General features: G+C 73.0%; 47 protein-coding genes (2 of these 47 only partly in view). 25 read left to right on the top strand and 22 right to left on the bottom strand.

The genetic code is table 11. From position 1 onward, the window contains the following. Positions 1–524 carry the 5' portion of a GDP-mannose 4,6-dehydratase gene (gene gmd / locus IE170_RS10860; protein WP_114054250.1) on the bottom strand. It extends 490 nt beyond the left edge of the window, so only the first 524 of its 1,014 coding nucleotides appear in the window; it begins with the start codon at positions 522–524; the stop codon falls past the left edge of the window. 275 nt (positions 525–799) lie between these two features. Here gmd and IE170_RS10865 point away from each other — a divergent pair, with 275 nt between their 5' ends. Further along, the gene (locus IE170_RS10865; protein WP_189809120.1) at positions 800–1,762 is read left to right on the top strand and encodes a GDP-L-fucose synthase family protein; all 963 of its coding nucleotides are present in this window, start codon (positions 800–802) and stop codon (positions 1,760–1,762) included. Between the two features lie 19 nt (positions 1,763–1,781). Here the strand turns inward: IE170_RS10865 and IE170_RS10870 are convergent, their stop codons facing one another. Then, positions 1,782–3,260, bottom strand: a complete 1,479-nt coding sequence (locus tag IE170_RS10870) for a sugar transferase (RefSeq protein WP_189809121.1) — start codon at positions 3,258–3,260, stop codon at positions 1,782–1,784. 446 nt (positions 3,261–3,706) lie between these two features. Between IE170_RS10870 and IE170_RS10875 the strand changes: the two genes are divergently transcribed. Continuing rightward, the gene (locus tag IE170_RS10875) at positions 3,707–5,914 is read left to right on the top strand and encodes a M4 family metallopeptidase (protein WP_189809259.1); all 2,208 of its coding nucleotides are present in this window, start codon (positions 3,707–3,709) and stop codon (positions 5,912–5,914) included. A gap of 114 nt (positions 5,915–6,028) precedes the next feature. On the opposite strand, the gene IE170_RS10880 is transcribed toward IE170_RS10875, so the two are convergent. Further along, positions 6,029–6,610 (bottom strand): hypothetical protein, encoded by a 582-nt coding sequence (locus IE170_RS10880; RefSeq protein WP_189809122.1) that lies wholly within the window; start codon positions 6,608–6,610, stop codon positions 6,029–6,031. Positions 6,611–6,829: 219 nt separating this feature from the next. Beyond that, positions 6,830–9,481, bottom strand: a complete 2,652-nt coding sequence (gene glgP, locus IE170_RS10885; protein WP_189809123.1) for an alpha-glucan family phosphorylase — start codon at positions 9,479–9,481, stop codon at positions 6,830–6,832. Positions 9,482–10,446: 965 nt separating this feature from the next. Here glgP and IE170_RS10890 point away from each other — a divergent pair. From IE170_RS10890 to glgB, 4 genes are all read left to right on the top strand, one after another. After that, entirely contained in the window at positions 10,447–12,441 is a 1,995-nt protein-coding gene (locus IE170_RS10890; protein WP_189809124.1) for an alpha-1,4-glucan--maltose-1-phosphate maltosyltransferase, read from the top strand. Then, positions 12,438–14,132: a maltose alpha-D-glucosyltransferase gene (treS, locus tag IE170_RS10895; RefSeq protein WP_189809125.1), complete on the top strand. Its 1,695-nt coding sequence runs from the start codon at positions 12,438–12,440 to the stop codon at positions 14,130–14,132. The genes IE170_RS10890 and treS overlap by 4 nt, the downstream gene beginning before the upstream one ends. A gap of 173 nt (positions 14,133–14,305) precedes the next feature. Then, complete coding sequence (locus tag IE170_RS33575) at positions 14,306–15,808, top strand: maltokinase N-terminal cap-like domain-containing protein (RefSeq protein ID WP_189809126.1); 1,503 nt, start codon at positions 14,306–14,308, stop codon at positions 15,806–15,808. Further along, a complete protein-coding gene (gene glgB, locus IE170_RS10905) occupies positions 15,805–18,126 on the top strand; it encodes a 1,4-alpha-glucan branching enzyme (protein WP_189809127.1) in 2,322 nt (773 codons plus the stop codon). The genes IE170_RS33575 and glgB overlap by 4 nt, the downstream gene beginning before the upstream one ends. Here glgB and IE170_RS10910 read toward each other — a convergent pair. Both IE170_RS10910 and IE170_RS10915 read right to left on the bottom strand, forming a co-directional pair. Beyond that, positions 18,123–18,479, bottom strand: a complete 357-nt coding sequence (locus tag IE170_RS10910; RefSeq protein ID WP_308428378.1) for a thioredoxin family protein — start codon at positions 18,477–18,479, stop codon at positions 18,123–18,125. The two genes, glgB and IE170_RS10910, sit on opposite strands and share 4 nt — an antisense overlap. A 43-nt stretch (positions 18,480–18,522) precedes the next feature. Next, a complete protein-coding gene (locus IE170_RS10915; RefSeq protein WP_189809128.1) occupies positions 18,523–18,915 on the bottom strand; it encodes a MerR family transcriptional regulator in 393 nt (130 codons plus the stop codon). A 337-nt stretch (positions 18,916–19,252) separates the two neighbouring features. Here IE170_RS10915 and IE170_RS10920 point away from each other — a divergent pair, with 337 nt between their 5' ends. Beyond that, a complete protein-coding gene (locus IE170_RS10920; RefSeq protein ID WP_373298974.1) occupies positions 19,253–19,936 on the top strand; it encodes a helix-turn-helix domain-containing protein in 684 nt (227 codons plus the stop codon). A 42-nt stretch (positions 19,937–19,978) separates the two neighbouring features. Here IE170_RS10920 and IE170_RS10925 read toward each other — a convergent pair whose 3' ends face one another. Further along, the gene (locus IE170_RS10925; RefSeq protein WP_189809129.1) at positions 19,979–21,004 is read right to left on the bottom strand and encodes an ATP-dependent 6-phosphofructokinase; all 1,026 of its coding nucleotides are present in this window, start codon (positions 21,002–21,004) and stop codon (positions 19,979–19,981) included. A gap of 323 nt (positions 21,005–21,327) precedes the next feature. Between IE170_RS10925 and pta the strand changes: the two genes are divergently transcribed. The 4 genes from pta (at position 21,328) to IE170_RS10945 (ending at position 26,715) form a co-directional block, all read left to right on the top strand. Next, on the top strand, positions 21,328–23,412 hold the full coding sequence (pta, locus tag IE170_RS10930) for a phosphate acetyltransferase (protein WP_189809130.1): 2,085 nt from the start codon (positions 21,328–21,330) through the stop codon (positions 23,410–23,412). 59 nt (positions 23,413–23,471) lie between these two features. Continuing rightward, positions 23,472–24,689, top strand: coding sequence for an acetate kinase (locus IE170_RS10935; protein ID WP_189809131.1), 1,218 nt, complete (start codon positions 23,472–23,474; stop codon positions 24,687–24,689). Between the two features lie 64 nt (positions 24,690–24,753). Then, entirely contained in the window at positions 24,754–26,184 is a 1,431-nt protein-coding gene (gene pyk, locus IE170_RS10940) for a pyruvate kinase (RefSeq protein WP_189809132.1), read from the top strand. A 192-nt stretch (positions 26,185–26,376) separates the two neighbouring features. Further along, positions 26,377–26,715 (top strand): hypothetical protein, encoded by a 339-nt coding sequence (locus IE170_RS10945; protein ID WP_189809133.1) that lies wholly within the window; start codon positions 26,377–26,379, stop codon positions 26,713–26,715. Between the two features lie 62 nt (positions 26,716–26,777). Here the strand turns inward: IE170_RS10945 and IE170_RS10950 are convergent, their stop codons facing one another. From IE170_RS10950 to IE170_RS10965, 4 genes are all read right to left on the bottom strand, one after another. Next, the gene (locus tag IE170_RS10950) at positions 26,778–28,046 is read right to left on the bottom strand and encodes a hypothetical protein (RefSeq protein WP_189809134.1); all 1,269 of its coding nucleotides are present in this window, start codon (positions 28,044–28,046) and stop codon (positions 26,778–26,780) included. Further along, positions 28,036–28,599 (bottom strand): DUF6114 domain-containing protein, encoded by a 564-nt coding sequence (locus IE170_RS10955; RefSeq protein WP_189809135.1) that lies wholly within the window; start codon positions 28,597–28,599, stop codon positions 28,036–28,038. Before IE170_RS10955 ends, IE170_RS10950 begins: the two co-directional genes overlap by 11 nt. A 113-nt stretch (positions 28,600–28,712) precedes the next feature. Then, complete coding sequence (locus IE170_RS10960; protein WP_189809136.1) at positions 28,713–29,351, bottom strand: DUF6230 family protein; 639 nt, start codon at positions 29,349–29,351, stop codon at positions 28,713–28,715. A 593-nt stretch (positions 29,352–29,944) separates the two neighbouring features. Further along, the gene (locus tag IE170_RS10965; protein ID WP_189809137.1) at positions 29,945–30,943 is read right to left on the bottom strand and encodes a tetratricopeptide repeat protein; all 999 of its coding nucleotides are present in this window, start codon (positions 30,941–30,943) and stop codon (positions 29,945–29,947) included. Positions 30,944–31,249: 306 nt separating this feature from the next. Here IE170_RS10965 and IE170_RS10970 point away from each other — a divergent pair, with 306 nt between their 5' ends. After that, positions 31,250–31,876: a TetR/AcrR family transcriptional regulator gene (locus tag IE170_RS10970; protein ID WP_189809138.1), complete on the top strand. Its 627-nt coding sequence runs from the start codon at positions 31,250–31,252 to the stop codon at positions 31,874–31,876. Positions 31,877–31,993: 117 nt separating this feature from the next. Here the strand turns inward: IE170_RS10970 and icmA are convergent, their stop codons facing one another. From icmA to IE170_RS10985, 3 genes are all read right to left on the bottom strand, one after another. After that, positions 31,994–33,694 carry a coenzyme B12-dependent isobutyryl-CoA mutase large subunit gene (gene icmA, locus IE170_RS10975; protein ID WP_189809139.1) on the bottom strand — a complete coding sequence of 567 codons (1,701 nt, stop codon included), beginning with the start codon at positions 33,692–33,694 and terminating at the stop codon, positions 31,994–31,996. Between the two features lie 95 nt (positions 33,695–33,789). After that, positions 33,790–34,122: a DUF3817 domain-containing protein gene (locus IE170_RS10980; protein WP_189809140.1), complete on the bottom strand. Its 333-nt coding sequence runs from the start codon at positions 34,120–34,122 to the stop codon at positions 33,790–33,792. 57 nt (positions 34,123–34,179) lie between these two features. Next, entirely contained in the window at positions 34,180–34,689 is a 510-nt protein-coding gene (locus tag IE170_RS10985) for a MarR family winged helix-turn-helix transcriptional regulator (protein WP_189809141.1), read from the bottom strand. A gap of 195 nt (positions 34,690–34,884) precedes the next feature. Between IE170_RS10985 and IE170_RS10990 the strand changes: the two genes are divergently transcribed. Next, complete coding sequence (locus IE170_RS10990) at positions 34,885–35,934, top strand: glycoside hydrolase family 6 protein (RefSeq protein ID WP_189809142.1); 1,050 nt, start codon at positions 34,885–34,887, stop codon at positions 35,932–35,934. Positions 35,935–35,955: 21 nt separating this feature from the next. On the opposite strand, the gene glxA is transcribed toward IE170_RS10990, so the two are convergent. The 4 genes from glxA to IE170_RS11010 all read right to left on the bottom strand — a co-directional run bounded on the left by glxA (position 35,956) and on the right by IE170_RS11010 (position 40,735). Next, positions 35,956–37,938 (bottom strand): radical copper oxidase GlxA, encoded by a 1,983-nt coding sequence (glxA, locus tag IE170_RS10995; protein ID WP_189809143.1) that lies wholly within the window; start codon positions 37,936–37,938, stop codon positions 35,956–35,958. A 3-nt stretch (positions 37,939–37,941) separates the two neighbouring features. Continuing rightward, positions 37,942–39,717: a glycosyltransferase family 2 protein gene (locus IE170_RS11000; RefSeq protein ID WP_229884676.1), complete on the bottom strand. Its 1,776-nt coding sequence runs from the start codon at positions 39,715–39,717 to the stop codon at positions 37,942–37,944. Between the two features lie 383 nt (positions 39,718–40,100). Next, complete coding sequence (locus IE170_RS11005) at positions 40,101–40,391, bottom strand: MTH1187 family thiamine-binding protein (RefSeq protein ID WP_189809145.1); 291 nt, start codon at positions 40,389–40,391, stop codon at positions 40,101–40,103. Next, positions 40,388–40,735: a DUF3817 domain-containing protein gene (locus IE170_RS11010; RefSeq protein WP_189809146.1), complete on the bottom strand. Its 348-nt coding sequence runs from the start codon at positions 40,733–40,735 to the stop codon at positions 40,388–40,390. Before IE170_RS11010 ends, IE170_RS11005 begins: the two co-directional genes overlap by 4 nt. A gap of 167 nt (positions 40,736–40,902) precedes the next feature. On the opposite strand from IE170_RS11010, the gene IE170_RS11015 reads away from it, so the two are divergent. The 4 genes from IE170_RS11015 (at position 40,903) to IE170_RS11030 (ending at position 43,550) form a co-directional block, all read left to right on the top strand. Next, the gene (locus IE170_RS11015) at positions 40,903–41,541 is read left to right on the top strand and encodes an AIM24 family protein (RefSeq protein ID WP_189809147.1); all 639 of its coding nucleotides are present in this window, start codon (positions 40,903–40,905) and stop codon (positions 41,539–41,541) included. Then, positions 41,541–42,191, top strand: a complete 651-nt coding sequence (locus IE170_RS11020) for an AIM24 family protein (protein WP_189809148.1) — start codon at positions 41,541–41,543, stop codon at positions 42,189–42,191. The genes IE170_RS11015 and IE170_RS11020 overlap by 1 nt, the downstream gene beginning before the upstream one ends. A gap of 11 nt (positions 42,192–42,202) precedes the next feature. Next, positions 42,203–43,009 carry an AIM24 family protein gene (locus tag IE170_RS11025; RefSeq protein WP_189809262.1) on the top strand — a complete coding sequence of 269 codons (807 nt, stop codon included), beginning with the start codon at positions 42,203–42,205 and terminating at the stop codon, positions 43,007–43,009. A 64-nt stretch (positions 43,010–43,073) separates the two neighbouring features. Then, entirely contained in the window at positions 43,074–43,550 is a 477-nt protein-coding gene (locus IE170_RS11030; RefSeq protein ID WP_125541866.1) for a MarR family winged helix-turn-helix transcriptional regulator, read from the top strand. Positions 43,551–43,709: 159 nt separating this feature from the next. Here the strand turns inward: IE170_RS11030 and IE170_RS33460 are convergent, their stop codons facing one another. The 3 genes from IE170_RS33460 to IE170_RS11040 all read right to left on the bottom strand — a co-directional run bounded on the left by IE170_RS33460 (position 43,710) and on the right by IE170_RS11040 (position 46,112). Beyond that, complete coding sequence (locus IE170_RS33460) at positions 43,710–43,784, bottom strand: 50S ribosomal protein bL37 (RefSeq protein ID WP_099895366.1); 75 nt, start codon at positions 43,782–43,784, stop codon at positions 43,710–43,712. A gap of 99 nt (positions 43,785–43,883) precedes the next feature. Further along, on the bottom strand, positions 43,884–44,843 hold the full coding sequence (gene meaB / locus IE170_RS11035; protein WP_189809149.1) for a methylmalonyl Co-A mutase-associated GTPase MeaB: 960 nt from the start codon (positions 44,841–44,843) through the stop codon (positions 43,884–43,886). 66 nt (positions 44,844–44,909) lie between these two features. Beyond that, entirely contained in the window at positions 44,910–46,112 is a 1,203-nt protein-coding gene (locus IE170_RS11040) for an acetyl-CoA C-acetyltransferase (protein WP_189809150.1), read from the bottom strand. Between the two features lie 137 nt (positions 46,113–46,249). On the opposite strand from IE170_RS11040, the gene mce reads away from it, so the two are divergent. The 7 genes from mce to IE170_RS11075 all read left to right on the top strand — a co-directional run bounded on the left by mce (position 46,250) and on the right by IE170_RS11075 (position 56,681). Next, the gene (mce, locus tag IE170_RS11045) at positions 46,250–46,678 is read left to right on the top strand and encodes a methylmalonyl-CoA epimerase (RefSeq protein ID WP_114054218.1); all 429 of its coding nucleotides are present in this window, start codon (positions 46,250–46,252) and stop codon (positions 46,676–46,678) included. Between the two features lie 182 nt (positions 46,679–46,860). Further along, a complete protein-coding gene (gene scy / locus IE170_RS11050; protein ID WP_189809151.1) occupies positions 46,861–51,393 on the top strand; it encodes a polarized growth protein Scy in 4,533 nt (1,510 codons plus the stop codon). A 193-nt stretch (positions 51,394–51,586) separates the two neighbouring features. Then, a complete protein-coding gene (locus IE170_RS11055; protein WP_114054217.1) occupies positions 51,587–52,525 on the top strand; it encodes a coiled-coil domain-containing protein in 939 nt (312 codons plus the stop codon). Between the two features lie 151 nt (positions 52,526–52,676). Beyond that, positions 52,677–53,681 carry an ABC transporter ATP-binding protein gene (locus IE170_RS11060; protein WP_189809152.1) on the top strand — a complete coding sequence of 335 codons (1,005 nt, stop codon included), beginning with the start codon at positions 52,677–52,679 and terminating at the stop codon, positions 53,679–53,681. Positions 53,682–53,683: 2 nt separating this feature from the next. Next, positions 53,684–54,460 (top strand): DUF2705 family protein, encoded by a 777-nt coding sequence (locus IE170_RS11065; protein WP_125541830.1) that lies wholly within the window; start codon positions 53,684–53,686, stop codon positions 54,458–54,460. A gap of 266 nt (positions 54,461–54,726) precedes the next feature. Further along, positions 54,727–55,851: an ABC transporter ATP-binding protein gene (locus tag IE170_RS11070; RefSeq protein WP_189809153.1), complete on the top strand. Its 1,125-nt coding sequence runs from the start codon at positions 54,727–54,729 to the stop codon at positions 55,849–55,851. Further along, positions 55,848–56,681 carry an ABC transporter permease subunit gene (locus IE170_RS11075; RefSeq protein WP_189809154.1) on the top strand — a complete coding sequence of 278 codons (834 nt, stop codon included), beginning with the start codon at positions 55,848–55,850 and terminating at the stop codon, positions 56,679–56,681. The genes IE170_RS11070 and IE170_RS11075 overlap by 4 nt, the downstream gene beginning before the upstream one ends. Positions 56,682–56,709: 28 nt before the next feature. On the opposite strand, the gene IE170_RS11080 is transcribed toward IE170_RS11075, so the two are convergent. Further along, a complete protein-coding gene (locus tag IE170_RS11080; protein ID WP_114054212.1) occupies positions 56,710–57,057 on the bottom strand; it encodes an Rv1322 family protein in 348 nt (115 codons plus the stop codon). A gap of 230 nt (positions 57,058–57,287) precedes the next feature. Here IE170_RS11080 and IE170_RS11085 point away from each other — a divergent pair, with 230 nt between their 5' ends. Continuing rightward, positions 57,288–57,671 carry the start of an LLM class flavin-dependent oxidoreductase gene (locus IE170_RS11085; protein WP_189809155.1) on the top strand. It continues 636 nt past the right edge of the window, so only the first 384 of its 1,020 coding nucleotides appear in the window; the start codon lies at positions 57,288–57,290; its stop codon lies beyond the right edge, outside the window.

Here is a 57,671-nt window from a genome sequence, read left to right on the forward strand (position 1 = left end):
AACATGTCGTACGCCTCGCGGTAGTTCACCGTCGTCCAGTACGCGAACACCTTGGCGGCGCCGTACGGGCTGCGCGGGTGGAAGGGCGTGTCCTCGTTCTGCGGCGGCGGCGTGGAGCCGAACATCTCCGAGGACGAGGCCTGGTAGATGCGGGTGTCGATGCCGCTCGCGCGGATCGCCTCCAGCAGCCGCAGCGCGCCGAGGCCGGTCACGTCGCCCGTGTAGAGCGGGGCGTCGAAGGAGACCCGCACATGGGACTGGGCACCCAGGTTGTAGACCTCGTCGGGCCGTATCTCGCGCAGCAGGTTCACGAGCGCGACGCCGTCGGACAGGTCGGCGTGGTGCAGGACGAAGGACCGGTTCGCGGTGTGCGGGTCCTGGTAGATGTGGTCGATCCGCTCGGTGTTGAAGCTGGAGGACCGCCGCACCAGTCCGTGCACCGTGTAGCCCTTGGAGAGCAGGAGCTCGGAGAGGTAGGAGCCGTCCTGCCCGGTGACTCCGGTGATCAGCGCGGTCTTGCCCATGTGGGGTCCCCCTGGGGATCGTTGCGGTGTGTGGTTCTGGAGGCGCTCGCGCCTCGGCGCCGGCCCGCCCCGGCCGTGCGGCCGCGGCGGTTCCTGCCGGATGGTCGTGCGGTGGGTGCGGCCCGGTTCCGGCGGCTCGGCGGCCTGCCGTGGTCGGGCCGCGGGGGACGCGTCCCCCGCCGGGTCCCCGCCCGGCACAAGGGCCCGGCCCCGGGGCCGGATGCGTACCGTACACCGGTGCGGGCGGCCGCCGGCGGGCTGGCATCATCGGCGGTATGACAAGTTCGCTGCCGCTCCTGCCGCCGAACGCCCGCGTCTTCGTCGCGGGCCACCGCGGCCTCGTGGGCTCCGCCGTCGCACGCCGCCTGACCGCCGACGGCCACGAGGTGCTCACCCGCAGCCGCGCCGACCTCGACCTGCGCGACGCCGCCGCGACCGCCGCGTACCTGCGCGACACCCGCCCGGACGCCGTGGTGCTGGCCGCCGCCAAGGTCGGCGGCATCATGGCCAACAGCACGTACCCGGTGCAGTTCCTGGAGGACAACCTCAGGATCCAGCTGAGCGTCATCGGCGGCGCGCACGCCGCCGGCGTGGCCCGGCTGCTGTTCCTCGGCTCGTCCTGCATCTACCCCAAGCTGGCGCCGCAGCCCATCACCGAGGACGCGCTGCTGACCGGCCCGCTGGAGCCGACCAACGAGGCGTACGCGCTGGCGAAGATCGCCGGCATCGTGCAGGTGCAGTCGTACCGCCGGCAGTACGGGGCCTCGTACGTCTCCGCGATGCCCACCAACCTCTACGGCCCGGGCGACAACTTCGACCTGGAGACCTCTCACGTGCTGCCCGCGCTCATCCGCCGCTTCCACGAGGCGGCGGCCGAGGGCCGCGAGGAGGTCGTGCTCTGGGGCAGCGGCACGCCGCGCCGCGAGTTCCTCCACGTCGACGACCTGGCCGCGGCCTGCTCGGTGCTGCTGGAGCGCTACGACGGGGACGAGCCGGTGAACATCGGCTGCGGCGAGGACCTCACCATCCGGGCCCTCGCCGAGACCGTCGCCGACGTCACCGGCTTCCGCGGCCGCCTCGCCTGGGACACCTCCAAGCCGGACGGCACCCCGCGCAAGCTGCTGGACGTCACGCGCCTGACCTCGCTCGGCTGGAAGCCGGAGGTCGGGCTGCGCGACGGCATCGCCGCCACCTACCGGTGGTGGCTGGAGCAGGGCGGAGCGGGAGCGCGGGGCTGAGCGCACGCGGCAGGACCCCTCAGTACGCTCCGCGGCCGTCGACGACGGCGCGGAGCGTCCGGCCCATGACGTCGACGTCGCTGGTGAAGGACCAGTTGTCGACGTAGCTCAGGTCGAGCTGGATCGTTTCGTCCCAGGACAGGTCGGACCGGCCGCTGATCTGCCAGAGCCCGGTCATGCCCGGTCGCACGGTGAGGCGGCGCAGCTCGACCTCGTCGTACCGGGCCACCTCCTCGGGCAGCGGCGGGCGCGGGCCGACGAGCGACATGTGCCCGGCCAGGACGTTGAGCAGCTGGGGCAGTTCGTCCAGGGAGGTGCGGCGCAGCAGCCGGCCGACCCGGGTGACCCGGGGGTCGCGGCGGATCTTGAACATGAGGCCGTCGTTCTCGTTGGCCCCCGCCAGCCCGCCCTTCAGCCGGTCGGCGTCGACGACCATCGTCCGGAACTTCCACATGGTGAACGGGGCGCCGTCGCGGCCGATGCGCTGCTGGCGGTAGAACGCCGGACCGCGGGACCCGAGCCGGATCGCGAGGACGATCGCGAGGAACAGCGGCGAGAGCAGGACCAGTCCGACGCCCGCGCCGATGCGGTCCAGGGCGGCCTTGAGGGCGGTCTGGAGGCCGCTGCTGACGGGCGGGGCGACGCGCAGCACGGCGAGGCCGCCGGCGGAGAGGGTCTCCAGCCGCTTGACGGAGACCTCCACCAGGCCGGGGAAGACGGCGAGTTCGAGGCCCGCGTCGTGCAGCGCCCACGCGATGCGGCGCAGCCGCTCCCCCGCGATCCGCGCGCCGGGCGCGACGAGGACGAGGTCGGCGTGGTGGCTGCGGACGGCGCCGAGGACGGCCGCGGAGTCGGCGGTCGGGGCGTCCGGGGCGAGCGCGTCGAGCCGGGCGGCGACGGGGACGCCGCCCTCCAGCGGGCCGGTGCCGACGGGGACGACGCCGACGACGACGTAGGGGTGGTCGGTGCGGGCGGCGAGGTGTGCGGTGAGGGAGTCCGCGGCGGCCGGCTCCCCTATCACCAGGACGCGGCTGACGGCCTGCGCCTCGCGGCGGGCCGCGGAGAGGTGTCGGTAGGTCAGTTTGTGGCAGGCGACCGTGATGAGGAGGGCGGGCAGCAGGGCGCCGAGGGCGGCGAGGCGGGGCGTGCTCTCCCCGGTGACCACGCGCGCCACGGCCAGGACGCCGATCAGAATCAGCCAGTCGTGGACGACCGGCAGCACTCCGCGGGACTCGCCGAGCGCGCGGGCGGCGTACCGGCGGCGCACCGCCTGCACGCCGGTCCAGGCGAGGGCCGCTCCGAGGGCGCAGTACACGGGCCGGACCTGCTGCGCGGCTTCGAAGACGAGCCCCACCGGTACGGCCGCTCCGAGGAAGTCGGCGGTCAGGGCGGCGGGCAGGTACCAGCGCGCCTTGTCGCCGATCCGCCGCACGGGCGCAGCAAGGAGCTCGGCCGCCGCTCCGGCCACTCTTTGCGCAGGAAAATGGACATGCCTCATGGGCCCCCCTGGCACACCGGTCTATGACTGTGGCGCGTACCCGCGGCTTCCCCTGGCGGCGGGCAACTGGCGCACCGGGAAACAGTACGACAAACACTCTTACTACATATGCCGATTGCCCGAACGTGAGCTCTTGTTGCTCAAGTGTTAGCAACCGGTACCCCAAGTTCCATATTTTTGGGCTCCGGCTCGCCGCGCGCGAAGGCGAAGGGTTCGGATAGCGGATACGCCGCGTCGGTCAACGAACCCTTTCCGGCCAAGTTTTTGACGCGACCCTGACATTCGTGCGCCCGGGTGGCACTCTTCGATCCGTTCATCGCACCAGCCCTGTTCTGCCCGGCGGCCCACCCAGCCGTCCGGATCCCCCTTTGCAGAAGGAGTCTGCGTTGAGTCCCACCCCCCACAGGCGCGCCACCGCGGCCGGCGCACTCGTCGCCGCGGCCGCGATGCTCGCCGTCGGCGTCCAGGCCGGCAGTGCCACCGCCGACAGCGCGGCGTCCAAGGCGCCCGCCGCCGCCCAGGCCAACCCCGGCGCGGCACCCCTCAAGCTCAGCCCCTCCGAGCGTGCGACGCTCATCTCCGAGGCGACCTCCACGACCGCGCAGGCGGCCAAGGCGCTGGGCCTCGGCGGCGAGGAGAAGCTCATCGTCCGCGACGTCGTCAAGGACGCGGACGGCACCACGCACACCACGTACGAGCGCACGTACGCGGGCCTGCCCGTGCTCGGCGGCGACCTGACGGTCCATGCCAAGAACGGCGCGACCAAGAGCGTCACCAAGGCCACGAACCACGAGATCAAGGTGCCGACCACCGACGCCGCGGTCACCCCGGCCGCCGCCGAGGGCCAGGCCCTCTCCGCGGCCAACTCGGCGGGATCGAAGGACGCCAAGCCCGCCAAGAACGCCCGCAAGGTGATCTGGGCGGCCGAGGGCGCGCCCGTCCTCGCCTGGGAGACCGTCGTCGGCGGCCTCCAGCACGACGGCACCCCGAACGAGCTGCACGTGGTCACCGACGCCAAGACCGGCGCGAAGATCACCGAGTGGCAGGCCGTCGAGACCGGCACCGGCAACACCATGTACAGCGGCCAGGTCACCCTCGGGACGAGCCAGTCGGGCGGCAGCTACACCCTGACGGACGCGAACCGCGGCAACCACAAGACGTACAACCTCAACCGCGGCAGCTCCGGCACCGGCACCCTCTTCTCCGGCCCGGACGACACCTGGGGCAACGGCCTGCCCTCCAACCTGGAGACGGCCGGCGCGGACGCCCACTACGGCGCCGCGGTCACGTGGGACTACTACAAGAACGTGCACGGCCGCAACGGCCTGCGCAACGACGGCGTCGCCCCGTACACCCGCGTCCACTACGGCAACAACTACGTGAACGCCTTCTGGCAGGACTCCTGCTTCTGCATGACCTACGGCGACGGCGAGGGCAACGCCAAGCCGCTGACCTCCACCGACGTGGCCGCGCACGAGATGACGCACGGCCTCACCTCGGTCACCGGCAACATGACCTACAGCGGTGAGCCCGGCGGTCTGAACGAGGCGACCTCCGACATCATGGCCGCCGCCGTCGAGTTCTACGCCAACAACCCGCAGGACGTCGGCGACTACCTGGTCGGCGAGAAGATCGACATCCGCGGCAACGGCACCCCGCTGCGCTACATGGACAAGCCGAGCAAGGACGGCTCCTCCAAGGACTACTGGTCCTCGAGCCTCGGCGGCATCGACGTCCACTACTCCTCGGGTCCGGCCAACCACTGGTACTACCTGGCCTCCGAGGGCTCCGGCGCCAAGGTCGTCAACGGCGTGAGCTACGACTCGCCGACCTACGACAACCTCCCGGTCACGCCCATCGGCCGGGACGCCGCCTCGAAGATCTGGTTCCGCGCGCTGACGGTCGGCTACTTCAAGTCGAACACCAACTACGCGGCCGCCCGCACGGCGACCCTCCAGGCCGCCGCCGACCTGTACGGCCAGGGCTCGGCCACCTACAACAACACGGCCAACGCCTGGGCCGCCATCAACGTCGGCGCCCGCATCAGCGACGGCGTCACGGTCACGGCGATCCCGAACCAGAACACCGCCGTGGGCACCGCGGTCAGCCTCCAGGTCCAGGCGACCAGCACCACCCCCGGTGCGCTGACGTACTCCGCCACCGGCCTGCCGGCCGGCCTGTCGATCAACTCCTCCACGGGTCTGATCTCGGGCACGGCGACCACCGCGGGCACGTCGAGCGTGACGGTGACGGTGACCGACTCCGCCAACAAGTCGGGGACGGCCTCCTTCTCCTGGACCGTCGGCACGGGCGAGCAGAACGTCTTCGAGAACACCGCCGACTACCAGATCCGGGACAACGCCACGGTCGACTCCCCGATCACGGTGACCCGCTCCGGCAACGCGTCGAGCGCCCTGAAGGTGGACGTCAACATCGTCCACACCTACGTCGGTGACCTGCGGGTCGACCTGGTCGCCCCGGACGGCACCGTCTACAACCTGCGCAACCGCAGCGGCGGCAGCGCGGACAACATCGTCCAGTCCTTCACCGTGAACGCCTCCTCCGAGGCCGCGAACGGTGTCTGGAAGCTCCGCGTCGCGGACCTCGCCAGCCTGGACACCGGCTACATCAACAGCTGGAAGCTGACCTTCTGACCCCTCGCGGGCGGATGGGGAGCACCGGCTGACACGGCACACGGGCCGTCCGGGGGGGAACCCTCCCGGACGGCCCTGTTCCGTGCCGCGCGCCCGGCGGCCCGGGCGGCGCCGCTACGGGATCGCCGCGAAGACCGCGTCCGACGTGCCGGACCGCTCGGCGCGCCGGTCCTCCTGCGCGGCCTCGTGCCCGGCCTCGTGCCCGGCCTCGTGCCCGGCCTCGTGCCCGGCCTCGTGCTCGGCCGGCGGCGCCTCCTGCGGGGCGGCCTCCCCGCTGCCGAAGTCGCCGCCGTCGCCGGAGAACCCGCCGTCGCCGAAGCCGTCGTCGTCGTGGCCGTGGCGGTCGACCGGGGCGAAGAACACCGAGCGGACGTGCACGTCGTACACCCGGTCGCCCGGCTCCAGGATCCGCTCGGGCCGGCCGCTGCAGCCGCGGTCCGGGAAGAGGTACGCCCGGCCCTCCGTGCCGTTGCTGACGGCGGTGGCGGGCTTGTCGTTCGAGGTGCCGTTCAGCTCGTAGCAGGTGTCGAGGCCCGCGGGGCGGATGGAACGGCGCTCGTTTCCGCCGTTCCCGCCCCCGATCAGGTAGTCCAGTCTGCCGAGGTCGGTGTCGTGCTCGTCGGCGGCCGCGGTGCCCGCCGGGACGGCGAGGGCGAGGGCGGTGAGGAGGGCTGCGGCGGTACTGCGAAGGCGCATGGGGGCGGTGTCCGTTCTGTCGGTGCTGGACGCGCAGTCGGCGGTGCGTCCGGCGGCAGCGTAGGAGCGGCTCCGCACGCGGCGGCGGCGCGGCATGCGCAGGCGTTCGGAGGTTCACCCTCCCGTGGCGCCCGCCGCCGCCGTACGGACCGCCCCGGCGTGCGAAAGGGGGCGGGAGGGGTCTCCACCCCGCCCGCCCCCACCGCTCGGTGCGCCGCGCTAGCGCAGGATCACGCCGCCCTGCGGTCCGGCCTCCCCGGGCGCGTCGCCGTCCGCCGGGGCCGCGACCAGCCCCAGTTCGGCCGGCGAGGCCAGCAGCGGGTGGGAGGGCAGGATCCGCACCGTGTACCCGAAGGCCCCCGTGCGGTCCAGGGCGAGCGGGCCCTCGTACACCCAGCGGCCCTCCAGGTCCGGCCCGCCGGCGGGCTTGAGGGGGAAGGCCCGGCCGTCGCGGATGACGTCCTGCGGGTCCACCCGGCCCGCGACGGCCTGCACCTCGACGTCCTCGGGGGCCAGTGCGTCGAGCGCCACCCGCACCCGCAGCGTGAGCGTCGCCCCCAGCTCGGCGGTACCGCCGACGGGCGCCGCCGCCAGCGCCTCCACGTGCTCGACGGCGACCTGCGGCCAGGCCGCCCGGACGCGCCCCTTCCACCAGGCCAGGTCCCGCGCGGCGTCCTGGTTCATCGCCCGGTGGGCGCGGGCCGCCGGCGCGTAGAGCCGCTCCACGTACTCGCGCACCATGCGACCCGCGAGCACCTTGGGGCCGAGGGAGACGAGGGTGCGCCGGACCATCTCGATCCACCGCACCGGCAGCCCGCTGCGGTCGGCGCGGTCGTAGAACCGGGGCGCGACCCGCTGCTCGACCAGCTCGTAGAGGGCCTTCGCCTCCAGGTCGTCGCGCCGGTCCTCGTCCGTGCCGACGTCGGCGGTGGGGATGGCCCAGCCGAAGTCGGGCTCGAACCACTCGTCCCACCAGCCGTCGAGCACCGACAGGTTGAGGCAGCCGTTGAGTGCTGCCTTCATTCCGCTGGTGCCGCAGGCCTCCAGCGGGCGCAGCGGGTTGTTCAGCCACACGTCGCAGCCCGGGTACAGCTTCTGGGCCATGCCCATGCCGTAGTCGGGCAGGAAGACGATGCGGTGCCGCACGCGCGGGTCGTCGGAGAAGCGCACCAGCTCCTGCACGAGCCGCTTGCCGCCGTCGTCGGCCGGGTGTGCCTTCCCGGCGACGACGATCTGCACCGGCCGCTCGGGGTCCAGCAGCAGCCGGCGCAGCCGCTCGGGGTCGCGCAGCATCAGCGTGAGCCGCTTGTACGAGGGCACGCGCCGGGCGAAGCCGATGGTGAGGACGTCCGGGTCGAGGACGGAGTCCACCCAGCCGAGCTCGGCGTCGGCGGCGCCGCGCTGGCGCCAGGAGGCCCGCAGCCGCTCGCGCACCTCCAGCACCAGCTGCTCGCGCAGGCTCCGGCGCAGCTCCCAGACGTCCTGGTCGGGGATGTCGGCGACGGCGTCCCAGCGCTGGGAGCCGCCGACGGACAGGGCGTCCTCGGTGCGGCCGGGGCCGATCTGCCGGGCTCCGAGCCGGACGACCTCGGGCGCCACCCACGTGGGGGCGTGCACGCCGTTGGTCACGGAGGTGATGGGCACGTCGGCGGGGTCGAATCCCGGCCACAGTCCGGCGAACATGCCGCGGCTGACGGCCCCGTGGAGGGTGGAGACGCCGTTGGCGCGCTGGGCCAGGCGCAGGCCCATCACCGCCATGTTGAAGACGCCGGGGTCGCCGCCGGGGTAGGTCTCGGCGCCGAGCTCCAGGATCCGGTCGAGGGGCACGCCGTCGAGCTCGCCGCCGGGGCCGAAGTGGCGGGCGACCAGTGCCCGGTCGAAGCGGTCGATGCCGGCGGGGACGGGGGTGTGGGTGGTGAAGACGGTGCCCGCGCGGACCGCCTCCAGGGCGGCGTCGAAGCCGAGGTCCTGCGCACCGTCGAGTTCCCTTATGCGCTCAAGGCCCAGGAACCCGGCGTGGCCCTCGTTGGTGTGGAAGACCTCGGGCTCGGGGTGGCCGGTGAGGGCGCAGTAGGTGCGGACGGCGCGGACGCCGCCGATGCCGAGCAGCATCTCCTGGAGCAGCCGGTGGTCGCTGCCGCCGCCGTAGAGCCGGTCGGTCACCTCGCGGGCGCCGGCGTCGTTGTCCTCGACGTCCGAGTCGAGGAGCAGCAGCGGGACGCGTCCGACGCGCGCCTGCCAGACGTGGGCGTGAAGGGCGCGGCCGCCCGGCAGGGAGAGGGTGACCCGGGCGGGAAGGCCCTCGGCGTCCCGCAGCAGGGAAAGGGGCAGCTCGTTGGGGTCGAGGACCGGGTAGTGCTCCTGCTGCCAGCCGTCGCGGGAGAGGGACTGGCGGAAGTAGCCGTGCCGGTAGAGGAGTCCGACGCCGATGAGGGGGGCGCCGAGGTCGCTGGCGGCCTTCAGGTGGTCGCCGGCGAGGATCCCGAGGCCGCCGGAGTACTGGGGCAGGGCGGCGGTGATCCCGAACTCGGGTGAGAAGTAGGCGATGGCGGCGGGCAGGTCGGCGACGTCTTCGTGGGTCTGGTACCAGCGGGCGCCGTTCACGTAGTCGTCGAGGTCGGCGGCGGCCACGGCGAGCCGCCGGAGGAACCGGCGGTCGGACGCGAGGGCGTCGAGGCGGGCGGCGGAGACGGAGCCGAGCAGGCGGACGGGGTCGCCGCCCGCCGCCTGCCAGCCCTCGGGGTCGACGGATTGGAAGAGTTCGCGGGTCTCCGTGTGCCACGACCAGCGCAGGTTGCGCGCGAGGTCGGCGAGCGGCAGCAGCGGCGGGGGGAGGACGGGGCGTACGGTGAATCGACGGATAGCCTTCACGCGTTCCACCTTCGCAGGCGAGTGCGGACCGGAGCGGCCGCACCACGCTGTGCGCCCGCGCAACAACCCCCGGAAGGCTAGCCCCGCCGGGCCCCGGTGGCCACGGCGCCGCCTCGGCCCTCCACCGCCCCGCAAGCGCTCCCCGGACCGGTCCCGCCCCGCCGGACGGGCGCCGCGAGCGCCGGTGCGCGCCGTACGGGCGTGACCGGATCGGGTGGGTGGGCGGCGGCCGTGGCGGAATCCCCCGACCGGGCGATCATGCCGGGCCCCTCCGTGTGCTCCTGCGGCCCCGCCGCGGGTCGGCCGCAGGTCCCTCCGTGCGCCCGCGGGCCGCGTACGCCGCCCTCCGGCCGGTCCGGGCGGGTCCGGGCGCCCCCGAGCCGGCTACTCGAGGCCGCCCGGACGGCGAAATCCGTTGCAGACAGGGCCAGTTGGCGGCGCACGAGGGGCGCAGGAGCGGCATCCGTGCATCCGATTCCGGCAGTAGGGGGCCGACACCCGTTCACAACGGCCGGAAATCGACGCCGTCGAGGAGGTTTCCGGCCGTCGCACACCCTTGCGGAATGGGCGGGTTCGGAGGGTTCGTACCAACCCGGGAGACCACGCGAGTGGCGGTTGTGGCGGGCGTGCCGGGGGATGCGACCGGCCGCCCCAAACGACTTGACGGAGCATCACCCGTCGATCCGGAGCATGTGAGTCCGGTGTTACGCGCTACGCACGAGTAGTTGACCGGCGGTGCGGATTGGGCGCGGCGAGACTGGGAAGGGCTCCCCGCGTACCTGCACGGCACCCCCGCCCAGCCCTTCCCCGCCACCCGAGTGAACGCGGACAGGAGCGGCCATGCCCGCAGCGCAGCCGTCGTCCGAACGGCTAGAAACAGAGCGAACAGAGCGTGCACTACCGGTCGGCGTTCCGATCGGCCTGTTGTCACCGAGCCCTGCGAACTGCCCCCAGGTGATCCCATCATGATCGGTCGCATTCCCGTTCTGGACGTCCGCCCCGCCGTCGGCTGCGGCGCCAGACCCGCCAAGGCGGTGGTGGACGAGGTCTTCGAGGTGTCCGCCACCGTGTTCCGCGAGGGCCACGACGCCGTCGCCGCCCACGTCGTGCTCCGCGATCCCAGCGGGCGGCTGCGCCCGCCGGTGCCGATGCGCGAACTCGCCCCCGGCACCGACCGCTGGGGAGCCCGGGTCTCCGCCGACACCGAGGGGCGGTGGACCTACACCGTCGAGGCCTGGAGCGACCCGCTCGCCACCTGGCGGGCCGCCGCCGCGATCAAGGTGCCGGCGGGGATCGACCCCGGCCTGACCCTGCTGGAGGGCGCCGAGCTGTACGAGCGCGCCGCCTCCCGGATCACCAAGCGCGACGGCCGCGCCGACGTGCTCGCCGCGGCGGCCGCCATGCGCGACGAGGACCGGCCGGTGGCCGAGCGGTACGCCGCCGCCTTCGACCCGCTGGCGCAGGCCGCGCTGGCCAGGCGCCCCTACCGGGAGCTCGTCAGCTCCGCGAAGGCCCTGCCGCTGCTCGTGGAGCGCAGGCGGGCCCTCTTCGGCTCCTGGTACGAGATGTTCCCGCGGTCCGAGGGGGCCGTCGCCGAGCCGGGGGAGGCGCCGGTGAGCGGCACCTTCCGGACCGCCGCCGAACGGCTGCCCGCCATCGCCGCCATGGGCTTCGACGTCGTCTACCTGCCGCCGATCCACCCCATCGGCACCACCTTCCGCAAGGGGCCGGACAACACGCTTTCGGCCACCCGCCACGACCCGGGCGTACCGTGGGCGATCGGCTCCCCCGAGGGCGGCCACGACGCGGTCCACCCCGACCTGGGCACCCTGGAGGACTTCGACGCGTTCGTCGCCCGGGCCGGCGAGCTCGGGCTGGAGATCGCGCTGGACTTCGCCCTCCAGTGCTCCCCCGACCACCCGTGGGTGGAGAAGCACCCCGAGTGGTTCCGGCACCGGCCCGACGGGACGATCGCGTACGCGGAGAACCCGCCGAAGAAGTACCAGGACATCTACCCGGTCCACTTCGACGCCGACATGGCCGGCATCGTCGAGGAGACGGTCCGCGTCCTGCGGCACTGGATGGACCACGGCGTCCGCATCTTCCGCGTCGACAACCCGCACACCAAGCCGGTGGTCTTCTGGCAGAAGGTGATCGCGGCCGTGAACCGGACCGACCCGGACGTGATCTTCCTGGCGGAGGCCTTCACCCGGCCGGCGATGGTGCACACCCTCGCCGCCGTCGGCTTCCAGCAGTCGTACACGTACTTCACCTGGCGCAACACCAAGGCGGAGCTCACCGAGTACGTCACCGAGCTGGCCGGCCCGCACTGGGCGTCCGTGCTGCGCCCGAACTTCTTCGTGAACACCCCGGACATCCTGCACGCCTACCTCCAGCAGGGCGGGCGACCCGCCTTCGAGGTGCGGGCCGTCCTGGCCGCCACGCTCTCGCCGACCTGGGGCGTCTACGCCGGCTACGAACTGTGCGAGAACACGCCGCTGCACGAAGGCAGCGAGGAGTACCTGCACTCGGAGAAGTACGAGCTGCGGCCGCGGGACTGGGCGGCCGCCGAGCGCGAGGGCCGCACCATCACCCCTCTGATCACCGCCCTCAACCGGATCCGCCGGGAGAACCCCGCCCTGCAGCAGCTGCGCGACATCCACTTCCATCCGACCGACAACGAACAGGTGATCGCCTATTCGAAGCACGCGGGGGCCAATTCCGTACTGGTGGTCGTCAACCTCGATCCGCACCACACCCAGGAGGCGACGGTCTCGTTGGACATGCAGGTACTCGGCCTCGACTGGCACGGGTCCCTCGCCGTGCGCGACGAGCTCACCGGCGAGACCTATCACTGGGGCAGGGCGAACTACGTGCGCCTGGAACCGGGCCGCGCGCCCGCGCACGTGCTGACCGCTCTGCGACCGTCCCCGCCCACCGGAGGGTCACCCACCACATGATCATCAACGATCCCGTCCACGACACGTTCGAGGACACCCCCGCAAAGGACCGCGACCCCGACTGGTTCAAGCGGGCCGTCTTCTACGAGGTCCTCGTCCGCTCCTTCCACGACAGCAACGGCGACGGGGTCGGGGACCTGAAGGGGCTCACCGCGAAGCTGGACTACCTCCAGTGGCTCGGCGTCGACTGCCTGTGGCTGCCGCCCTTCTTCGCCTCCCCCCTGCGCGACGGCGGCTACGACGTCTCCGACTACACCTCCGTCCTCCCCGAGTTCGGCGACCTCGCCGACTTCGTGGAGTTCGTGGACGCCGCCCACCAGCGCGGCATGCGGGTGATCATCGACTTCGTCATGAACCACACCAGCGACCAGCACGAGTGGTTCCAGCAGTCCCGCAAGGACCCGGACGGGCCCTACGGCGACTACTACATGTGGGCGGACAACGACAAGCAGTACCAGGACGCGCGGATCATCTTCATCGACACCGAGACCTCGAACTGGACGTACGACCCGGTCCGCAAGCAGTACTACTGGCACCGCTTCTTCTCCCACCAGCCGGACCTCAACTACGAGAACCCGGCCGTCCAGGAGGAGATCATCTCCGCCCTCCGCTTCTGGCTGGACCTCGGCATCGACGGCTTCCGCCTCGACGCCGTGCCCTACCTGTTCGCGGAGGAGGGCACCAACTGCGAGAACCTCCCCCGCACCCACAGCTTCCTCAAGCGGGTCCGCGCGGAGATCGACGCCCACTACCCGGACACCGTCCTGCTCGCCGAGGCCAACCAGTGGCCCGAGGACGTCGTCGACTACTTCGGCGACTTCTCCACCGGCGGCGACGAATGCCACATGGCCTTCCACTTCCCCGTCATGCCGCGCATCTTCATGGCGGTGCGGCGGGAGTCCCGCTACCCCGTCTCGGAGATCCTGGCCAAGACCCCGGCGATCCCGGAGCGCTGCCAGTGGGGCATCTTCCTGCGCAACCACGACGAGCTCACCCTCGAAATGGTCACGGACGAAGAGCGCGACTACATGTACGCCGAGTACGCCAAGGACCCGCGGATGCGGGCCAACATCGGCATCCGGCGCCGCCTCGCCCCCCTCCTCGACAACGACCGCAACCAGATGGAGCTGTTCACCGCCCTGCTGCTGTCCCTGCCCGGCTCCCCGGTGCTGTACTACGGCGACGAGATCGGCATGGGCGACAACATCTGGCTGGGCGACCGCGACGGCGTCCGCACCCCCATGCAGTGGACCCCCGACCGCAACGCCGGCTTCTCCTCCTGCGACCCGGGACGGCTGAACCTGCCGGTCATCATGGACCCGGTCCACGGCTACCAGGTCACCAACGTCGAGGCGGCGATGGCCTCCCCCTCCTCGCTGCTGCACTGGACCCGCCGGATGATCGAGATCCGCAAGGCCAATCCCGCCTTCGGACTCGGCTCGTACACCGAGCTGCCCTCGTCCAACCCCGCGGTCCTCGCGTTCCTCCGCGAGTACGGGGACGACCTGGTGCTCTGCGTGCACAACTTCTCCCGCTTCGCCCAGCCCACCGAGCTGGACCTGCAGTCGTTCGACAAGCGGGTCCCGGTCGAGCTCATCGGCGACGTGCGCTTCCCGCCGATCGGCGAGTGGCCGTACCTCCTCACCCTCGCCGGGCACGGCTTCTACTGGTTCCGCCTGCGCAAGGAGTAGCCGCGCGCGCCGCCGCCGCGGCGCGCGCACCGCAGGGGCGGGAACCGAACGGGTCAGCGGCCCGCCCCCCGTAGGGACCATCTCGGCCCGACACTCTCCCACCACCGGACAGCAACGCTCGCCATCCGGGACACTCTGCGCATTCTGTGACGGCCCGGGGAAAGGACGACGCCATGTCGGAGGCAGCATCCGCCCGGAGCCGCCACAGCAGTCCGGCCGCCGTCCCGCTCGGGCCGCTCGAACCCATGCTGCGCGCCTGGCTGCCCCGGCAGCGCTGGTTCGCCGGCAAGGGACGGGCGATCACCCGGCTGCGGCTGGTCTCCGCCGTCGAGCTGCTGCCGCCCGGCAGCACGCCCGGCCTGCTGCACCTGCTCGTCGGCGTCGACTGCGCCGACGGCACCGCCGACTGCTACCAGCTCCTGCTCGGCGTGCGGCCCGCACCGCTGCCGCCCGGCCTCGCCCCCGCCCTCATCGGCCGCGCCGAGCACGGCCCGTACGCCGGCCACGCCGTGTACGAGGGGCTCGGCGACCCGCGGCTCGCCGCACTCCTGCTGGAACGGTTGCGCGCCCCCGGCAGCCACGGGCCGCTGCGCTTCGACCGGGACCCGGACGCCCCCATCCCCGCCGACCCGGCCCCGCGCCCGCTGTCCGGCGAACAGACCAACTCCTCGCTCATCTACGGGGACTCGCACATCCTGAAGGTGTTCCGGCGGGTCTGGCCCGGCACCAACCCCGACCTCGAACTGCCCAGGGCCCTCGCCTCCGCCGGCTGCACCCGGGTCCCCGCCCCCGTGGCCTGGTACGAGGCCGAACTGCCCGCAGGTCCGTCCGGCGGCCCCGGCGGCGGCCGCCGCACGGCCGAGCCGCTGACGCTGGGCGTCCTCCAGCCGTACCTGCGCGGCTCCGAGGACGGCTGGCAGCTCGCGCTGCGCCGGCTCGCCGCGGGCGCAGACTTCACCGCCGAGGCCCACGCCCTGGGCCGGGCCACCGCCGAGGTCCACAGCGCGCTCGCCTCGGCCCTGCCCACCGTCGCCCTCGGCCCCGCGCAGGCCGCCCGGCTCGCCGCCGGCATGACGGCCCGGCTCGCCGCGACCGTCCGCGAAGTGCCCGCCCTCCAGCCCTTCGAGGCCGGGCTGCGCGGCGCGTTCGACGCACTGGCCGCCTCCCGCGGCACCGGCGTGCCCGCCCAGCGCATCCACGGCGACCTCCACCTCGGCCAGACCCTGCGCACCGCCGACGGCAGTTGGGCCCTCATCGACTTCGAGGGCGAGCCCGCCCGCCCGCTCGCCGACCGCCGCCGCCCCGAACCCGCCGTGCGCGACATCGCCGGTATGCTGCGCTCGTTCGACTACGCGGCCCGCTCCCACCGCCCCTTCGCCCCCGCCTGGGCGGACGCCTGCCGGGCCGCGTTCTGCGAGGGCTACGCCCGCACCACCGGCCGCGACCCGCGCGAGGACCCCGTCCTGCTGCGCGCGTACGAGACGGACAAGGCGGTGTACGAGGCCCGCTACGAGTCCCGGCACCGCCCCGACTGGCTGCACGTCCCCATGGCCGCGATCCGCCGGCTCGCCGAGCGGGAGCGCCCCGCCCGCCGCATGCCGCATCCTTCCCCGCCCCCGCCCGGCTCCGCCGCCCCCCACCCCCACCCGAAGCCCCCGAGGAGGCCGCTCGCGTGAGCGCCGCACGACAGCCGTCACCGACCGTCCGCGAGGAAGCCGCAGCACCGCCCGCAGCAGCGGCGGCCCCCGCCCCGCCCGAACCCGCCCGCGCGGCGCGCCCGTCCCGCACCCCCCGGGCCCGCCGCGCCGCCCCCGCACACGGCGTTCTGCAGGCACCCGCGCTCGACGCCGGGGAGCGGGACCGGCTGCTCCAGGGCCGCCACCACGACCCGCACGCGCTGCTCGGCGCCCACGCCCAGCGGGGCGGGGTCGTGTTCCGGGTGCTGCGGCCGTACGCCAAGTCCGTCACCATCGTGGCGAAGGGCCTGCGGGCCGAGCTCCACGACGACGGCGACGGCCTCTTCTCCGGGCTCCTCCCGCTCGGCGAAGTCCCCGACTACCGGCTGCTGGTCGCGTACGACGGCGCCGAGACCGAGGTCCACGACCCCTACCGGTTCCTCCCCGCGCTCGGCGAGTTCGACCTGCACCTGATCGGCGAGGGCCGGCACGAGGAGCTGTGGACGGCGCTCGGCGCCCGCCCCATGGAGCACCAGGGCGTCGCGGGCACCCGCTTCACCGTGTGGGCGCCCAACGCGCAGGGGGTCCGCGTCACCGGCGACTTCTCCTTCTGGGACCCGGTCGCCCAGCCGATGCGCTCCCTCGGGTCGTCCGGGGTGTGGGAGCTGTTCCTGCCCGGCGTCGGCGAGGGCGCCCTGTACAAGTACGACATCGCCCGGCCCGACGGCGGCCACACGCTGCGCGCCGACCCGATGGCGCAGCACGCGGAGGTCCCGCCGGCCACCGCCTCGGTCGTCACCGCCTCCCGCCACGTCTGGGGCGACGCGGAGTGGATGGCCTCGCGCGGGCGGCGCCCGGTGCACCGGGCCCCGTTCTCGGTGTACGAGGTGCACCTGCCGTCGTGGCGGCCGGGGCTGTCGTACCGGGAGCTGGCCGAGCAGCTCCCGCCGTACGTGAAGGAGCTGGGCTTCACGCACGTGGAGCTGATGCCGGTCGCCGAGCACCCCTTCGGCGGCTCGTGGGGCTACCAGGTGACCGGCTACTACGCGCCGACCTCGCGGATGGGCGGCCCGGACGACTTCCGGGCGCTGGTGGACGCGCTGCACCGGGCGGGGATCGGGGTGATCCTCGACTGGGTGCCGGCGCACTTCCCGCGCGACGAGTGGGCGCTCGCCGCGTTCGACGGGCGGCCGCTGTACGAGCACCAGGACCCGCGGCGGGCGGAGCACCCGGACTGGGGGACCCTGGAGTTCGACTACGGGCGCAAGGAGGTCCGCAACTTCCTCGTCGCCAACGCGGTGTACTGGTGCCAGGAGTTCCACGTCGACGGGCTGCGGGTCGACGCGGTCGCGTCGATGCTGTACCTGGACTACTCGCGCGGCGAGGGCGAGTGGGCCCCGAACGAGCACGGCGGGCGGGAGAACTGGGACGCCGTCGCGATGCTCCAGGAGATGAACGCGACGGTGTACCGGCGCTGCCCGGGGGTCGTGACGATCGCGGAGGAGTCCACCGCCTGGGACGGGGTGACCCGGCCCACCGACTCCGGCGGCCTCGGCTTCGGCCTGAAGTGGAACATGGGCTGGATGCACGACACGCTGCGGTACGTCTCGAAGGAGCCGGTGCACCGCAAGTACCACCACCACGACATGACCTTCGGGATGGTGTACGCGTACAGCGAGAACTACGTGCTGCCCATCTCGCACGACGAGGTGGTGCACGGCAAGCAGGCGCTGGTGTCGAAGATGCCCGGCGACTGGTGGCAGCAGCGGGCCGGGCACCGGGCCTACCTCGGCTACATGTGGGCGCACCCGGGCAAGCAGCTGCTGTTCATGGGGCAGGAGTTCGCCCAGGGCGCCGAGTGGTCGGAGGCGCACGGCCCGGACTGGTGGCTGCTGGACCCGGCGTACTCGGCGGCCGGGGACCACCAGGGCGTGCGGGCGCTGGTGCGCGACCTGAACCGGGAGTACGCCGCGGCGCCCGCGCTGTGGGAGCGGGACAGCGTCCCGGAGGGCTTCGCGTGGGTGGAGGCGGACGCCGCGGACGACAACGTCTTCGCGTTCCTGCGGTACGCGCACGACGGCTCGCCGCTGCTGTGCGTGTCGAACTTCTCGCCGGTGGTGCGGCACGGCTACCGGCTCGGCGTCCCCGAGGAGGTGCCGGCCTGGCGGGAGGTCCTCAACACGGACCTGCCGGAGTACGGGGGCAGCGGCCTGCGCCACGCGGAGCCGCTGCTGCCCGAGCGGGTGCCGGCGCAGGGCCGCCCGGCGAGCCTGCTCCTGACCCTCCCGCCCCTCGCGACGGTCTGGTTCCGTCCTTAGGCCGTCGCCGCCGCCTGCTCCAGGACGCCGCCGAGCTCCTGGAGCAGGCGGCGCTTGGCGCGGGCGCCGACGATCTGCAGGACGGGCTCTCCGGCGCGGAAGACCAGCATGGTCGGCGCGGACAGCACCCCGTACCGGACGACGGTGGAGGGGTTGCGGTCCGTGTCGATCTGCACGACCTTCAGCCTGTGGCCCTCTTCGGCGGCGAGGGCGGACAGCACGGGCGCGAGTTGGCGGCACGGGCCGCACCAGTCGGCCGTGAACTCCACCAGGACGGGGCGTTCGCGCTCGGCCACCACCTCCGTCTCGAAGTTCGCGTCCGTCACCTGCGCCACACCTGCGGCTCGTGTCACCGCGGTCTCCTTCCTCTTCGTCGTCGTCCTCGTCCGCACCGGGTCAGGGCGTGCTCTCGCAGCGCGGTACGGCCTCCGGGCCCGCGGCGCGCTCGGCGTCGGCGAGCTGCCGGGCCACCTGGTCGCGTACGTCGGCCAGCCGTCCGATGAGGCCGTCGAGCTCGGCGAGCTTGCGCCGGTAGACGGCCAGGGAGGCCGGGCAGGCGTCGCCGGCCGGGTGGCCGGCGCGCAGGCACTCGACGAACGGGCGGGTCTCCTCCAGTTCGAAGCCGAAGTCCTGGAGGGTGCGGATCTGGCGCAGCAGCCGCAGGTCGTCCTCGTCGTACGTGCGGTAGCCGTTGGGAGCCCTCGTGGAGGAGAGGAGTCCGCGCGACTCGTAGTACCGCAGGGTCCGTGTGCTGGTGCCGGCCAGTTCCGCCAGTTCGCCGATGCGCATGGCCCGACGCTATTCCCTGACGCGGGCGTCAAGGCAAGGAGCGCGCGGAGGGCGGTGCGGGGGCCCTCGCCACCCCCGTCGGCGAGGGCCCCGTAGGGATCACGCACGGGAGGGGCGTGCGGTTCGCGGCGGGGTGCGGGGGATCCGTGAAGATCAGGAGGAGGACGCTCCGGTCGGCTGGCCGGAACCTTACGCTGGAGTTCGACCGCAAAGGCGCGTCCGATTACCGGACAGTCGCCTGAAATCCGGACCAAACACCCGAACTTCATAGGACTTTCCTACGAGTTGTTGGCTTGTTTGAACAGTCTGTAGTCGCCAGGGCCCGGCCGCTCCTACCGTGTGCCCTGTGCAATCCAGCCCACCCTTCAATGCCCCCGCCGCGCGGCGCCTGCGCGCGGCCCTGGGCATGGCGCCCGGCCACGTCTCCTACGGCCTGCGCGCCCAGTACGGATTGATCGTCGAGCCGGAGACGGTGATGGCCTGGGAGCGCGGCGAGCTCACCCCGACGGCCGCCGAGCTCACGGCCCTGGCCGGCGTGCTGTGGTGCTCGCCCGGCGAGCTGCTGGCCGAGCCGGTGACCCTGCGGGAGCACCGGATGGCCCGCGGCATGTCCCCGGACGAGCTGGCCCGGCGGATCGGGCTCGACACGGGCTCGTACCAGAAGATGGAGGACGCCGGCCGCTGGAAGGGCAACGAGCGGCAGTCGGTGGCCCTGGCCCAGGTCCTCGGTCTGACGCTGGCCCAGTTCATCACCGCGACCGGCAAGCAGGAGGAGCTGGCGGAGATCCTGCGCAGCGCGGTCACCACGCGCTGGCAGGCCTACGCCAAGCCGCTGGCCAAGCTGCTGCCGGTGCCGCGGGAGCACCTGGAGCCCGTACTGGAGCGGCTGCACGCCGACTACCAGTCCGCCATGGTGGCCACCCTCGGGTGGGGCGGCGCCGGCGGGGCGGGCGACGGCGGGCGGGAGTTCCTCGCCGGCATCGTGGAGCGCTTCTGGGCGTACGCGTCCGGTACGCGGTGAACCGCCGGCCCGGCGGGAGCGGGGGCCGGCCGACGGCCCGCGTCAGAAGACGGACTCGGCCTCGAACATGCGGTGCTCGGGGACGGTCTTCAGCTCCATGACGGCCGAGGCGAGCGGGGCCATCACGATCTCCGTGCCGCGCAGGGCGGTCATGTTGCCGAAGTCGCCGCGGTGGACGGCCTCCACGGCGTGCCAGCCGAATCGGGTGGCCAGCACGCGGTCGTACGCGGTGGGGACGCCGCCGCGCTGGACGTGGCCGAGGATGACCGGGCGGGCCTCCTTGCCCAGGCGGTGCTCCAGCTCGACGGCGAGCCGGTTGCCGATGCCGGCGAAGCGCTCGTGGCCGTACTGGTCGATCTCGCCGCGCTCGTACGGCATGGAGCCGGGGGCCGGGTGGGCGCCCTCGGCGACGCAGACGACGGCGAACTTCTTGCCCCGGGAGAAGCGCTCCTCCACCATCTTCACCAGGTCGTCGACCTGGAAGGGGCGCTCGGGCAGGCAGATGCCGTGCGCGCCGCCGGCCATGCCCGACTCCAGGGCGATCCAGCCGGCGTGCCGGCCCATGACCTCGACGACCATCACGCGCTGGTGGGACTCGGCGGTGGTCTTGAGACGGTCTATGGCCTCGGTGGCGACGGTGACGGCGGTGTCGAAGCCGAAGGTGCGGTCCGTGGCGGAGATGTCGTTGTCGATGGTCTTCGGGACGCCGACGACCGGCATCCCGGCGTCGGCCAGCATCCGGGAGGCGGTCAGGGTGCCCTCGCCGCCGATCGGGATCAGCGCGTCGAGGCCGTACCGGCGGGCCAGCTCGTTGGCGTTCTCGGCGGCCTCGTGCAGGCGGGCGCGCTCCATGCGGGCCGAGCCGAGGATGGTGCCGCCGCGGGCGAGGATGCCGCTGACGGCATTGATGTCGAGGGGGCGGTAGTGGCCGTCCAGCAGGCCCTTGAAGCCGTCCTCGAAGCCGATGACCTCGTCCCCGTGCCCCACCAGGGCACGGTGGACGACCGACCGGATGACGGCGTTCAGGCCGGGGCAGTCGCCTCCCGCTGTGAGGACTCCGATGCGCATCGCCTTGTCTCTCCTGCTCCTGGTCGTCTGCTCCTGGTCGTCCCCGGCCGTGCGTCGCGTACGGGCGGACGGCCGTGCCCCTGGAGGGCGTCATCGTGCGGCTTGTCCGATTGTTCCACGCGGGCAGGGCCGGGCGCGTGCTGCGCGGCCGCGGCCCGCGGGGCCTGCGGGCGCCGCCCCGACACCCCTTCCCAGGCAGCGCCCTATCCATCCGCAGGGGTATTGTCAAGAGGGCAAGCCCACCCTATCGGGGGAATTCGACGCGTATATCCGCAGGCGGCTGCCACAGCCCTGCCGCGGCGCATGAAGGACGGAGAGCACGCGTGACGCGCAGCGTGTACGTGACCGGTATCGACCGGGGCGACGGCCGCCAGGTCGTCGAGCTGGGGATCATGGAACTGCTGACGCGGCAGACGGCGCGGGTCGGCGTCTACCGGCCGCTCCTGCACGACGCGCCGGACCGGCTCTTCGAACTGCTCCGGTCCCGCTACCGGATCGACCAGGACGCCTCGACCGCGTACGGCATGGAGTACCGCGAGGCCTCCGCCGTCCTGGCCGAGAAGGGCACCGACGAGCTGGTCTCCCGGCTCGTCGACCGCTTCCACCGGGCGGCCCGGGACTACGAGGTGATGCTCGTCCTCGGCACCGACTACGCCGAGACCAACCTCCCCGACGAACTGGCCCTCAACGCCCGCCTCGCCAACGAGCTCGGCGCGGTCGTCGTGCCCGTCGTCGGCGGCACCCGCCGCGCCGCCGACGAGGTGCGCGCCGAGGCCCGCAACGCCCACCGGGCGTACGAGAGCCTCGGCTGCGAGGTCGTTGCGATGGTGGTCAACCGGGTGGCCGCGGAGGACCGGGACGCCATCGCCGAGCGGCTGGCCGCCCGCCTGCCCGTGCCCTGCTACGTCCTGCCCGACGACAAGTCGCTGGCCGCGCCGACGGTCGCCCAGATCACCCGGGCGCTCGGCGGCGAGGTGCTCCTCGGCGACGACGCCGGGCTGGCCCGCGACGCGCTCGACTTCGTCTTCGGCGGGGCGATGCTGCCGAACTTCCTCGGCGCCCTGACGCCCGGCTGCCTCGTCGTCACGCCCGGCGACCGCTCCGACCTGGTCGTCGGCGCGCTCGCCGCGCACGCATCCGGCACCCCGCCGATCGCCGGCGTCCTGCTCACCCTGAACGAGCGGCCCGGCCCGGACGTCCTCGCCCTCGCCTCGAAGCTCGCGCCGGGCACGCCGGTGGTGTCGGTGGCCGGCAACAGCTTCCCGACCGCCGCCGAGCTGTTCGCGCTGCAGAGCCGGCTGAACTCCGCGACCCCGCGCAAGCTGGAGACCGCGCTCGGCCTGTTCGAACGGCACGTGGACACCGCCGAGCTGCGCGGACTGCTGTCGGTGGCCCGCTCCGAGCGCGTCACCCCGATGATGTTCGAGCACGAGCTGCTGGAGCGGGCGCGCGCCGGCCGCCGCCGCGTCGTGCTGCCGGAGGGCACCGAGGAGCGCGTCCTGCGCGCCGCCGACGTGCTGCTGCGCCGCGGGGTGTGCGACCTGACCCTGCTGGGCGAGGAGCAGGCGATCCTGAAGCGGGCCGCCGACCTCGGCGTCGACATCTCGGGGGCGCAGCTCATCGACCCGGCCGCCTCCCCGCTGCGGGAGCGCTTCGCCGAGTTCTACGCGCAGGCCCGCGCCCACAAGGGCATGACGGTCGAGCTCGCGGCCGACGTGGTGACGGACGCCAACTACTTCGGCACGCTGATGGTCCAGCAGGGGCTGGCCGACGGCATGGTGTCGGGGTCGGTGCACTCGACCGCCGCGACCATCCGCCCCGCCTTCGAGATCATCAAGACGAAGCCGGAGGCGGCGATCGTCTCCTCGGTCTTCTTCATGTGCCTGGCCGACCAGGTGCTGGTGTACGGCGACTGCGCGGTCAACCCGGACCCGGACGCCGAGCAGCTCGCCGACATCGCCATCCAGTCCGCGGCGACCGCGGCGGCCTTCGGCGTCGAGCCGCGGATCGCGATGCTCTCGTACTCGACGGGCACCTCCGGCAGCGGCGCGGACGTCGACAAGGTCCGCAAGGCCACCGAGATCGTCCGGGCCCGGCGCCCCGACCTCGCCGTCGAGGGGCCGATCCAGTACGACGCCGCCGTCGAGCCGTCGGTCGCCGCGACGAAGCTGCCCGGGTCGGAGGTCGCCGGCCGGGCGACCGTGCTGATCTTCCCGGACCTCAACACGGGCAACAACACGTACAAGGCCGTGCAGCGCTCCGCGGGCGCCGTCGCGGTCGGCCCGGTCCTCCAGGGCCTGCGCAAGCCGGTGAACGACCTCTCGCGGGGCGCACTCGTCCAGGACATCGTCACGACCGTCGCGATCACCGCCATCCAGGCGCAGGGGTCGGCGGTGCCGACGGCCTGACGCACGCCCGCTCCCCCGCCCCCGCCCGCTGCTCCCCCCTTCGAAGGAAAGCTCCCCACGTGACCACCGCATCCCGCGTCCTCGTCCTCAACTCCGGCTCCTCGTCGGTGAAGTACCAGCTGCTCGACATGGCCGGCCCGACCCGGCTCGCCGCCGGCCTCGTGGAGCGGATCGGGGAGGGGTCCTCGCGGCTGGTCCACGAGCCGCTGGCCGGCCCGGCCGCCGAGGGCGGCAGGCGCGAGCGGACCGGGGCGATCGGCAACCACCGGGAGGCGCTGGAGGCGGTCGCCGCGGAGCTCGCGGCCGACGGGACGGGCCTGGACTCCCCCGAGCTGGCGGCCGTCGGTCACCGCGTGGTGCACGGCGGGACCCGCTTCACCGCGCCGACCGTGATCGACGACGAGGTGCTGGCGGAGATCCGCAGCCTGATCCCGCTGGCCCCGCTGCACAACCCGGCGAACGTCACGGGCATCGAGGTGGCGCGCGCCCTGCGGGCGGACGTCCCGCAGGTGGCGGTCTTCGACACGGCGTTCCACGCGACCATGCCGGAGCACGCGGCCCGCTACGCGATCGACGCGGCGACGGCCGACAAGTACGCGGTCCGCCGGTACGGCTTCCACGGCACCTCGCACGCGTACGTGTCGCGGGCGGCGGCCGAGCTGCTGGGGCGGCCGGTCGAGGACGTCAACGTGATCGTGCTGCACCTGGGCAACGGCGCCTCGGCGTCGGCGGTGCGCGGCGGGGTGTGCGTGGAGACGTCGATGGGCCTGACGCCGCTGGAGGGCCTGGTGATGGGCACCCGTTCGGGCGATGTGGACCCGGCGGTGGTCTTCCACCTGGCGCGGGTGGGGGGCCTCTCGGTCGACGAGATCGACTCGCTCCTGAACAAGAAGAGCGGTCTGCTGGGGCTGTGCGGCGACAACGACATGCGGGAGGTGCTGCGGCGGGCCGGCGACGGCGACGAGTCGGCGCGGCTCGCGTTCGCGGCGTACGTCCACCGCCTGAAGAAGTACGTCGGCGCGTACCTCGCGGTGCTCGGCCGGGTGGACGCGCTCGTGTTCACGGCCGGGGTCGGCGAGAACGCCCACCAGGTGCGCGAGGCCGTGGTGGACGGCCTGGCGGAGCTGGGCCTGGCCGTGGACCCGGAGGCGAACGCGGCCCGCTCGCCGGAGCCGCGGGTGGTGTCACCGGCGGGCTCCCGGGTGGCGGTGGCCGTGGTCCCGACGGACGAGGAGCTCGAAATCGCGAGGCAGGCGTACGCGCTGGTAGCTCGGTAGCGTGTCTTGGACCTTCCACCAGACGGAATATTCCGCTGCGAAACAAACCGATAGGATCCGCTCCATGCGCCGTTCCAAAATCGTCTGCACGCTGGGCCCCGCCGTCGACTCCTATGAGCAGCTGAAAGCGCTCATGGAGGCCGGTATGAACGTGGCCCGTTTCAACTTCAGCCACGGGACCCAGGCAGAGCACCAGGAGCGGTACGACCGCGTCCGCAAGGTGTCCGAGGACACCGGGCGGGCGGTCGGCGTCCTCGCCGACCTGCAGGGCCCCAAGATCCGTCTGGAGACCTTCGCCGAGGGCCCGGTCGAGCTGGTGCGCGGTGACGAGTTCACCATCACCACCGAGGACGTCCCGGGCGACAAGAGCGTCTGCGGCACCACGTACAAGGGGCTGCCGGGCGACGTCGCCAAGGGCGACCAGATCCTGATCAACGACGGCAACGTCGAGCTGCGGGTGATCGAGGTCGACGGGCCGCGGGTGCGGACCATCGTCATCGAGGGCGGCGTGATCTCCGACCACAAGGGCATCAACCTGCCGGGCGCCGCCGTGAACGTCCCCGCCCTGTCGGAGAAGGACGTCGACGACCTGCGCTTCGCGCTGCGGATGGGCTGCGACATGGTCGCCCTGTCCTTCGTCCGCGACGCCAACGACGTCAAGGACGTCCACCGCGTGATGGACGAGGAGGGCCGCCGGGTCCCCGTCATCGCCAAGGTGGAGAAGCCGCAGGCCGTGGAGAACATGGAGGCCGTCGTCGCGGCCTTCGACGCGGTCATGGTGGCCCGCGGCGACCTGGCGGTCGAGTACCCCCTCGAAAAGGTCCCGATGGTCCAGAAGCGGCTCATCGAGATGTGCCGCCGCAACGCCAAGCCGGTGATCGTCGCGACCCAGATGATGGAGTCGATGATCACCAACTCGCGCCCGACCCGCGCCGAGGCCTCCGACGTGGCCAACGCGATCCTCGACGGCGCCGACGCGGTCATGCTGTCGGCGGAGTCCTCGGTGGGCGCGTACCCGATCGAGACCGTCAAGACGATGTCGAAGATCGTCGCGGCGGCCGAGGAGGAGCTCCTGTCCAAGGGCCTGCAGCCGCTGGTCCCGGGCAAGAAGCCCCGTACGCAGGGCGGCTCGGTAGCCCGCGCGGCCTGCGAGATCGCCGACTTCCTCGACGGGAAGGCGCTGGTCGCCTTCACCCAGTCCGGCGACACGGCCCGCCGCCTCTCGCGCTACCGCGCGGCCCAGCCGATCGTCGCGTTCACCACGGACGTCAACACCCGCAACCAGCTCACGCTGAGCTGGGGCGTCGACTCGTACGTCGTCCCGCACGTGGACACCACCGACGCCATGGTCGACCTGGTGGACTCCGAGATGGTCAAGCTCAGCCGCTACAACGCCGGCGACACGATGATCATCACGGCGGGCTCCCCGCCCGGCGTCCCCGGCACGACGAACATGGTCCGCGTCCACCACCTGGGCGGCCCGAACCTGGCCTGACGCGCACAGCCCGGAGGGCGGCGCCCCGAAAACCCCTGCGGGGTCGGGGCGCCGCCCTCGGTGCTTGTCAGGCTGCTCAGCCGAGCTCGACGCGGACGGTGAATCCCCTCTTCGACGAGCTCCCCTTGTGTCATCGTCGCCATGAGCGCCAAGGCCGACAAGACGGCCGCCATCAGGAACTCCGGGGGATCCATGGCTGACAATCCATTGCACGTCGTTGAGACGGACCGGTTCTCGATCACATACATCCTCGGCCTCGACGACGATGCCGACACCGTCGAGAACACCGATGCGATCGTCACCGCTCCCGACGGCACGTGCTGGACTGCCACGCTGCTGACGCACCGCGAGGTCGCCAGGGTCATGGACCGCTGGTCGACCACCGGAGAATGCGCCGACGGCTCGTACTTCCAGGTCCGGGATCTGGTGATTGTCCGCGAGCCCGGGGTGGACTCCATGACCAGGGCGCTGGTGGACATCTTCGACGAGTACGGGATGGACACCGACGTCCTGCCGAAGTTCATCGACTGAGCCCTGAAAAGCGCGGCCGAGGCCCGCTCCTGCGGGAGGAGCGGGCCTCACCCGTGTGCGGGCTATCCCTCCGGCGGGCCCATGTAGTTCTTCAGGCCCGGGACGGTCAGGGTGCCGCCGAACTGGCCCGCCTGGACGACCTTGACGTTCGTGAAGAACGCGAAGGGGACGTTCAGGGGCGGCGGGCTGTCCGGGGAGAACTCGATCGGGATGATCCCGAACAGGTTGCCCTTGAGGCTCTCCGTGTACATCGTCACCTCGGCGCCGCGGATCTTCGACGTGGAGCCGGGGCGGGACTTGAGGTGGGCGATGTTCGCGCCCTTGCCGACGGTCTGGTACAGGTCCTTGATGTCCAGCGAGTCCGCGGTGAACTTCAGGACCTTCTTGGTCTTCCCGCTCGCCGTCTTCACCTCGACGATGCCCTGGTAGTCCAGGCCGTAGAGGGTCAGCAGCGAGCTGTCGAGGTACCAGGGCTCGTCCGGCAGGAGCGGGATCCCCGGCTCCAGCTTCGCGTTGGCCAGGGCCTCCGCGTCGTGGGTCGGGCACGGGAAGGGCTGCTTGCCGTCCGGGTCGGCCGACGCGTCCGGCTTCGCGCCGTCCTCGTCGTCCTCCCCGTCCTTCTTCGCGCCCGTCTCGTCCTTCGGCTTGGTGGCGGTGTCCTTGACGTCCTGCGGCAGCTCCGTGACGCCGGCGCCGACCTTCTTCGCCGCCTCGCGGATGGCGTCGGCCGCGGGGTCCGGGGCCGGCTTCGCCGGGGTCGTCGGGGCCGGGGCGGACGGGGTCGGGGCCGTGGGCGTCGGGGTTGCCGACGGCTGCGGGCGCAGGGAGCCGAAGAGGTCCTTGACCTTGCCGCCGATGTCCAGGGGGTCCAGCGGGTTCACCGTGGCGGACGGGGACGCCGACGGGGCGGGTGCGGCCGGCGGGGTCGTGGCCGTCTTCGCGGACCGCGGGTCGGCGGACGGCTTGGCGGCGGACGGCTTGGGCGCCGGCGGGGTGGGGCCGGGCTTGGGGGCGGCGGAGGAGCCGGGGGACGCGCTCGGCTCGGGGCTCTTCGACGGGCTCGGGGAGGCCGACTCCGCGGGTTCGTCGGACCGCGTCACGCACGGGCCGGGGGCGAAGGGGATCTCCTTGTCGTCGGCCACCGCCAGCTTGGGGGCGATGCCCATCCCGACGAACACGGCCGTCGGCATGGCCGCCAGGGCCATGGTCTTGCCGACGGGTATCTGGATCTTGTTCAGCAGCGACTTGCGGGGCGCGGCGTGCCGCGGCCCCCTTCTCTCACGGGACTCTTCGCTCGGGACCGTGCCCCGCTGCGTCTCGTCACCCCGCACTGTTCCTCCCGCCGTCGGCGTGGGCAGTGGTCTCGGTCGCGTACGCCGTTTCCATTCCGTACGGGGCGGGGACGCCCTGCGGCCCGATCTGCGGGGCTTCGGCCCCGCCCGCGGCACCCGCCGCGCCGGCCGCCTCGTCCCCGGGGGTCCCCGGCGCCCAGGACAGTGCCAGCGCGCCGCCGACCATCGCGAAGATGAAGCCGATGAAGAAGCCGCCGAGGTTGGAGACCGGCAGCGACACCAGCGCCAGCAGGATCGCGGCGACGCCGGCGAAGACGCGGACTCCCTGCTGGAACCACAGGGTCAGGCCGAGCGTGACGAGCAGGACGCCGATGATCAGCGAGCCCGAGCCGGTCGTCGTCGCCATTGCGATGGTGACGTTGCCGAGCCGCATGTCCGCGTAGGGGAAGTAGACGATCGGAATACCGCCGAGGAGCGTGAACAGCCCGGCCCAGAAGGGTCGGCGACCGCTCCAGGCGTGGAAGCGGTAGTACACCGCGGTGAGCCAAGCGTCGTCGGCGGCGCGTTCGTAGACCGGGGCCTGGGGGGTCATGGACAACAGCTCCCTGGAAACGGTGGTACGGAGAACTCTGTGGAGCCCCGACGGGCGGACGGCCGCGGCTCGCGCCGCCGCCGACCGCCCTGCCGGTCACACTCCGGGACGGGTTACTTCTCGTCCTGGTAGCACGGCTGGTCGCCGCCCATGAGGCGCAGCTTCAGGTCGGGCAGCTTGAAGGTGCCCGCCGTCGTCGCCCACGCCTTCTGGCGGACCTTCGTCAGGACCGCCTTGTCGGCGCGCTGCGAGAACGCGTACTTGTTGGTGACCGTGCCGGCCTGCGGCTTGGTCTTGTGGCTCTCGTCGCCGACCGCGACGCCGATGTCGAGGTTCGTGAACTCGGCGTCGGTGTCGAGCTCCGCGACGTCCAGGTAGATGTTGTCCGCGACGGCCGGCTTGCCCTTGTGGCCGGTGCGGAGCTGCAGCGTGACGTTGCCCAGCGGGGTCGGGGTGACCAGCGACTGGCACATGTTGGTGATCTCGGCGTGGCTGAACCCGGAGATGGTGACCGGGTGGTGCGCCGGGTTGCCCTTGAGGTCGTGCCCCTCGGCGATACCGCCGTACTGGATCAGATTGTCACCGTCGAGCTTGTCGGCGGTGACCTTGAAGTCCTGGCCGGAGACGGCGAAGGACGCCGCGAGGGCGCCCTGCGACAGACCCACGCCGACCGCGGCGGTCGCCGCGATGCTCGGCACCATGACGAGCGCGAAGCGCTTCCATCTGGTCCCGCCACGAACCTGAGAACTCATTTCGTTCCTCCTTCTCGGACGTACATCTCCGGTCCGGGCAGCGCCCGACCTGGGATGGGAGAAGTGCTACGTCCTCGGGAAGGAGCGCAGGCGGCCGTACCGCGGCCGTACCGCGTCCGATGCACCGGCGTTCACCCCCGAGCGACAACCACTGGCCGCGCGTTCGACACGACCTGGAGGACAGGCTCCGCCGGGTGCGGCGAAGACCCCCCTGTCCCGCGGACGGTGCCGCTGCACCGGCCGGCCCGGTGGGGACCCTGGCCCGCGGCGCCGCGTGCGGCTCTGCGGGAAGGACCGAGCGTCGCCGATCGTGGTCCATTCCCGGCCGGGGCACAAGGGGGTTCGTTACTGGCGGGTAACGGCGAGATAACCGGGGTTTGGCGCGGCGCTGTCGGGTGGCGACACAGGGTGCCACCCGTGGCCCCGGCAGATCGGGGGATTCCCGAACACTCCGGACAGTTCACGGGGGGAGGCTTACTGCGAGTAACAGCGGCCGCGTTTGCCAAGTTTTGGCAAAGCGCGGCCGTTGTTTGTCTCCGTGTCAACAAATCCCCGGCCGGTCCGCCACGGCGCGGCCGGGGGGCGCGGGCAGGCTAGAACAGCACCCGCGCGAGGGCCGCGCGCGCCTGCCCCACCCGGGGGTCGTCCGCGCCGATGACCTCGAACAGCTCCAGCAGCCGGACCCGTACGGCGTCCCGGTCGGCGCCGGCGGTGACGCGCACGGTGTCGACGAGGCGGCCGAAGGCGTCCTCGACGTGCCCGCCGACGAGGTCGAGGTCCGCCGCCGCGATCTGGGCCTGCGGGTCGGCCGGATTCTCGGCGGCGGCGCGGCGCACCGCCTGCGGGTCGGCGCCCTGGACGCGGGCGAGGAGCTCGGCCTGCGCGAGGCCCAGCCGGGCCTCGGTGTTGGCCGGGTCGTCGGAGAGGACGTTCTTGTACGCCTGGATCGCGCCGGGCAGGTCGCCCGCGTCGAGGGCGGTGACGGCCGCCTCCAGCAGCGCGTCGTGCGGGCCGGCCGCAGCCGCCGCCGAGGCGGGGCCCGCCGGGGCGCCGCCCTCGGCGGTCGGGTCGACCTGGAGGCCGATGAGGCCGAAGCGCTCCTCGGCGACCTGGACGAGCTGGGCGAGGGTGGCGCGGATCTCCTGCTCGGGCGCGACGCCCTGGAACAGCGGCAGCACCTGCCCGGCGACCACCGCGAACACCGCGGGGATGCCCTGGATGCCGAACTGCTGCATCAGCATCTGGTTGGCGTCGACGTCGACCTTGGCCATGACGAGGCGGCCGTTCGCCTCGACGACGAGGCGCTCCAGCAGCGGGCTGAGCTGCTTGCAGGGCTGGCACCACTCGGCCCAGAAGTCCAGGACGACCGGGACTTCGGAGGAGAGCTGGAGTACGTCGCGCTCGAACCCGGCCTCGTCGACGTCGATCACGAGGGCCGACGGCGGCACCGCGCCCGGGGCGGGGGCGCCGCCCTGCGCGGCCTGCCGGGCCGCTTCGGCGCGCGCCTGCTCGGCCTTCGCCTTGGCCTCGGCGGCCGCCTTCACCGCGGCGAGGTCGACGACGCCGCTCATGGACATGTTTCTGGGCTGCATGCGTACATCCTCCCCCGTGTGCGCGTGCCGACGAAAAACATCGGCCGAATTGCGTTCCCGCCCCGAACGGTCCGGCCGGCGGCGCGGTGTCGTGCGGTCCTGCTGCAGGCCCGCTGCCGGTCCTGCCGTGGTGTGGTGGCGCCGGGTCCCCACCTGGCGCCGGTAGCCCTTCGCGTGGTCGTCGCTCTTACGCTACGAGCCGTAGCGTAACTCCCCGCAGGCCCCGGCGTACCACCGCAGGCCGTGATCTGAAGCACACGATCGGGGGGCCCGGCGGTTCCGCTACTGGCGGGTATGGTCTGCGCCATGCCCAACGAGAGCACGCCGTCCGGTCGCACCGGCCGTCCCCGCAGCGCCGCTGCGGACGCCGCGATCCTCGCCGCGACGCGCGACGCCCTGGTCGAGCTGGGCTGGTCGAAGCTGACGATGGGCGACGTCTCGGCGCGGGCCGGCGTGGCGAAGACCACCCTGTACCGCCGGTGGGCGGGCAAGAACGAACTCGTCGTGGACGCCGTCGCGGAACTCTTCGACTCCCTCGAACTCCCCGACCGGGGCTGCCTGGAGGCGGACGTCGAGGACGTGGTCCTCCAGTTCGCGGCGCTGCTGCGGCGGCCGGAGGCACGTACGGCCCTGATGGCGGTCGTCGCGGAGTCCACCCGGGATCCGGCGCTGCGCGACCGCATCCGCTCGGCCATCGTGGACCGGCAGAAACGTCTCGTCGTACTGGGCCGGCAGCGCGCCCAGGCCCGCGGGGAGCTGCCGCGGGAGCCGGACGATGCCCTGGCGGAACCCACCACCGACCTGATCTTCGACGTGATCGCCGGGACGGTGGTGCACCGCGCCCTGGTCAGCTCCGAGCCGGTCGACGACCTGTGGGCGGCCTCGTTCACGGCACTGCTGATGCACGGCCTCCGGGGCTCGGCCGGCGCCTGACCCCGCCCCGGCCTCGGGGCCGGGGGCCTCGGCAACGGCGCCGGGCCGGCCGCGGCCGCCGCCCGGGGAGGGGGTGCGGACGCGGCCGGCCCGGAGGAAGCCGGCTGCGGCAGGGGCTCAGAAGCCCGGCGGCTCCGTGTAGGTGCCCCACTCGTCGCGCAGGGCGTTGCAGATCTCGCCGAGCGTGGCCTCGGCGCGCACGGCGTCGAGCATGGCCGGGATCATGTTGGAGCCGTCGCGCGCGGCGTCCAGCATCGCCTTCAGCGAGGCGCTGACCTTCGCGTCGTCGCGGCGGGCCTTGCGGTCGGCGAGGACGCGCACCTGCTCGCGCTCGACCTCGTGGCTGACGCGGAGGATCTCCAGGTCGCCGGTGACCGAGCCGTGGTGGACGTTGACGCCGACGACCCGCTTGTCGCCCTTCTCCAGCGCCCGCTGGTAGGCGAAGGCCGACTCGGCGATCTCGCCGGTGAACCAGCCGTCCTCGATGCCGCGCAGGATGCCCGAGGTGATCGGCCCGATCGGGTGCTTGCCGTCCGGGTGGGCGCGCAGGCCGCGCTCCTTGATCTGGTCGAAGATCTTCTCGGCGTCCGCCTCGATGCGGTCGGTGAGCTGCTCCACGTACCAGGAACCGCCGAGCGGGTCCGCCACGTTGGCGACGCCGGTCTCCTCCATCAGCACCTGCTGCGTGCGCAGCGCGATCTCGGCGGCCTGCTCGCTCGGCAGGGCGAGGGTCTCGTCGAGGGCGTTGGTGTGCAGGGAGTTCGTCCCGCCGAGGACGGCGGCGAGGGCCTCGACGGCCGTGCGCACCACGTTGTTGTAGGGCTGCTGCGCCGTCAGGGAGACGCCGGCGGTCTGCGTGTGGAAGCGCAGCCACATCGACTTCTCGTTCTGCGCGCCGTAGACCTCCTTCATCCAGCGGGCCCAGATGCGGCGGGCCGCGCGGAACTTGGCGATCTCCTCGAAGAAGTCGAGGTGGGCGTCGAAGAAGAAGGACAGGCCGGGCGCGAACGTGTCGACGTCCATGCCGCGGGAGAGGCCGAGCTCCACGTACCCGAAGCCGTCCGCCAGGGTGTACGCGAGCTCCTGCGCGGCGGTCGCCCCGGCCTCGCGGATGTGGTAGCCGGAGACGGACAGCGGCTTGTAGGCGGGGATGCCCTTGGCGCAGTACTCCATGAGGTCGCCGATGAGGCGCAGGTGCGGCTCGGGTTCGAAGAGCCACTCCTTCTGGGCGATGTACTCCTTGAAGATGTCCGTCTGGAGCGTGCCGTTGAGGACGGCGGGGTCGACGCCCTGGCGCTCGGCGGCCACGAGGTACATGCAGAAGGCGGGGACGGCGGGGCCCGAGATCGTCATGGACGTCGTCACATCGCCGAGGGGGATGTCCTTGAAGAGGACCTCCATGTCGGCGGCGGAGTCGATGGCGACGCCGCAGTGGCCGACCTCGCCGAGCGAGCGCGGGTCGTCGGAGTCGCGGCCCATGAGGGTCGGCATGTCGAAGGCGACGGAGAGCCCGCCGCCGCCGGCGGCCAGGATCATCTTGTAGCGCTCGTTGGTCTGCTCGGCGTTGCCGAAGCCGGCGAACTGGCGGATGGTCCAGGTCCGGCCGCGGTAGCCGGTGGCGTGCAGGCCGCGGGTGTACGGGTACTCGCCGGGCCAGCCGATGCGCTCGAAGCCCTCGTACGCGTCTCCGGGCCGGGGGCCGTAGACGGGGTCGACGGCATCGCCGGAGAGCGTGGTGAAGTCGGCCTCGCGCTTGCGGGCCTTGTCGTAACGGGCCTGCCAGCGACGGCGGCCCTCCTCGATGGCGTCAGCGTCCATGCTTCGAATTTACTAGGACGTCCTAGTAAATGTCGATGGGAAACCCCGGGGAGTCTCGACTTCCCGGGGTTCGCACCAGCGGCGGAGGGCGGCGGCTACGCCTTCGCGGTGGCCAGGCCGCCGTCGGTGATCAGGGGCTCGACGTCGGCGCGGACCTTGCGCTCGACGAAGAAGGCGGCGCCGGGGATGGTCCCGGAGACCATGACCCACAGCATCCGGCCGAAGGACCACCTGGCCTTGGAGCTCAGGTCCAGCGCGAACGCCAGGTAGATCATGAAGAGGACGCCGTGCGCCTGGGACACGACGAAGGTCAGGTCGGCGCCGGTGTCGAAGCCGTACTTGGCGACCATGCAGCCGCAGAGGATCAACAGCATGACGGCGGTCACGTAGGCCATCACCCGGTACCGGGTCAGCACGCTCTTCTTCATGGCCCCGAGCCTAGCCGCCCGCCCCGGCCGATCCGCCCCGGGGCGGTGTGAGCCCCGCTACGCCTCGCGGAAGTCGGCGGCGGCCACGCGCAGCGGCCTCAGCAGCGCGAAGATCTCCTGGCACTCCTCGGCGTCGTACGTGCCCAGCCCGAAGTCCATCGCCATCAGGTCCTTCGTCGCCGCCTCGACGACCTCGCGGCCCTTCTCCGTGATCGACGCGAGGGTGCCGCGGCCGTCGTTGGGGTTGGGGCGCTTGGCCACCAGGCCGGAGCGCACCAGCCGGTCCACCGTGTTCGTCACCGACGTCGGGTGCACCATCAGGCGCTCGCCGATCTTCGACATCGGCAGCTCGCCGGCCTTGGAGAAGGTGAGCAGCACGAGCGCCTCGTACCGGGCGAAGGTCAGTCCGTACGGCTTCACCACGGCGTCGACCTCGCCGAGCAGGATCTGGTGCGCCCGCATGATCGAGGTGATCGCGGCCATCGCGGGCGCGGGCCCCCAGCGCCGCTGCCAGAGCTCGTCGGCGCGGGCGATGGGATCGAAGGGGAGACTGAGCGGCTTGGACACGCATCCGACCCTACCCGGCGGTCATTTGGCGGCGGGCCCCGTCTCACTCCTCGGTCGTACGTCCCCTTCCGCGGCGGCGGGACCGCCGGGTGAGGGAGGGCTGGGGTGCGGCCGGGCGCGGGGCGGACGGGTGGCGGGGGCGGCGTGGCACCATGGCCCGGTCCGCGAGCCGCCCCTGCGCCCCGAGGAAGCCGGATGCCTGGCCGAAGCCGCCCCCGCAGACCCTTCGCCGCCGCCGTGGGCCTGGCGCTGCTGCTCGCCGCGGCCCCCGCGTGCTCGGCGCCGCAGCCGCGGCCGGAGCCCGCCCCGCCGTCGCCCTCCGCTGACCGGCGGGCGGACGGCGCTGCCGACGCCGCCGCGGGCGGCGGGTCCCCGTACTGGGTGGACCCGGACAGCCACGCGGCCCGGCAGGTCGCCGACTGGGAGGGCCGGGGCCGGGCCGCCGACGCCCAGGTGCTGCGCCGGATCTCGGAGCGGCCGATGGCCCTGTGGGCTGCCGGCGGCGACCCGGCGCCCGCGATCCGCAGGGCTGCCGCCGGCGCCGCGGCCGCGGGCCGGACCCTGGTCCTCGCCGCGTACAACATCCCGCACCGCGACTGCGGCCGGCACTCGGCCGGCGGGGCCCGGGACGCCGCCGCGTACCGGGCCTGGATCGGCAGGTTCGCCGACGCCGTCGGGGCGGCGAAGGCCGTCGTCGTCCTGGAGCCGGACGCCGTCCCGCACGTCGTCGACGGCTGCACCGCGGCCGCCCTGCACGAGGAGCGGTTCGCGCTGCTCTCCGAGGCCGTGGCCCGGCTCAAGCGCAACCCGCACACCAAGGTGTACCTGGACGCCGGGAACCCGGCCTGGCTGCCCGACCCGCAGCGGCTCGTCGAGCCCCTGCGCCGGGCCGGGCTCGGCCGGGCCGACGGGTTCGCGCTGAACGTCGCCAACTTCCAGCCCGCCGAGGCGGCCCGGGCGTACGGCGCGCGGATCTCCGCGGCCACCGGCGGGAAGCACTTCGTCGTCGACACCAGCCGCAACGGGGCGGGCCCGCTGCCGGGCGGCGGGCCCGAGGCCTGGTGCAATCCGCCCGGCCGCGCCCTCGGCACCCCGCCGACCGACCGGACGGGCGACCCGCTCGTGGACGCGTACCTGTGGATCAAGCGGCCCGGCGAGTCGGACGGCACCTGCCGCGGCGGGCCGGCGGCCGGCACCTGGTGGCCCGACTACGCGCTCGGCCTGGCCCGCCGCGCCGTCCAGTGAGCCCGCCGCCCGCCGCCCCCGTCACCGCTCCGGCTCGGCGGCCGCCCGCACCGGCACCTTGACCCACTTGGCGACGGACGGCGTCCCGGCCGCGTCGACCGCGAACAGCATGTACCAGCCGGGCGGGACGAGCGTCGGGTCGGACGGCACCGTGAAGGTGACCGCGCCGTTGCCGCGGGACACCCCGAGCTCCACGGAGCGCTGCTCCACGTCGGTGGTGTGGGTGACCGCGCTGGGCCGCATCAGCCGCGCCCGTGCGATCCGCTCCGGGTGCGCCGTCCCGAAGGTGGCGCGGCCGTCCGCGCCGACCGTGTCCGGGCCGGCCCCGAGCTCCGGCCGGGCGGCCGGGTCGCGGTGCAGGTAGGGCGGGGAGTACACCTCCAGGCGGTGCTCGAACTTCCCGAGCCGGGTGTTGTCCTTGTCCGCGAAGAGCGGGTCGGAGCCGAAGGTCGCCACCCGCCCGTCGGGCAGCAGCAGCGCCTCCGAGTGGTAGTTGCGGGCGACGGTCGGGGCCGCGGCGGCCGTGAAGGCGTCGGTGCGGGGGTCGTAGAACTGCGCCTTGAGGACGTCGCTGGCGCCGCGGCCGCGGTAGTCGCGGGAGCCGCCGGTGGTGAGGACGGTGTCGTCGGGGAGGAGGACGCTGCTCAGGTAGCGGGTGCCCTGCGGCAGCGGGGCAGCCGGCCGGAAGGCGGGCGCGGGCTGCTTCAGGTCGACGATCGCCGTCCTGGCCGTGGACAGCCTGGACTCGCCGACCCCGCCGCCGCCGAGCACCATCACCTTCTGGTCCTGCGCGGGCGGCAGCAGCACCGACGCCGACGTCTCCAGCCGGTCGGCGTCCGCGAGCCCGCCGACCGGGGTGAACGTGTTGGAGGCGAGGTCCCACACACCGGGCTCTCGGCCCTTGTTCGCGGGGCCGTAGCCCGCGTTGGAGCCGGTGTAGAGGAGCCTGCCGCCCTGGAGGAGGAAGAGGGAGGGGTAGGTGGGGAAGTAGCGGGAGGGGCCCTTGCTCCAGGTGCGGGTCTTCGGGTCGTAGAACTCGTTGTCGCCCGGGACGACGTGCCCGACGTCGTTGAGCCCGGACACCGCGAGCGCCCGCCCGTCGGGGAGCGCGACGAGCGTCGGGTACCAGCGGGCATCGGCCATGGGGGCGACGGGCACGTACCGCTCCGCGACCGGGTCGAACTCGTAGGCCGACTTGATGCCCTGGAAGTCCTGCTTGTCGACGCTGAGCCGCTCGGCGAGGCCGTAGACGTTGTCGGCGTCCTTTCCCTTCAGCCCGACGACCGCGTACTGGGCGGCCTGCGTGGTCAGGCCGCGGGCGCCCGGCTCGACCGCCTCGACGAAGACGCGCGCCTCGGAGGCCGTCACCTTCGTCTTCCACGGCAGCGCCTGCCCGCCCGCCCCGTACGTGATCTCGAACGTGCGCTTCGCCTTCGGCACGGTGACGTCGAAGCGGGAGGCGTACTCGACGCCGGACGGCGACCGGAAGCGGGTGCCCTTGCGGAGGGTGACCGCCTTGTCGGGGCTCTCGTTCTTGACGCGCATGGCGCCGCCCGCCCGGGTCACCCTGCCGTCGAGGACCTCGTAGCGGGCGGTGCCCCCGGCCACGAGGAGGCGCCCGTCGGGCAGTTGGCTGTGGCCCGCGCAGAAGAAGTCCTCCGGTGTCGGGATCCTCTTGAAGGTGTCGGTGCGCGGGTCCCACAGGACCGTCTCGAAGGTGCCCTCGTCGAAGTTCTCCTGGTCGTTGCCGGAGCCGGCGATCAGCAGCACCTTGCCGGTGTGCAGGAGGGCTGCGTGCATGGCGTTGATGCGGCGGTCCTTCGGCAGGTCGACGAGCGACCAGGAGCCGTACTTCAGGCGGTAGGAGGGCTGCGCGATCCGGTACGCGTGGTAGCGCTCCTGCGCGAAGGACAGCGCGGCGGGGGCGTTGAGCGCGGCGAGGGCGACCACGGCGGCGGTGCCGAGGAGGGTGTTCTTGAACTGCCGCGAGGGACGGTAGGCCATGGGTCAGTTCCCTCCTGTCGGGGCGAACGCCGCCTCCGGCTCGTCGCCGGGCCCGGCGCCGCGACCCGGCTCGGGGGTGCGGGACCGGGTGGCGGCCCGGCGGGCGCGCAGCACCGACGCCGCCCACACCGCGGGCGGGGCCAGGCAGACGAGCAGCGCGAGGACGGCCCAGGTGCGCATCGCGGCGTGGGTGTGGCCGAGGCGGGCGGAGGCCGCCAGGGAGACGGCCAGGACGGCCGCCCAGGCGAAGTGGATGCGGAAGGACGCCGCCCGGTCGGTGCCTGCGGCGGCGCCCTTGGGGGTGACGACGAACCGCCCCTCGGTGCGCAGCACCGCCGAGGTGAGGGAGGCGAGGTAGACGGGCGCGCAGACGGCGGACATCGCGATGCCTGCCAGTCCGCCGGAGCCGGCCGGCTCGTGCGGGGAGACGTTGTGCCGGCGGTTCCACAGGTAGAGGCCGACCTGGAGGGCGGCGGCGTCGGTGTAGAGCATGAGCCACACGTCGGCGGAGACCTGGGTGCCGGAGGCCCCGAACCACAGGAACAGCACGCAGCTGAGGACGCCGAGGAGCCAGTTCACGGCCGTCATCGGGTAGTAGACGAGCATCAGCGTGTAGTTGAGGAGCCGGCCCGGCGGCATCCGGAAGAAGCCTCTCCCGTACTGCTTGAGCAGGGTCTCGTACGTGCCTCGGGACCAGCGCAGCTGCTGGGTGAAGAAGTCGGTCCAGGAGGCCGGGCCCTCGCCGACGGCGAGCACGTCCGGGGTGTAGACCGACCGCCAGAACCGGCCGGTGGCCGGGTTGCGCCGGCGGTGCAGCTCGAAGCCGGTGGCCATGTCCTCGGTGATGGAGTCCCGGAACCCGCCGACCTGGCGGAGGGCGCTGATCCGAACGGCGTTGTTGGTGCCGACGAGCATGGGCGCGCCGTAGCGGTTGCCGGCCCGCTGGATCAGCGCGTGGAAGAGGTACTGCTGGGACTCGGCGGCCTTGGTGACCGCGGCGGTGTAGTTGCCGTACACCTGCGGGCCGACGACGAAGGCGGTGTCGGGATCGCGGAAGTAGCCGAGCATCCGCTCCAGGTAGTTCGGCAGCGGGCGGTGGTCGGTGTCGACGGAGGCGAGGAACTCGTAGGCGCCGCCGTGCGCGGCGAGCCAGGCGTTGTGGTTGCCGTGCTTGGTGCGCGCCCGGTGCGGGCCGCGCGCGGTGTTCCAGGCCGGCACCCCCCTGCGGGTGAAGTGGTGCACGCCGAGCTCGGCGCACAGCGCCTTGGCCTCGGGGTCGTCGCCCTCGTCGAGCAGCCACACGTCGAGGTGCCCGTCGTGGCGGACGTCCACGGCCGCCCGGAGGGTGTCCCGCACCATGGTGAGGGGCTCCTTGCCGGGGACGTAGGTCGTCAGGAACGCGACGCGGGTCCCGGGCTCGGGCGGTACGGGGACGGGGTCCCGGGCGGTCATCGTCGCGTGGGCGATCGACACGACGTTGACCAGCGTGAAGAGCATGATCAGGCCGATGCAGCCGAGCATCGCGGTGTCGAGGTGCACGAGCCACCGCCCACCGCCCTCGCGGACGGTGCGGTGGGTGGGCCAGACGAGGTAGAGCAGCAGCCCGGCGGCGGCGACGGGCGCGAGCGCCATCAGGACGACGGCCCGTATTCGGGTGCCCCGCTCCTCCCGCGAGAGCAGCGTCCGGTACCGGACCCGCCCCCCGCCGGCATCCGGATCCGCGAACGGACCGGCGAGACGGCTGTGGAGCTCGTAGTCGTAGTCGTCGTCCGGTCGCACGGCCCCTCCCGGTGCTCGAACCCGAGGCTTGGTACCCCCACGAAAGGGGACCCGGAAGGGGGTGTCGAACGGGACTCGCCCGACGGGGGGTTTCCGCGGCGCGGGCCCCTGCCGGAGCCGTACGGGTGGTGCGGGCCCGTACCGCGGGGCCGCGGGAAGGGCCGGGCGGGCAGGGCCGTACGGGAAAACGGCGCCGGAGGGGCGGCACCGGCCGGGCGGGCCCCGCCGCCGGAGCCCGTACCGCACGGGGCCGGACTCCGCACGCGGGGCGGCCCAACACCGGGGTCCCGGCGCGGTGCCGCGGCCCCCCGCGCGGACCTCGGCCCGCTCCTCCCGCAGGGCCGTTCGGCCCTGCGGTGAAAGCGGCCGAACGGCGGCGCGGGTCAGGCCAGGTGGCGCTCCACGGTGGCCACCTTCGACTCCAGGCCGTCGGCCACCCCGGGGCGGATGTCCGCCTTGAGCACGAGCGAGACCCGCGGGGCCCGCTCCTCGACGGCGGCCACGGCGCGCCGGACGACGTCCATGACCTCGTCCCACTCGCCCTCGATCGAGGTGAACATGGCGTCCGTGCGGTTCGGCAGCCCCGACTCGCGGACCACGCGCACCGCCTCCGCGACGTACTCGCCGACCTCTTCGCCGACCCCCAGCGGGGTCACGGAGAACGCGACGATCACGCGTTCGCCGCTTCGCGGCCCGGGCGGGCGGCTGCCACCATCTCGGCCTCGTCGCGCTTGAGGATGCGGTCGCCGTACAGGCCGCCGAAGGGGATCACCGCGAGGAGGAAGAACAGGGCCGCCTTCTTGAAGGGCCACTTCGCCTTGTTCCACGCGTCGAGCAGGAACAGGACGTAGACGACGAAGAGGAAGCCGTGCAGGGCGCCCAGCGGCGGCATCAGGTAGTCGATGTCCGAGATCCGGCTCAGCAGCGAGCCGAAGATCAGCAGGGCCGGGAACGACAGTGCCTCGGGGACCGAGACGAGGCGCAGCCGGTGCAGGGCGGAGGCGGTCTTGATGTCCATCTTCAACCTTCGGGGGTGGCGGCTCGGGCCGTCCCAGTGTCTCAGCCTCTTTGCCGGATCTTGACCCGGGGTGCCCGGTCCCGCCCCGTGCCGCCGCCGTCCGGTGGGTGCCGGTTTCGGCCGAGGGGCCCTGTTCGCCTCCCGTGCGCTGCGGCTAACGTCATCCCGTGGCTCAGTTCCGACTCCAAGGCAGCAAGGTGCTCGCCGTCGACCTGACCGGGGATGCCGTGAAAGCGAAGAACGGCTCCATGGTTGCGTACGACGGCCAGATGGCCTTCAAGAAGATGACAGGCGGCGGCGAAGGCCTTCGCGGGATGGTGACGCGCCGGCTGACCGGCGAGCAGATGACGGTGATGGAGGTGCAGGGGCACGGCACGTGCTTCTTCGCCGACCGCGCGAGCGAGATCAACCTCGTCGGCCTGCACGGCGAGAAGCTCTACGTCGAGTCGAGCAACCTCCTGTGCACCGACGCCGGCCTGCGCACCGGCACCACCTTCACCGGCCTGCGCGGCGGGGCGACGGGCAACGGCCTGTTCACCACGACCGTCGAGGGCACCGGCCAGGCGGCGATCATGTCGGACGGCCCGGCGGTGGTGCTGCGCGTCAGCGCCCAGTACCCGCTCTCCGTCGACCCGGGGGCGTACATCGCGCACACGGGCGACCTGCGCCAGTCGTTCCAGTCGGGGGTGACCTTCCGCACGCTGATCGGCGAGGGCTCCGGCGAGGCGTTCCAGATCCGTTTCGAGGGCGAGGGCCTGGTGTACGTGCAGCCCAGCGAGCGCAACACCGTCGGGGGCGACATCTGATGCCGTTCCGCGAGATCAACTCGAAAATGGTCGAGGCGCAGATCGTGCCGGGGCAGACCCTGTACAGCCAGCGGGGCGCGATGCTCGCCTACCGCGGCAGCGTGTCGTTCACGCCGAGCATCACCGGCGGCCAGGGCGGCGTCATGGGCATGATCGGCCGGCGCGTGGCGAACGAGCAGACGCCGCTGATGGCGGTCGAGGGCAGCGGGACGGTGATGTTCGGCCACGGCGGGCACCACGTCCAGGTCGTCAACCTGACCGGCGAGACGCTGTACGTCGAGGCGGACCGGCTGCTGGCCTTCGACGGCACCCTGCAGCAGGGCACGATGTTCATGGGCTCGCAAGGCGGTGTCATGGGCATGGTGCGCGGCCAGGTGACCGGGCAGGGCCTGTTCACCACCACCCTGAAGGGGCACGGCTCGGTGGCCGTGATGGCGCACGGCGGGGTGATCGAGCTCCCCATCACCCCGAACCGCCCCGTCCACGTCGACCCGCAGGCTTACGTGGCCCACCACGGGGACGTCAGGAACAAGCTCTCCACCGCGCTCGGATGGCGCGACATGGTGGGGCGCGGCTCGGGCGAGGCGTTCCAGCTGGAGCTGTCGGGCCAGGGCGCGGTGTACGTGCAGGCCTCGGAGGAGAAGCTGTGAACTTTGGACCTGTGACCGGAGGGCCGGGCGGCCCGACGGTCTTCGACCCGTACACGCTGCCGTCCGACGACAACGTGAACCCGTACACCTTCTGCGTGGAGCTCAAGGGCAGCCAGTGGCTCCTGCAGAAGGGCAAGATGATCGCGTACTACGGGCGGATCGAGTTCGACGGCGTCGGGCACGGCCGCTTCGACCGGCTGCTGCGCACCAGCTTCCACTCGCCGCTGCACGCGGGCGACTGGGTGGTCGCCGAGGGCCAGGGCAAGATGCTGCTGGCCGACCGCGCCTACGACGTGAACTCGTACGACCTCGACGAGGGCAACCTGACGATCCGGGCCGGGAACCTGCTGGCGTACCAGCCGTCGCTGGCGCTGAAGCAGTCGATCGTCCCGGGCTTCCTGACGCTGATCGGAACCGGGAAGTTCGTGGCGGCGTCCAACGGTCCGGTGGTCTTCATGGAGCCGCCGCTGCGCGTGGACCCGCAGGCACTGGTCGGGTGGGCGGACTGCCCCTCGCCCTGTCACCATTACGACCACGGGTACATGTCGGGCGTACTGGGCGGAATCCGTTCGCTCACCGGCATCGGCGGATCCTCGGGCGAGGAGCACCAGTTCGAGTTCGTCGGCGCCGGGACGGTGCTCCTGCAGTCTTCGGAGGCGCTGATGGCGGAGCGGCCGGTCGGCACGGTCGGCGCGGAACCGGGCGTTCCCGGGGCCGGTGCGGGCCATGGCGGACATGGCGGCCAGGGCCCGCTGGGCCAGCTCGGCGTCCGCATGCCGGGGCAGCTGGGCGATTTCCAGCGGCGCCTCGGGCTGTGAGCGCCGGCTTCCCCGATTTTGTACGTCATTCAACTTTCTTAGGTAGAGTTCATTCATGGAGACCATGGAGACCGAGACGGCCACCCGCTGGCTTACCGACGCCGAGCAGTGCACCTGGCGGACCCATCTGGACGTGAGCAGGCTGCTGATGCACCAGCTGGAAAAGGATCTCCAGCCCTTCGGACTCACCAACAACGACTACGAGATCCTGGTGAACCTCTCGGAGTCCGAGGACCACCGGATGCGGATGAGCGACCTCGCCACGTCGACGCTCCAGTCCAAGAGCCGGCTGTCCCACCAGATCACGCGCATGGAGGCCGCCGGCCTGGTCGTCCGCGTGAACTGCGAGTCCGACCGCAGGGGGCTGTACGCCGTCCTGACCGACGAGGGCATGGAGCTGATGCGGAAGGTCGCCCCGCACCACGTGGCGTCCGTCCGCCGGCACTTCATCGACCTGCTGCCGCCGGAGGCCCTGGCGGCACTGCGGTCCTCGCTGGAGCCCGTCGCGGCGCACCTGCGGGACCAGCGCGGCAAGGGCTGACGCGGCAGCGGCGCACCCCCGGCTCCGGCGGGCCGCCGCGCACCGCGCGTAGACCCCCGGAGCCCGGGGCGGGCCGCGCCGCACGGGCGCGCACACCCCAAAGGCCGCGCCCCCCGTACGCAGGGGGGCGCGGCCCTCGCGCATCGGCCGGGGCCGCGGTCAGGCGTTGGGACGCTTGCCGTGGTTGGCCTTCTTCTTCTTGCGCGCTCGCTTCTTGTTGCCTCTCTTCGCCATGCGCCACTCCCTTGCAGGGGCTCGAACCGGGGCATTCCGGGCGCCGTCAGTCTACGGTCGGCCCGCCCGGCCCGCATGCGGCGCGGCGCCGGCCCGGCCTCAGCCCTCCGTGAGCGTGGCGAGCAGGGCGTCCGCTGCGGCGTAGGGGTCGAGCTCGCCCTGCGCCACCCGGGCGGCGAGGCCGCCGAGGTGGGCGTCCCCGTGCACGTCCGCCATGCGGGCCCGCAGCGCGGTCACGGCGATGGTCTCCACCTCGCGCGCGGCGCGGGCCGCGCGCCGCTGCTGGAGCACCCCGTGCTCGTCCATCCAGGCCCGGTGCTTCTCCAGGGCCTCGACCAGCTCGTCGACGCCCTGGCCGCGGGCGGCGACCGTCTTGACGATCGGCGGCCGCCAGTCGCCCGCAGCCCGCGCCTCGCCCAGGCCGAGCATGTGGTTCAGCTCGCGGGCCGTGGCGTCCGCGCCGTCCCGGTCGGCCTTGTTGACCACGTAGACGTCGCCGATCTCCAGGATGCCCGCCTTCGCGGCCTGGATGCCGTCGCCCATGCCGGGCGCCAGCAGCACCACCGACGTGTCTGCCTGCGAGGCGATCTCCACCTCCGACTGCCCGACGCCGACCGTCTCGACGAGGACCACGTCGCAGCCGGCGGCGTCCAGCACCCGGATCGCCTGCGGCGCCGCCCACGCCAGCCCGCCCAGGTGGCCGCGGGTGGCCATGGAGCGGATGTAAACCCCCGGGTCGGAGGCGTGGTCCGACATGCGCACCCGGTCGCCGAGCAGCGCGCCGCCGGAGAACGGCGAGGAAGGGTCGACGGCCAGGACGCCGACCCGCTTCCCCGCCCTGCGGTACGCCGCCACCAGCGCCGAGGTGGACGTCGACTTGCCGACGCCCGGCGAGCCGGTCAGGCCCACCACGTACGCCCCGCCCGTGAGCGGGGCCAGGGCGGCCATGACCTCGCGCAGCTGCGGGGACGCCCCCTCGACCAGCGAGATCAGCCGGGCCACCGCTCTCGGCCGGCCCTCCCGCGCCTGGGCCACCAGCTGGGGGACGTCCACCGTCATGCGTGCTGCGCTCCTCGGTTCTCGCTGGGGCCCCGCGGGTGCGGGGCCCGGGACGGGTCCTGCGTGTCAGGCCCGGGGGACCCGGACGATCAGGGCGTCGCCCTGGCCGCCGCCGCCGCACAGGGCGGCCGCGCCGACGCCGCCGCCGCGGCGCTGCAGCTCCAGCGCCAGGTGCAGCACGACGCGGGCGCCGGACATGCCGATCGGGTGGCCCAGGGCGATGGCGCCGCCGTTGACGTTCACCTTTTCCGGGGTCACGCCCAGGTCCTTCATTGACTGCACGGCGACCGCCGCGAAGGCCTCGTTGATCTCGATGAGGTCCAGGTCGGAGACCTCGAGCCTCTCCTTCTTCAGGGCGTGCAGGATCGCGTTCGACGGCTGCGACTGGAGCGAGTTGTCCGGGCCGGCCACGTTGCCGTGGGCGCCGATCTCGGCCAGCCACTCCAGGCCGAGCTCCTCGGCCTTGGCCTTGCTCATCACGACGACGGCGGCGGCGCCGTCGCTGATCTGGGAGGAGGTGCCGGCGGTGATCGTGCCGTCCTTGGCGAACGCCGGGCGCAGCTTGGCGAGGGACTCCACCGTGGTCTCGGGGCGGATGCCCTCGTCCTCGGCGAAGAGGACGGGCTCGCCCTTGCGCTGCGGGATCTCGACCGGGGTGATCTCGGCGTCGAAGACGCCGTTCTTGCGGGCGGCCGCGGCGCGCTGGTGGGAGGCCGCGGCGAACTCGTCCTGCGGGCCGCGCTCGATGCCGAGGCGGGCGTTGTGCTTCTCGGTGGACTCGCCCATGGCGATGCCCTCGAAGGCGTCGGTGAGGCCGTCGTGGGCCATCGCGTCGAGCATGCCGATCGCGCCGTACTTGAAGCCCTCGCGGGAGCCGGGCAGCAGGTGCGGGGCGTTGGTCATGGACTCCTGGCCGCCGGCGACGACGATGTCGAACTCGCCGGCGCGGATCAGCTGGTCGGCCAGGGCGATGGCGTCGAGGCCGGAGAGGCACACCTTGTTGATCGTCAGCGCGGGGACGTTCATCGGGATGCCGGCCTTGACCGCGGCCTGGCGGGCGGGGATCTGGCCCGCGCCGGCCTGGAGGACCTGGCCCATGATCACGTACTGCACCTGGTCGCCGGTGATGCCGGCCCGCTCCAGGGCGGACTTGATGGCGACGGCGCCGAGGTCGGCACCGGAGAAGGACTTCAGCGAGCCGAGCAGCCGCCCCATGGGCGTGCGGGCCCCGGCGACGATCACGGACGTGGTGTTGTTCGTTCCGGACATGGAGCACAGCCCCTTGAGGATGAGGAGTGAACGAGGGTTTACCCGAATGTACTGAGCGGTACCCGCGCCGTCACCGGGCAGTGGGTGTGATCGCTGGCACGTTGCGTGACGGGCCTCCTCGGCGGTGCACTGGTCCCATGCTGACAAGAATCGACCACATCGGGATCGCCTGCTTCGACCTGGACAAGACCGTCGAGTTCTACCGTGCCACGTACGGCTTCGAGGTGTTCCACACCGAGGTCAACGAGGAGCAGGGTGTCCGCGAGGCCATGCTCCGGATCAACGGCACCTCGGACGGCGGCGCCTCCTACATCCAGCTCCTCGAACCCGTCCGCGAGGACTCGACCGTCGCCAAGTGGCTGGCCAAGAACGGCGAGGGCGTTCACCACATCGCCTTCGGCACCGAGGACGTCCACGGCGACTCCGAGGCCATCCGCGGCAAGGGCGTCCGGGTCCTGTACGACGCCCCCCGCACCGGCTCCATGGGCTCCTCCATCACCTTCCTCCACCCCAAGGACTGCCACGGCGTCCTGACCGAACTGGTCACCTCCAACCCGCAGCACTGATGTCCCCATTCCCCGGCCGGTAGAGTGGCCGTGGCTCGGCCGGGGTTCGGTGCTTCAGACGGGGTCGGGGCCTGTGACCCCTGCCCCGGTATCTGACACCATTCCCCGGGGGCGCCGTTCAGCGGGCGGACGGTGCTCATTTGGGAGTGAGCTTGCGACCAGGGGACGGATGGGACCGCGCTGTGCGGGGCTACGAAAGCCAGGAGAGCCTTCAGGCTGAGGCCGATCATCTCTCGCTCTTCGAAGCGGAGATGGAGCGGCTGAAGAAGGAGCGCGGAAAGGCCGTCCAGCACGCCGAGGACCTCGGCTACCAGGTCGAGGTCCTCCGTGCGAAGCTGCACGAGGTGCGGCGGGCCCTCGCGTCCCGCCCCGCGTACGACGGCCAGGACATCGGTTACCAGGCCGAGAGGCTGCTGCGCGACGCCCAGGTGCAGGCGGACCAGATGCGCTCGGACGCCGAGCGCGAGCTGCGCGACGCCCGGGCGCAGACCCAGCGCATCCTCCAGGAGCACGCCGAGCACCAGGCGCGCCTCCAGGCCGAGCTGCACGCCGAGGCAGTCAACCGCCGCCAGCGGCTGGACCAGGAGCTCAACGAGCGCCGCCAGACCGTCGAGGCGCACGTCAACGAGAACGTGGCCTGGGCCGAACAGCTGCGCGCCCGTACCGAGGCGCAGGCGCGCCGGCTCATGGACGAGTCCCGCGCCGAGGCCGAGCAGGCCCTGAACGCCGCCCGCGCCGAGGCCGCCCGGGTCGCCGAGGAGACCCGCCGCCGGCTCGCCGCCGACGCCGAGGCCGCCCGCGCCGAGGCGGAGGCGACGCTGCTGCGCGCCCGCAAGGAGGCCGAGCGGCTGCTGACCGCCGCGTCGGCGCAGGCCCAGGAGGCCACCGAGCACGCGGAGCGGCTCCGGTCGTCGACCACCGCGGAGGCCGAGCAGACCCGCCGGCAGACCCTGGACCTCGGCCGGGTGGCCGAGCAGCGCGTGCAGGAGGCCGAGGGCGCCCTGCGTGAGGCCCGCACCGAGGCCGAACGGGTCCTCGCCGAGGCCAAGGAGAGCGCCGCCCGGCAGCTCGCCTCGGCCGAGTCCGTCAACGAGCAGCGCACGCGCACGGCCAAGGAGCAGGTCGCCCGCCTGGTCGGCGAGGCCACCAAGGAGGCCGAGGCGCTCAAGGCGGAGGCCGAGCAGGTTCTCGCGGACGCCCGCGCCGAGGTGGAGCGGCAGCGCGCCGAGGCCGCCGAGCAGGCCCGTGCCGCCGCGGCGGAGGACACCGCCGCGCAGCTCGCGAAGGCCGCCCGCACCGCCGAGGACATCCTGACCAAGGCCTCGGAGGACGCCCGGGCCACCACCCGCGCCGCGTCCGAGGAGGCGGAGCGGATCCGCCGCGAGGCCGAGGCGGAGGCCGAGCGGCTGCGCGCCCAGGCGGCGGACGCGGCCGCGGAGCTCAAGGGCGCCGCGAAGGACGACACCGAGGAGTACCGGGCCCGCACCGTCGAGCTCCAGGCGGAGGCGCGGCGGCTGCGCGGCGAGGCCGAGCAGCTGCGGGCGGAGGCCGTCGCCGAGGGCGAGCGGATCCGCGGCGAGGCCCGCCGCGAGGCGGTCCAGCAGATCGAGGAGGCGGCGAAGACCACCGAGGAGCTCCTCGGCAAGGCCAAGGCCGACGCGGACGAGCTGCGCTCCGGCGCCGCCGCCGAGAGCGAGCGGGTCCGTGCGGAGGCCGTCGAGCGGGCCACCACCCTGCGCCGGCAGGCCGAGGAGACCCTGGAGCGCACCCGCGCCGAGGCCGAGCGGCTGCGCGCGGAGGCCGAGGAGCAGGCCGAGGCCGTCCGCTCCGAGGCGGACGCCGCGGCCGCGGCCCGCCGCGAGGAGACCGAGCAGGCCCTCGCCGCGAAGCGGACCGAGGCCGAGGCCGAGCTGTCCCGGCTGCACGGCGAGGCCGAGACGCGGCTGGCGACCGCCGAGCAGACGCTGCGCGACGCCCGCGGCGCTGCGGAGGGCATCCGCCGGGAGACCACCGAGGAGGTCGACCGGCTGCGCGCCGAGTCGGCCGAGCGGATCCGCACCCTCCAGGCCCAGTCGGAGGCGGAGGCGGACCGGCTGCGCACGGAGGCCGCCGAGGACGCGGGCCGGGTCCGCGCGGAGGCCGAGCAGTCGGCCGTACGGCTGCGCAGCGAGGCCGAGACCGAGGCCGAGCGGGTGCGTTCGGAGGCCCAGGAGACCGCGGACCGGTTGCGCGCGGAGGCGAAGGCCGCCGCCGAGCGGGTCGCGCAGGAGGCCGCGGAGGCGCTGGCCGCCGCCCAGGAGGAGGCGGCCCGGCGGCGGCGGGAGGCCGAGGAGACCCTCGCGTCGGCGCGGACCGACGCGGACAGCGAGCGCGCCCAGGCCCGCGAGCAGAGCGAGGAGCTGCTCGCCGCTGCCCGCAAGCGCTCGGAGGAGGCGCAGGCCGAGGCGGCCCGCCTGACCGAGGAGGCCGAGCGGCGCGCCGCGGAGCTGGTCTCGGCGGCCGAGGCCACCGCCCAGCAGGTCCGCGACTCCGTGGCCGGGCTGCACGAGCAGGCCGAGGAGGAGATCGCCGGGCTGCGCAGCGCCGCCGAGCACGCGGCGGAGCGTACCCGCACGGAGGCCGAGGAGGAGGCCGCCCGGGTCCGTGCGGACGCGTACGAGGAGCGGGAGCGCGCCACCGAGGACGCCGACCGCATCCGCACCGAGGCGCGGAACGAGACGGACGCGGCGAAGGCGCTCGCCGAGCGCACGGTCGCGGACGCGATCGCCGAGGCGGAGCAGCTGCGCGGCGACACCGCCGAGTACGCCCAGCGGGTGCGTACGGAGGCCACGGACGCGCTCGCGGCGGCCGAGCGGGACGCCGCCCGCACCCGGGCCGATGCCCGCGACGACGCCAACCGCATCCGCGGCGAGGCCGGGGAGGCGCTGGAGGCCTCGCGCGCCGAGGGCGCGCAGATCGTCGCCGACGCGACGGCGGAGGCCGAGCGGATCACCGAGGAGACCCTCGCGGCCAACGAGGCCACCGTGGCGGAGGCGACGGCGGAGGCGGAGCGGCTCACGGCCGAGGCCGCGGAGGCCGCGGAGGCCACCCGCACCGAGGCCGCAGCCACTCTGGACGAGGCGCGCGCGGAGGCGGGGCGGCTGCGCACCGAGGCCGCCGAGCAGGCGGACCGGCTCGTCACCGAGGCCGTCTCCGAGGCGGAGCGGCTCACGGAGGAGACGCGCGCCGCGAACGAGGCGGCGCTCGCCGCCGCGGAGGCGAAGGCCGAGAAGCTCACCCGGCAGGCCGCCGACACGATGGCGGCCGCCGAGCGGGACGCCGCCCGCGTCCTGGTCGACGCCCGCAACGAGGGCGACCGCCTGGTCGACGAGGTGCGCGCGGCGAACGAGCTGACGATCGGCGAGGCGGCCGAGGAGGCCGAGCAGCTGCGCACCGAGGCCGCGCAGGTCCTCGACGACGCCCGCGCCGAGGGCGGCCGGATCATCGGCGAGGCCACCGCGGAGGCGGAGCGCCTCACCCTCGCGGCGAACGAGACGCTCGCCGCGGCCGAGCGCGAGGCGGAGCAGACCCTCGACGAGGCGCGCGCGGAGGCGGGGCGGCTGCGCACCGAGGCCGCCGAGCAGGCGGACCGGCTCGTCACCGAGGCGACCGCGGAGGCCGACAAGCTCACGGCGCGGACGCGCCGGGACAACGAGCGCACGGTCGGCGAGGCCGCGGCGGAGGCGGAGCGGCTGCGCGCCGAGGCGTCGGAGGCGCTGTCGTCGGCGCAGGAGCACGCCGCCCGCACCCGGGCGGAGGCCGAGCGGGTCCGGACGGAGGCTGCCGCCGAGGCGGAGCGCACCCGCACGGAGGCCCGCGAGGAGTCCGACCGGCTGCTGGACGAGGCGCGCGAGGAGGCAGGCAAGCGGCGCACCGAGGCCGCGGAGCAGGTGGACCGGCTCATCACCGAGGCCGCGGCGGAGGCGGAGCAGCTCGCCGCGGACGCGAAGGCGAAGGCCGTGGCGGCCACGGCGGCCGCGGAGGAGCAGGCCGACGCGATGGTCGACGCCGCCCGCAAGGAGGCGGCCCGGATCACGTCGGAGGCGACCGTCGAGGGCAACTCGCTGGTCGAGAAGGCCCGTACGGACGCGGACGAGCTGCTGGTCGGCGCGCGGTCGGACGCCGCCGCCATAAGGGAGCGGGCGGAGGAGCTGCGCAGCCGCGTCGAGAGCGAGATCGAGGAGCTGCACGAGCGCGCCCGCCGGGAGACCGCCGAGCAGATGAAGTCGGCCGGCGAGCGCGTGGACAAGCTGGTCCGCGCGGCGACGGAGCAGAGCGTCGAGGCCGAGAACAAGGCCAAGACCATGCTGTCGGACGCGAGCAGCGAGGCGAGCAAGGTGCGCATCGCGGCGGTCCGCAAGGCGGAGACGCTGCTGAAGGAGGCTGAGCAGAAGAAGGCCGAGCTCGCCCGCGAGGCGGAGGCCGCGCTCGCCGAGGCGAAGGCGGAGGCCGAGCGGATGGTGGAGGAGGGCCGGCGCGAGCTGGAGGTGCTGGTGCGCCGCCGCGAGGACATCCAGGCGGAGATCTCCCGTGTCCAGGACGTTCTTGAGGCGTTGGAGTCTTTCGAGGCGCCTTCGGGCGGCAAGGCCTCGGTGGTCGGACAGGGTCCGGGAGGCGTGAAGGCCGGAGCGGCGGCGGGGTCGTCCCGTTCGGGGGGCAAGTCCTCGGACGGGTGAACGGTGTCCGAAGGGTGAGCACCTGATGAAGGTTCATCCGAACGAGTGATAAGCAATCTGCCGTCTTGCCACTCAAAAGGGGTGTCATTGTCCAGATCAAACGCTGATTGACTCGATGACACGCCGTTCGGGCGCCTAGGATTCCCCTAACACCTCACGTAGCACCTCATCGGTCTCATTCGACAGGAACCCCATGAGCGACACTTCCTCCCCCTTCGGCTTCGAGCTCGTGCGGCGTGGTTACGACCGCGGTCAGGTGGACGACCGCATTGCCAAGCTGGTCTCCGACCGCGACAGCGCCCTTGGACGTATCAGTGCCCTGGAAAAGCGGATCGAGGAGTTGCATCTCGAAACGCAGAACGCCCAGGCCCAGGTGAGCGACGCGGAGCCGTCGTACGCGGGCCTCGGCGCCCGGGTCGAGAAGATCCTGCGGCTGGCCGAGGAGGAGGCCAAGGACCTGCGTGAGGAGGCCCGCCGGGCGGCCGAGCAGCACCGGGAGCTGGCCGAGTCGGCGGCCCAGCAGGTGCGCAACGACGCCGAGTCGTTCGCGGCGGACCGCAAGTCGAAGGCGGAGGACGAGGGCGTCCGCATCGTCGAGAAGGCCAAGGGCGACGCGGCCACCCTGCGCGCCGAGGCCCAGAAGGACGCGGCCTCCAAGCGCGAGGAGGCCGACGCGCTGTTCGAGGAGACCCGCGCCAAGGCCGCCCAGGCCGCGGCCGACTTCGAGACGAACCTGGCCAAGCGCCGCGAGCAGTCCGAGCGCGACCTGGCCTCCCGCCAGGCGAAGGCGGAGAAGCGTCTGGCGGAGATCGAGCACCGCGCCGAGCAGCTGCGCCTGGAGGCGGAGAAGCTGCGGACGGACGCCGAGCGCCGGGCGCGCCAGACGGTGGAGACCGCACAGCGCCAGGCCGAGGACATCGTGGCCGACGCCAACGCGAAGGCGGACCGCATCCGCAGCGAGTCGGAGCGCGAGCTGGCGGCGCTGACCAACCGCCGCGACTCGATCAACGCCCAGCTGACCAACGTCCGCGAGATGCTGGCGACGCTGACCGGTGCCGCGGTGGCGGCCGCGGGCTCCCCGATCGACGACGAGCCGGTCTCCCGCGGGGTCCCGGCACAGCAGACCCGCTAGTCCCGAGGCGGCGTCCCGGCGCTGCTGCTCCTGCCTGGTCAGAGGTGTTCTGACGCGCCGTCGACCGGTTCGCGGCGAAACGTCGTCCCGAGGGCCCCGTGTCACCCGTTCGAGGTGGCGCGGGGCCCTCGGGCGCTTTAGCGTAAGCCTCATGATCGAGCTAGAGGCCCTTACCAAGCGATTCGGCGCCAAGACCGCCGTCGACAACCTCAGCTTCCAGGTCAAACCGGGGGTGGTCACCGGCTTCCTCGGCCCGAACGGGGCCGGGAAGTCCACGACCATGCGCATGATGCTCGACCTCGACAACCCGACGAGCGGGACGGTCAGGATCGACGGAAAGCACTACCGGGACCTGTCGGAGCCCCTGAAGCACATCGGTGCTCTCCTGGACGCGAAGGCCATGCACGGCGGCCGCAGCGCCTACAACAACCTGCTGTGCCTGGCCCAGTCGAACCGGATCCCGGCGAGCCGTGTCGGCGAGGTCCTCGACCTCGTCGGCCTGACGGCCGTCGCGAAGAAGAAGTCGAAAGGATTTTCGCTCGGCATGGGGCAGCGGCTGGGCATCGCCGCCGCCCTGCTCGGCGATCCGGAGATCCTCATGTTCGACGAGCCGGTCAACGGCCTGGACCCGGAGGGAATTCTCTGGATCCGCAACCTGATGAAGGGTCTGGCCGGGGAAGGGCGGACGGTGTTCGTCTCCTCGCACCTGATGAGCGAGATGGCGCTGACCGCCGACCATTTGATCGTTATCGGCCAGGGAAAGCTTTTGGCCGACATGTCGATGGCTGAATTTATTCACCAGAACTCGCGCAGCTTCGTACGGCTGCGCTCGCCGCAGCAGGAGCAGCTCAAGGACCTCCTGCACGCGGAGGGGATCGCGGCGGCCGCCCTCCCGGACTCCGGCGCCCTCGAAGTCGACGGCGTGGCGTCCGAACAGCTCGGCGAACTGGCCGCCCGGCACGGCATCGTGCTGCACGAACTCAGCCCGCAGCGGGCTTCACTGGAGGAAGCGTTCATGCGCATGACGGCGGACTCCGTCGAATACCAGGCCCACGCGCCCGGCGCCCCGGCGGCCGGTGTCGGCGGCCAGGCCGGTCCGGCCGACGCCCCCGCCTGGGGCGCCGGAGCCGAGGCGACCTCCAAGGGCGGCCGGTGACCATGTCCTTCCCCGCAGTCCTCCGGTCCGAGTGGACCAAGATCCGTACCGTGGCCTCCACCGTCTGGACCCTGGCGGCAGCCGCGGTCGTCACGGTCGGCATGAGCGCCCTGCTGTGCGTCTTCCTGAACTCGCAGTTCGAGAACATGCCGAAGGAGCAGCAGCTCGCCTTCGACCCGACGGCGTCCAGCTTCGCCGGCATGTCGCTGGGCCAGGCCGCCGTCATCGTCTTCGGCGTCCTGGTCGTGGGCACCGAGTACAGCACCGGCATGATCCGGACCTCGCTCGCGGCGGTGCCCCGCCGCGGCTCCTTCCTGGCCGGGAAGCTGCTCGTGGCCACCGCCCTCGCGCTGGCCGTGGGCCTGGTCACGAGCTTCGTGTCCTTCTTCACCGGCCAGGCCCTGCTGGGCGAGCACAGCATCGGCATCGGCGAGCCGAACGTCCTGCGCGCGGTCTTCGGTGCCGGGCTCTACATGGCGGTCATCGCCCTGTTCGCCATGGGCCTGACGATGGTGCTGCGCAGCTCGATGCTGGCGCTCGGCATCCTGCTGCCCTTCGTCTTCCTGCTCTCGCCGATCCTCGGCTCGGTCGATGCCACGCAGAAGGTCGCCTACTTCTTCCCGAACGTGGCCGGCAGCCGGATCATGCAGACCGTCCCGGCCGTGCTGGACGGCTCGGAGCCGCCGTACGGCCCGTGGGGCGGTTTCGGGATCATGGCCGCCTGGGCGGCCCTCGCCGTGGTGGCCGGCTACGCGGTCCTGCGCAAGCGCGACGCCTGACGGCAGCCCCTCCCCGAACACGGGCCCCGACGGCACCGCCGCCGGGGCCCGTCCTCGTCCTGCCTGCCGGGTCCGTCTCGGGGCGGAGCCCGCCTCCGGCCTCCCACGGCAGGAGGACACCGCTCCCCCGGCCGTACTACGGGTCATTCCCGGGTCGGCCTCAGGGGCGCCTCAGGGATCGGGCCCTGCGCGGAACCACAGCCTCCTGGCTATCCTCTTAACCCTTAACTCGGACGAGAGCCGTCCGCCGGGCAAGGGGCAGAGCAATGATCGAGGCAGTCGGCCTGACCAAGCGCTTCGGCGCCAAGACCGCCGTCGACCAGCTGTCCTTCCAGGTCAGGCCCGGTCACGTGACCGGCTTCCTGGGGCCCAACGGCTCCGGCAAGTCCACCACCATGCGCATGATCCTCGGCCTGGACCAGCCCACTTCCGGCCAGGTCACGATCAACGGCCGGCCCTTCCGCGAGCTCGGCAACGCCCAGCGCAACGTCGGCGCCCTCCTCGACGCGAAGGCCGTCCACGGCGGCCGCCGCGCCCGCACCCACCTGCTGTCCATCGCCCAGCTGTCCGGGATCCCGGAGAAGCGCGTGGACGAGGTGCTGGCCGTCGTCGGCCTCCAGGACGTCGCCCGCCGGCGCACCAAGGGCTTCTCCCTCGGCATGGGCCAGCGCCTCGGCATCGCCACCGCACTCCTCGGCGACCCCCGGGTGCTCCTCTTCGACGAGCCGGTCAACGGCCTCGACCCCGAGGGCATCCTCTGGGTGCGCAACCTCATGCGGCAGCTCGCCTCCGAGGGCCGCACCGTCTTCGTCTCCTCGCACCTGATGAGCGAGATGGCGCTGACCGCCGACCACCTCATCGTCATCGGCCGGGGCAGGCTGCTGGCCGACATGGGCACCCAGGAGTTCATCGCCCACAACTCGGCCGGATTCGCGCGGGTCCGCGCGGCCGGCAATGATCAGGATGGCCGGAAGGCGCTGGCCGCGGCCCTGACCGCGGCGGGCGGAAGGGTCCTGCAGGAGCCCGACGGGGCACTGCGCGTGACGGGCCTGGAGCTGCCGCACATCTCGGACCTCGCGCACGGGGTGGGCGTACGCCTGTGGGAGCTGTCCCCGCACCGGGCATCGCTGGAGGAGGCGTACATGCGGATGACGCAGTCCTCCGTCGAGTACACCTCCACCGAGGACCCGCGCGCCGAGCTCTGGGAGCCGGACCCGCTGGCCCTGCCCGCCTGGGAGGACGGCGCCGCGGCGCCCGAGGTTCCGCAGGATGGTTTCTTCGCTCCCCCGCCGCCCGGCGCGGGCGGGAAGCCCTTCCTGATGCCCGGCAGCGCCGCCGAGCTCGCCGGCACCGCCGGCACCGCACCGAACAACCCCGAGGACACCCGATGACCGGCCCCGCCACCCTCCCGGACCAGCCGCCGGAGCAGGACCCGCCGCTGCCCGAGACCCGGCCGCACCTGGGGCACGCCCTCGCCTCCGAGTGGACCAAGATGGTCTCCGTCCGCTCCACCCTGTGGACGCTGGGCGCGCTGGTCCTCCTCGTCGTCGGCATCGGCCTGCTCGCGGTCGGCGAGACCAACGACCCCACCGGCTTCACCAACCCGCCGCACACCGCGGCCGCGGTCTTCGGGCTGCTGGTGGGGCAGGTCGCGGTGATCGTCCTCGGCGTGCTCACGGTCACCTCCGAGTACGCCACCGGACTGATCCGCACGACGCTGACCGCGGCCCCCGACCGGGCGCGGGTGCTGACCGCCAAGTACCTCGTCTTCGCCGCGGTCGCCTTCACGGTCGTCAGCGCCTCGGTCGCGGTGGTCGGCATCGCATCGATGATCGCCGTGGACAGCCCGCAGGCGCACCAGACCGCCGGCGAATGGCTCGCCGCCCTGACCGGCTGCCTCTACATCACCCTGCTCGGGGTGCTCGGCCTCGCGATCGGCGCCGTCGTGCGGCACTCCGCCGGGGCCATCGCCGTGATGCTCGGCCTGGTCACGCTCCCGCCCGTGGTCGGGGGGATGCTGACCATGTGGGACAGCCTCACCCCGCTCGGCAACCTGATCATTCGGTACAACGCGCCGGTCGCCATCATGCAGATGTTCGGCCTGCCCACCTCCGAGGTGGGCGGCCTGCCGGGCAACTGGGCACAGCTGGCGCTGATCGTCGCCGTGGCCGGCGCCGCCGTCGCGGGGTCGTACGCGGTCGTGGGCCGGCGGGACGTGTAGGCCTGGCCCCGCGCTCCGTCCCGGCGCCTCAGTACCGGGGGGCGCTCCTGGACCGCTGCACCCGCGTGGTGCGGCGGTCCTTCGCGTTCCAGCAGGCCTTGTGCCAGTGCCTGCGGTCGTCCACTCCGCCGTACTCGGGCCAGGCCACCAGGTGCGGGGTGCCGGAGGGGATCTCCTGGTCGCAGCCCGGGCAGCGGTAGCGCTTGCCGGCGGCGCTCGCGCCCGCGACGTGCCGGACCTTCCACTCCTCGCCCAGGTACTCCTCGGTGCGCTCCAGGCCGAACCGGTCGCCGCCCGCTGCCGCGGATCCGGCGCCCCCGTCCGCACGGTCGGCTGGCTTCCCGCCGCCCCGGGGGCGGTTGTGGCGCGGTGACACGTATACCTCACGAATGGGCGGACGGCAGTGACTTTCTCCCAGACTACGCGCAGCGGCGGCGGCACCCCGCAGGGTGTCCGGAAGGGGGCCGTCGGACCTGACCGCACCGGCCCGACAATCCCAATAACTTTCCTGCCGGACCGTGCCCTTGGCACGTGTCGGGCGTTGTTGCCGTAGGAAGCACCGGTCGACCTGGGGAGGCCGCGTCAGCCGGCGAGGAGGAGAAGGCGATGCGCGTAGGAGCGTTCGTACTGGCGGCCCAGTTCCCGGGCCAGGGGCACGGGGAGGCACTGCACCGGGCGGTGCGGACGGCGGAGGTGGCGGACGAGGCCGGGCTCGACTCGGTCTGGCTCGCCGAGCACCACTTCGTCCCCTACGGCGTGTGCCCCTCGGCGGTCACCCTGGCCGGGCTTCTGCTCGGACGGACGAAGCGGCTCACGGTGGGGACGGCGGTCAGCGTGCTGCCGAACACCCACCCGGTGGCCCTCGCCGAGCAGGCGGCGCTGCTGCACATCGCCTCCGGCGGCCGCTTCGCCCTGGGCGTCGGCCGCGGCGGGCCGTGGGTCGACCTGGAGGTCTTCGGCGGCGGCCTGGACGCGTACGAGAACGGCTTC

The organism is Streptomyces toxytricini (assembly GCF_014649915.1).
GTDB classification, from domain to species: domain Bacteria; phylum Actinomycetota; class Actinomycetes; order Streptomycetales; family Streptomycetaceae; genus Streptomyces; species Streptomyces toxytricini.

What these genes read in the sequence shown, in the direction of transcription:
- IE170_RS10960 (WP_189809136.1), bottom strand. Translation starts at nt 29,351, where the DNA reads ATGAGTTCTCAGGTTCGTGGCGGGACCAGATGGAAGCGCTTCGCGCTC.
- IE170_RS11060 (WP_189809152.1), top strand. Translation starts at nt 52,677, where the DNA reads ATGATCGAGCTAGAGGCCCTTACCAAGCGATTCGGCGCCAAGACCGCC.
- IE170_RS11070 (WP_189809153.1), top strand. Translation starts at nt 54,727, where the DNA reads ATGATCGAGGCAGTCGGCCTGACCAAGCGCTTCGGCGCCAAGACCGCC.
- icmA (WP_189809139.1), bottom strand. Translation starts at nt 33,694, where the DNA reads ATGGACGCTGACGCCATCGAGGAGGGCCGCCGTCGCTGGCAGGCCCGT.
- IE170_RS10915 (WP_189809128.1), bottom strand. Translation starts at nt 18,915, where the DNA reads ATGCGCATCGGCGAACTGGCGGAACTGGCCGGCACCAGCACACGGACC.
- IE170_RS11040 (WP_189809150.1), bottom strand. Translation starts at nt 46,112, where the DNA reads ATGTCCGGAACGAACAACACCACGTCCGTGATCGTCGCCGGGGCCCGC.
- IE170_RS10880 (WP_189809122.1), bottom strand. Translation starts at nt 6,610, where the DNA reads ATGCGCCTTCGCAGTACCGCCGCAGCCCTCCTCACCGCCCTCGCCCTC.
- mce (WP_114054218.1), top strand. Translation starts at nt 46,250, where the DNA reads ATGCTGACAAGAATCGACCACATCGGGATCGCCTGCTTCGACCTGGAC.
- IE170_RS11010 (WP_189809146.1), bottom strand. Translation starts at nt 40,735, where the DNA reads ATGGACATCAAGACCGCCTCCGCCCTGCACCGGCTGCGCCTCGTCTCG.
- pyk (WP_189809132.1), top strand. Translation starts at nt 24,754, where the DNA reads ATGCGCCGTTCCAAAATCGTCTGCACGCTGGGCCCCGCCGTCGACTCC.
- IE170_RS11020 (WP_189809148.1), top strand. Translation starts at nt 41,541, where the DNA reads ATGCCGTTCCGCGAGATCAACTCGAAAATGGTCGAGGCGCAGATCGTG.
- IE170_RS10965 (WP_189809137.1), bottom strand. Translation starts at nt 30,943, where the DNA reads ATGCAGCCCAGAAACATGTCCATGAGCGGCGTCGTCGACCTCGCCGCG.
- IE170_RS10875 (WP_189809259.1), top strand. Translation starts at nt 3,707, where the DNA reads ATGCTCGCCGTCGGCGTCCAGGCCGGCAGTGCCACCGCCGACAGCGCG.
- IE170_RS10980 (WP_189809140.1), bottom strand. Translation starts at nt 34,122, where the DNA reads ATGAAGAAGAGCGTGCTGACCCGGTACCGGGTGATGGCCTACGTGACC.
- IE170_RS10925 (WP_189809129.1), bottom strand. Translation starts at nt 21,004, where the DNA reads ATGCGCATCGGAGTCCTCACAGCGGGAGGCGACTGCCCCGGCCTGAAC.
- IE170_RS10945 (WP_189809133.1), top strand. Translation starts at nt 26,377, where the DNA reads ATGGCTGACAATCCATTGCACGTCGTTGAGACGGACCGGTTCTCGATC.
- IE170_RS10890 (WP_189809124.1), top strand. Translation starts at nt 10,447, where the DNA reads ATGATCGGTCGCATTCCCGTTCTGGACGTCCGCCCCGCCGTCGGCTGC.
- IE170_RS33575 (WP_189809126.1), top strand. Translation starts at nt 14,306, where the DNA reads ATGTCGGAGGCAGCATCCGCCCGGAGCCGCCACAGCAGTCCGGCCGCC.
- IE170_RS10955 (WP_189809135.1), bottom strand. Translation starts at nt 28,599, where the DNA reads ATGACCCCCCAGGCCCCGGTCTACGAACGCGCCGCCGACGACGCTTGG.
- meaB (WP_189809149.1), bottom strand. Translation starts at nt 44,843, where the DNA reads ATGACGGTGGACGTCCCCCAGCTGGTGGCCCAGGCGCGGGAGGGCCGG.
- IE170_RS11075 (WP_189809154.1), top strand. Translation starts at nt 55,848, where the DNA reads ATGACCGGCCCCGCCACCCTCCCGGACCAGCCGCCGGAGCAGGACCCG.
- glxA (WP_189809143.1), bottom strand. Translation starts at nt 37,938, where the DNA reads ATGGCCTACCGTCCCTCGCGGCAGTTCAAGAACACCCTCCTCGGCACC.
- IE170_RS11065 (WP_125541830.1), top strand. Translation starts at nt 53,684, where the DNA reads ATGTCCTTCCCCGCAGTCCTCCGGTCCGAGTGGACCAAGATCCGTACC.
- IE170_RS10865 (WP_189809120.1), top strand. Translation starts at nt 800, where the DNA reads ATGACAAGTTCGCTGCCGCTCCTGCCGCCGAACGCCCGCGTCTTCGTC.
- IE170_RS10870 (WP_189809121.1), bottom strand. Translation starts at nt 3,260, where the DNA reads ATGAGGCATGTCCATTTTCCTGCGCAAAGAGTGGCCGGAGCGGCGGCC.
- IE170_RS10990 (WP_189809142.1), top strand. Translation starts at nt 34,885, where the DNA reads ATGCCTGGCCGAAGCCGCCCCCGCAGACCCTTCGCCGCCGCCGTGGGC.
- IE170_RS11055 (WP_114054217.1), top strand. Translation starts at nt 51,587, where the DNA reads ATGAGCGACACTTCCTCCCCCTTCGGCTTCGAGCTCGTGCGGCGTGGT.
- IE170_RS11030 (WP_125541866.1), top strand. Translation starts at nt 43,074, where the DNA reads ATGGAGACCGAGACGGCCACCCGCTGGCTTACCGACGCCGAGCAGTGC.
- treS (WP_189809125.1), top strand. Translation starts at nt 12,438, where the DNA reads ATGATCATCAACGATCCCGTCCACGACACGTTCGAGGACACCCCCGCA.
- IE170_RS10970 (WP_189809138.1), top strand. Translation starts at nt 31,250, where the DNA reads ATGCCCAACGAGAGCACGCCGTCCGGTCGCACCGGCCGTCCCCGCAGC.